The organism is Oscillochloris sp. ZM17-4, assembly GCF_019599295.1.
Taxonomy (GTDB): domain Bacteria; phylum Chloroflexota; class Chloroflexia; order Chloroflexales; family Chloroflexaceae; genus Oscillochloris.
The window spans coordinates 18,205-62,621 of record NZ_JAIEWN010000011.1 but is presented as its reverse complement, the minus strand read 5'-3'; the positions used below and the strand labels follow the sequence as shown (position 1 = coordinate 62,621).

The window sequence follows — 44,417 nt, the reverse complement described above, 5'->3', positions numbered from 1 at the left end:
ATTTTATCATGGCCAGTATTATCTACCACTAGCGCCCAGAGAAGATTCCAGAATGCGCAGCAGGCAATCTGCAATCTGCAATCTGCAATCTGCAATCACCCTACGGACTCCCAAGGAAAGGGACTATGCTCCGACTGAACCCTGCCGTTCTGCCCCTGCGCCCCCCCCGGCGGCCGCTCGCCGCCTTGATCATACTCCTGCTCGCTGCCGCCCTGTCCGCCTGCGCCGCACCCGACCCTGTGCTCACCGGCACCATCAAGGACGCCTACACGGGCGCGCCGATAAGTGCGGCCAGCGTGCAGGTCGGCGAGACGACGGTGACCACCGACGCCAACGGGGTCTTCAAGGCGCCGAGCTGGCGCAAGACGGACACCCTGGCGGTGACGGCGCCCGACTATGAGCCGGTGGCACTGCCTCTGGAGGCGCAGCCGCAGATCGCCGCGAGCGGCACGCTGACGATCACGCTCGACACCGCCCTGCGCCCGAACACGCTGCGCGGCGTGGTCAGCGACACCTTCAGCGGCAGGCCGCTGGCCGGGGCCGACCTGGCGATCACGGTTGATATCAGCACCACCCTGCGCGCCCAGAGCGCCGCCGACGGCAGCTACAGCTTCGAGGGCGTCCCCGAGCAGTTCAGCCTTGCGGTGAGCGCCCCCGACCACGCGCCCGTCGCCGAGCAGCTCAGCCGCACCACCAGCTACAGCCCGGCCCTGCGCCCGGATGTGCTCGCCGGACAGGTGACCGACCGCTTCAGCGGCGGGCCGGTCGCCGGGGCCATCGTCACGGTTGGCGCGGCCAAGGCCACCACCGACGCCGAGGGGCGCTATAAGGTCGTCGGCATCGCCGAGGGCGAGCAGACGGTGGAGATTGTCGCCGACGGCTACGCGCCGCTCTCTGAGGAGATCGGCCAGACGACCAGCCTGGACTCGGTGCTGCGCCCCGACACCCTGCGCGGCCGCCTGATCGACAAGGGCACCGGCGCGCCGATCGCCAACGCGACCCTGATCGCCACCGCCACCCTGCCCGGCACCGATGTGGCATATACGCAGGTCAAGGGCAGCAGCGACGGCAGCTTCACCCTCAAGGGCCTGCCCGAGCAGGGCTACCTCCAGGTGCTCTCGCCCGGCTACGCCAAGCAGGTGATCGAGATCAAGCCCGGCAACCTGCCCAGCGAGATCGCCCTCGACCGCTTCACCGTCAAGGCGCTCTACGTCACCGCCGCCGTCGCCAGCTCATCCAAGGCGCTCCAGGAGTATATCGACCTGATCGACACCACCGAGCTGAACACGATCATCATCGACATCAAGAGCGACCTGCGCGACGACCTGGGCATGGTCTACTATGACTCGCAGGTGCCCCTGGCCAAGGAGCTCGGCCTCTCTCGGGACTACATCGACATGCGCGGCCTCGTGCAGAGCCTCAGGGCCAAGGGCATCTATACCATCGCCCGCGTACAGCTCTTCTCGCATGATAACGTCCTGGCCGACGCCCGGCCCGACTGGGCGATCCACCTCAAGGAGACCGGCGAGGTCTTCGCCGACTACCCCGGCCCCGGCATCCGCTACGCCTACCTCGACCCGACCAACCGCAACGTGTGGGACTACAACATCCAGCTGGGCGTCGAGGCGGCCATGATGGGCTTCGACGAGATCAACTATGACTATATCCGCTTCCCCGACTGGTACGGCGACAAGGCCAGCTTCCGCGATACGCTACAGTTCTCCGTGCCGATCGACCCGGTCGATAACCCGGACCTGATGTTCAACACGCTGACCGAGTTTATGCAGCAGGCCCACCGCGCGGTCAACGGCGCAGGGGCGTATATGTCGATCGATGTGTTCGGGCGGGTGGTGCTCGGCCCCTCGATGACGATCGCCCAGGACATTGGGCGCATGGGCGCCTACACCGACTACATCGCCCCGATGGTCTACCCCTCGCTCTGGTGGCCCGGCGCCTTCGGCCTGGACTCGCCGGTGGACGAGCCGGCCGCCGTGCTGAACGCCGCGAACACCGCCGGGGTCGCGCAGATCCAGGATCAGTACGCCCGCCTGCGCCCCTGGCTCCAGGACCACACCGACCCCTGGGCCTACAAGGTGGTGCAGTACGGCCCGTCCCAGGTGCGCGCCCAGATCGACGCCACCGAGCAGTTCTCGCAGATCGACGGCTGGATGCTCTACGACTCGGCCAACGCCTACCGCGGGGCCTTCGGCGGCGCGGTCAAGCCCGAGAGGTAGCCCCGGCCCTCCCCCCACTGCCCCCTCTCCCGCTGCGGCGGGAGAGGGGGGCGACTCTTCTGATAGAGGTAAGGAAGCCCATGAGCCGAAGCGCCGCCCTCCCCCACCTCCTCGCCCTCGTGCTCGTCGCCGCCCTGCTCCCCTTCGCCGCGCCCGCCCGCGCGCAGCAGGCCCCGCAGGTGAAGGCGGACTCCTGGCAGCTGAGCGATGTCGCCGACTGGGAGGCCGGCGCGTCGAGCGGCCTGCTGATCACCAACAACGCCGGGGGCGAGCTGCGCCTCGCCGAGGACCAGGTCGCCGGGGCGTTCCTCTCGGCGCCCTTCGCCACGGCCTTCGCCTTCAACGCGGCCGGCGCCGTCTGGCACGCCGACCTGATCGAGGGCACCGGCGTGCGGCTTGAGCTGCGCGCCCGCGCCACCCCGCCGCCGCCCGCCGGGGGCAACCCCGACGATGGCTGGGGCGCCTGGCAGCCCCTTGAGAGCGGCGACGCCCGCTCCCAGGCCGACGACGGCGCCCTGGCCACCGCCGATGTCCTCGCCTTCCCCGCCGACAGCGCCTACCTCCAGCTGCGGGCCAGCCTGACCAGCCAGGTCGCCCGCGCCTCGGCCACGCTCAGCGCGGTGACGGTGAGCTATCTGCGCACCGCCCAGCCCACGCCGACCCTGGCCGCCGGCCTGCCGCGCCGCCCGATCCTCTCCGGCCGGGAGACGCTGACCCAGCGGCCGGTGCTGATCGGTCGCAGCGACTGGAGCGGCACCGTCGCGGCCGCCCAGCCCGCCCGGCGCGACCCGCGCGGCATCATCATCCACCAGATCGCCGCTGACCCGTCCGAAAGCAGCCTCGACCTGATGCGCGCCCTGCTGGCCTACCAGACCGATGTGCTGGGCTGGGACGATCTGGCCTACCACTATGTGATCGACGCCGGCGGCAACCTCTACGAGGGCCGCCTTGGCGGGCCGACCTCGGACGTGGGCCGGCTCTCGGGCGGCGATGTGACCATCCATATCGCGCTGGTCGCCCCCCAGGGTGCCGCGCCGAGCGCCGAGGCCCAGGGCGCCCTGATCGGCCTGCTGGCCTGGCTCGGCCAGGCCTACGACATCGCGCCTGCCGGGCAGCACATCGTACTCGTGGGCGACGCGCGCGCCCAGCGCCCCAACATCGCCGCCCACAGCGAGGCTGACCCAGCCGCAGCCGACCCGGCCCAGGCCACGCTCGCCCTGCTGCCGCAGATCCGCAGCCTGGCCGACCAGTCGACGGTGCGGGCGCGCTGGTACTTCGCCGAGGGGAATGTGGCCGACTACAGCGAGCGGCTGAGCTTTCTCAACCTCTCCGGCGCCCAGGCCGACGCGAAGGTCACGCTCATCCCCCCCGGCGAGCCGCCGCTGACCCGGATCGTCGGCGTGCCCGCCGGCGCACGCAGCGACCTCGTGCTCAACGATGTGATCTCGGGCACCACCTCGCTGCCAGCCATCGTCGAGTCGAGCGCGCCGCTCCTGGCCGAGCGCAGCATGAACCTGACCACCGATGTGGACGGCGGCCCCGGCATCAGCCGGCTCTCGCGGATCTGGTACTTCGCCGAGGGGTCCACCGAGGGCACCAACAGCACCTACCTGATCCTCTTCAACCCCCAGGCCGCCGCCGTCTCGGCGACGATCACCTACATGCGCAGCGACGGCACGCAGTTCGAGCAGAAGGTGCAGATTAGCGCGCGCGACCGGCTAGTGGTGGCGGTACACGATGTCCTGCCGGACGCCAGCTTCGGCGCGCGGGTGATCGCCGCCCAGCCGATCGCCGTCGAGCGCACCATGCGCTTCGGACGCAGCCCCGAGGGCGCGGCGCCCGGCCTGCACACCGGGCGCGGCATCGACACGCTCTCGCGGCGCTGGCTTTTTGCCGAGGGCACCACCGAGAATGGCTTCCAGATGCGCCTGCTGGTGCTTAACCCCAACGACCAGCCGGCCAACACCGAGGCCGTCTTTATGGGGCCGGACGGCGCCAGCGACGTGCGGCGCTACGCCATCCCGCCGCGCTCCCAGCTCGTGATTAACGTCAACGATGTTGTTCCCGACCTCGGCGTCTCTACTGAGGTGACTGCCGACCGGCCGGTGGCCGTGGAGCGGGCCATGACCTTCAACGGCGGCGCGGCCGGATCGGTGGGCGCCGGGGCGCTGGCCCCCGGCTACAGCTGGGCCTTCGTGGACGGGCGCACCCGCGACGCCAGCTACTACCTGTGCGTGAGCAACCCCAACCCCGCGCCGGCCACCGTGACAGTGGACTTCGTGTTCGTTGGCCGGAGGCCCCCGCGCTGCGACTTCAGTCGCGAGCGGGGCCACCGACGCTCCCAGGTTAACCCAGGACTTATTCGCGCTAACAAAAATTCCGCCGGGAGGCGGCGCAGGTTGTGGTACGATTCAGGGTATGACAACTACTGAACCTGCCACCACCGCAGCCGAGCTGCTGCGCGCCCGCTACGGTGCCGACCGCCTGCCCGCCGGCGAGAGCTGGAGCGCGGCGATCAGCGCGATCCTCCAGCACCGCTCGATCCGCAGCTACCAGGGGACGCCCCTGCCAGAGGGCGCTCTGGAGCTGCTGGTTGCCGCCGCCCAGTCCGCCTCGACCTCCTCGAATCTGCAGGCCTGGAGCGTGGTGGCCGTCGAGACCCCCGCGCGCAGGGGGCGCCTGGCCCAGCTCGCCGGCGACCAGGCCCACATCCGCCAGGCCCCGCTCTTCCTGGTCTGGCTGGCCGACCTCTCGCGCCTGGCCCGCGCGGCCGAGGCGCGGGGGATGCCGCACGCGGCCCTGGACTACACCGAGATGTTTCTGCTGGCGGCGGTGGACGCGGCCCTGGCCGCCCAGAACGCCGCCGTGGCCGCCGAGTCGCTGGGCATGGGCGTGGTCTACATCGGCGGGATGCGCAACCGCCCCGAGGATGTGGCCGCCGAGCTGGGCCTGCCGCCCGGGGCCTTCGCCGTCTTCGGGATGTGCGTGGGCTACCCCGTCGAGGACAGCGCGGCCGCGATCAAGCCGCGGCTGCCCCAGGCGGCGGTGCTGCACCGCGAGCGCTACGATACGGCGGCCGAGCCGGCCGCCCTGGAGGAGTACGGCCGGGCCATGGACGCGTTCTACGCCGAGCAGCAGATGCGCGTGCGCGGCGACTGGGTCGAGCACTCGGCCCGCCGGGTCGCCGGCCCCGAGACGCTCTCCGGGCGCGACACGCTGCGGGCCAGCCTGGGGCGGCTGGGCTTCCCGCTGAAGTAAGGGCGCAGCAGCGCCGCGCTGCTGCGCCCTTACGCTGAAGGAGCATCTATGTCTCGCGATATGCCAGCCCCGCTTGCGGGCTTCCCGTTTATCCACTGGCTCGACGTGCGCTTCCGCGACCTGGACTCGCTGGGTCACGTGAACAACGCCGTCTACGCGACCTACCTGGAGTCGGCGCGGATCGACTTCTACAGCCAGCTCACCGGCCTGCCGCTGGAGCAGCTGAACATCATCCTGGCCGAGCTGACGATCAGCTACAAGACGCCGGCCTTCTTCAACGACCGGCTGGGCGTCGGGGTGCGGATCGCCTCGTTCGGCACCAAGAGCTTCTCGATGGAGTACGCCATCGCCCGCGCCGCCGACGAGGCGCTGATCGCCAGCGCCCGCAGCGTGCTGGTGATGTATGACTACGCGGCGGGGAGGACGGTGCCGGTGCCGGATGAGCTCAGGCGTCGCGCGGCGCTTTAGGGCTTTCGCCCAGGGTATTACCGCATAGCAAAGGGTGAAATGGCTAGCTTCGCTAGCCATTTCACCCTTTGCTATGCATTATTTTTGCAGCGACACGACGAAGCTGGCCTCGCCGAAGGGCTGGTTCTTGAGGCGGACGAGGAGCGAGGAGGCGCTGCGGCTCACCGGCCGGTCGGACACAGACACTCCGCGCTCCTTGGCCCCGGGGGCCACCCGCATATTGTTGGGCTGCGAGGCATCGTCGGTGATCTGGTAGTCGTTGCCCAGGCTGTCGCTGATCTGGATGTTGTCGCTGCGCAGGGGGAAGCTGATCTCCTTGGCGCTGTTGTTCTGGACGCTCCACGTGAGGGTGATCTGGTCGCTGCACGTGGCCACCTGCTCCAGCGCCACCACCACCTCGGGCAGCAGGCCGGCGCTGCCCTCGCCGACCGCGACGCTGACCCAGCCGCCGCTCGCCCCGTCCCAGCGCTTGCCGACCAGCTGGTAGCTCGACCAGCGACATCCGCCGTCGGGGGCGTCGTCGGCGAGGGGCGCCCCCCCGGTGGGGACGCCGGTCACCTCGGCGATCGGCACGAGGGGCTGGTCGGCGTCGGGGATGATCACCTGGGCCGGGCGCATGATCAGGGCGATGAAGAGCACGGCGACCATCAGGGCGAGGCCGGCGGCGACCCGGCCGGTGGTGGTGCGCAGGATGCCCACGATCCGCTGCCAGAGGCCGGGCGGCGACTCGTCTTGTGGAGCTACCTCGATGGGCGGGGCGGGCGCAGGGGGCGGCGCATCCGGCTCGCTGATCACCCCGCGGATCACGGTGTTGATCTCGTCCCAGGGGGTGCAGTGGAGCATCTGCGGGATGGCCAGCATCTCATCGTCGGTGAGCTCGATCTCCGATGATCGCTCGGTGATCAGGTAGGCCGGCAGCTCGTCGAGTCCCTTCAGCTCGACCTTCCAGTCCAGCTCGATCTCCGAGCCCTCCTGCATCGTGGGCGAGATCACCACCGCGCGCTTGCAGGTGCGGAAGTCGATGTCGTTGGCCTTCTGCTGCGAGAGGAACTCGCGGCGGTGCTCGTTGAGGAAGTTGGTCAGGGCGTGGAAGTAGGAGATGACCTGGTTGTAGGGGTTCTTGCGGCCGGGGTTGAGCCGCTTGCGCTCGCCGTTGCGGCCCTCCACGAACCAGGGGCCGTTGACGCTGCCGATCACCCGCCCGTCGCAGTGCTTCAGCTCGACGATGAAGATCGCGTCGTGCTTGATGATCACCATGTCGACTGTCCGCCCGCCGACGCTAAAGTTGGCCAGGATCAGATGCAGGCCGTCCAGCCGGTCGAGACCGTTCGCCAGGGCCATGATCGCACGTCGCTCGTTGGGGTGTTCTGGCTTCTCGCCGATCCAGACTTGGACTGCCATACAGATTATTGTAGATTGCAGATTGCAGATTGCAGATTGCAGAGCTCAATCTGCAATCTGCAATCTGCAATTATGCATCGAGGGCCAGCGTCTTCCTCAGCTCCATCACCTGGTCGCGCAGGGCGGCGGCCTTCTCGAACTCGAGGTTTTTGGCGGCCTGCTTCATCTGCTTCTCCAGGTCTTTGATCAGCTTGTTCAGCTCGTCGCGCGGGATCTCGGCGATGATCGGCTTGGCCTGCGCGCCTTTGCCATTGACCTGGTACTCGCCGCGCTCCTCGGCCATCTTGCGCAGGCGGTCGGAGAGGTCGCGCACGCCTTTGGAGATGCCCACCGGGACGATGTTGTGGCGCGCGTTGTGGGCGATCTGGATGTCGCGGCGGCGGCGGGTCTCCTTGATCGCGGCGTCCATCGAGTTGGTGACGCTGTCGGCGTACATGATCACCCGGCCCTCCAGGTGGCGGGCGGCCCGGCCGATGATCTGGATGAGCGAGGTCTCCGAGCGCAGGAAGCCCTCTTTGTCGGCGTCGAGGATGGCGACAAGGCTGACCTCGGGCAGGTCGAGGCCCTCGCGCAGTAGGTTGATGCCGACCACCACGTCATACACGCCCAGGCGCAGGTCGCGCAGGATCTCGACCCGCTCCATGGTGTCGATGTCGGAGTGCAGGTACATCGTGCGCACTCCGGTCTCCTTGAGGTAGTCGGCCAGATCCTCGGCCATGCGCTTGGTGAGGGTGGTGACGAGGGCGCGCTGGCCCTTCTCGACCCGCTTGCGCACCTCGGACACCAGATCGTCCACCTGGCCCTTGGAGGGGCGCACCTCGATCATCGGGTCGACTAGGCCGGTGGGCCGGATGATCTGCTCGACGACCTGCTGGCTGTGCTCGCGCTCGTAGGGGCCGGGGGTGGCCGAGACATAGATCGCATGGTAGATATGCTCCTCGAACTCCTCGAAGTGCATGGGCCGGTTGTCGAGGGCCGAGGGCAGGCGGAAGCCGAAGTCGACCAGCGTCTCCTTGCGCGAGCGGTCGCCCTTATACATGCCGCGCACCTGGGGCAGGCTGATGTGGCTCTCGTCGACGAAGAGCAGGAAGTCGTCGGGGAAGTAGTCGATCAGGGTCCAGGGCGTCTGTCCGGGGCTGCGGCCGTCCATGTGGCGCGAGTAGTTCTCGATGCCGGAGCAGTAGCCGACCTCGCCGAGCATCTCCAGATCGTACATGGTGCGCTGCTTGAGGCGGGCGGCCTCCAGGACCTTGCCGTTCGCCTCAAGCTCGCGCAGGCGCTCGCCGAGCTCGTCCTGGATGCTGCGCACGGCGCCGGCGAGCTTATCCTTGGTGGTGACGAAGTGCTTGGCCGGGTAGATGTCCACGGCGGTGCGGGTGAGCAGGATCTCGCCGGTGAGCGGGTCGAGCTCGACGATCCGCTCGACATCGTCGCCCCAGAACTCGACGCGCACGGCTGTCTCGCTGTTGGCCGGCATGATGTCGAGGGTATCGCCGCGGACGCGGAAGGTGCCGCGGTGGAAGTCGATGTCGTTGCGCTCGAACTGCAGGTCGATCAGCTGGCGCAGCAGCTTGTCGCGGTTGCGCACCTCGCCGGCGCGGATGGGGATGACCACCTGGCCGTAGTCCTGGGGCGAGCCGAGGCCGAAGATCGCCGAGACCGAGGCGACGATCAGCACGTCGCGGCGGGTGAAGAGAGCCTGGGTGGCGGCGTGGCGCAGCCGGTCGATCTCCTCATTGATGCTGGCCTCCTTCTCGATGTACAGGTCCTTGCTGGGCACGTAGGCCTCAGGGGTGTACTCATCGTAGTAGGAGATGAACATCTCGACGGCGGCGTCGGGCAGGAAGTCGCGGAACTCGGCCCAGAGCTGGGAGACCAGCGTCTTGTTATGGGCGAGCACCAGGGTCGGGCGCTTGACCTGCTCGAAGATCCAGGCCATGACGGCCGTCTTACCGGTAGCCGTGGCCCCCAGCAGGGTCTGGTGGCGGTGGCCCTCGCCCAGGCCCTCCACCAGCTTTCGGATCGCCTCGGGCTGGTCGCCGGTCGGCGTATAGGGTGCCTCAACACGAAAGGTCATAGGGGCGCTCTTTATTCAGCAATGATACGTCAGAAGCCAGAAGCCAGAGGCCCGGTGGCGCTGCGCTGCGCCGGGGCGGCTGACTCCTGACTCCTGACGGCTATCAGTATTATAGCCTACCGTCACAGGTTTTGCATGGTTCGTGGGGCCGATCTTTTGTTCTAGTGGTCTGACTCTGTGATCATGAGGAGGGATTGGTGGCACCCGTCGGGGCGCAGCAGCGCCGCGCTGCTGCGCCCTTACTGGTGGCACCCGTCGGGGCGCAGCAGCGCCGCGCTGCTGCGCCCTTACTGGTGGCACCCGTCGGGGCGCGCAGCGCCGCGCTGCTGCGCCCTTACACCTCGTCGGGGATGAGCAGCGCCTGGGCCAGGCGGGCGATGGCGAGCAGGCCGGGGTTGTCGGGCGTCCAGTCGACTATGGGCATGCTGGCGCAGAAGGCGGCCAGCACAAAGCGCCGGCCGTCGGGCGCGGTGATGACCCCGGCGTCGGCGCGCAGCGCCTCAACCGCACCGGTCTTGCCGGCGTAGGCCCAGCCCTCGGGCAGCATGCGCGGGATGCCGGCGCGGTCTTGCTGGGTGGCCAGGATGTCCCGCACTGTGTCGGCGGCCGCGCCGTCGCCGAGCTGGCGCCGGGCGATCTTGACCAGCAGGCCGGCCATCTCGTCGGCGGTGGTGACGCCGAGGCCGAAAGGGATGCTCGCCGGGGTGTCGGGGCTGAAAGCGCGGCGCAGCAGGCGGGTCTGAGCCATGCCGAGGGCCTGGGCGCGGGCGTTGATCGCCTCGATGCCGACCCGGTCGATCAGCATGTTGGTAGCGGTGTTGTCGGAGAGGGCGGTCATCAGCAGGCAGAGGTCACGCAGGCTGAGGCTGAGCCCGGCGCCCAGCTCCTTGAGGATGCCGGAGCCGGCAACCTTGACGGCTTCAGCCAGGGTGATCGGCTCGTCCCATCTGAGCGCCCCCTCGTCGACGGCCAGGGCGATGTGGACAAGCATTGGCAGCTTGATCACGCTGGCCGTGGGCACGCGCTCGTCGGCGCGGTGGCGTGCCCAGATGCCGGTCTGCAGGTCGTGGAAGGCGAAGGCGATCTGTCCGCCCGCCTCGTGGGCGAGCGACTCGACGAGGTCGGGGGTGGACATGGGTGGCCTCTCTACTGTGGGTGCGACGTATAGTCTTATGTGGGCGGGCGGCCGAAGCCGCGCCGGGGGGGCCTGCGTCCGCCCGCCCGCCTTCGCGGGCGGTTCCGGCGTCGGCGCAGGACGACGCTCGGCGCGCAGCGCCCCGGCGACGCGGATTCAGCCGCCCGCCATGGCACCGTTGCAGAACCATGCGTCACACCCTCTATTGCGCGGCGGCGCGCCGCAGCCTGCGGAGTATTGTACACTCTGGGGGCGACTGCACAGACTGAAGAAAGGACATAAGCTCGGCTCCCACGCATAATCCGCTCGGCCAGCTGATCGGCCGCCCGCTGGCGGGATGGTCTCCGCCGTCGAGGCCGCCGTGCGAGCCCATGGCCGGGCGCTTCTGCCGGGTCGAGCCGCTGGATCTCGATCGCCACGCCGCCGACCTGCACGCGGCCAACCTGGCCGACGCCGAGGGGCGCATGTGGACCTACCTGGCCTACGGCCCGTTTGGCAGCCTGGACGACTATCTGGCCTGGGCGGGGCGCGTGGCCGGCGGCGACGACCCGCTGTTCCACGCGATCATCGACGGCGCGAGCGGGCGGGCCGTGGGGCTGGCCAGCTACCTGATGCGGCGGGCCTTCGCGCTGGGCTACCCGCGGGAGAGCTTGAGGAGGTCAACGCGGTGCTGGGTTAGTTGCGTGGGCAGGCGGGCGGCGCTGGTGAACTATCGCACCACGTCGCCCGCCGTGCTCAGTCGCACCAAACCAAAGACCTGCGGTAGTTGGGGGTCATCGATCGCGGGGACATAGCCAATGGTCGGTTTGGGCTCAGTGGCCGGGCGGCCGGTCTGCACGATCACGTAGAAGCTCTTACCATCGCCGCTGGCGAAGATGTGACGGCCATAGGAGCGGTAGGTCGTGACGCCGCTTTTAAAGTCGGGCAACGTCACGACCCCCTCAGGGTTGAGCGTCTCGTACTCGAAGAAGTAGACCTCGTTCTGGTCGGCGACGCGCCCCTCGTCGGCGTAGGCAAAGCGTGGCAGGGCAGCAATTGTACCGGTCTCGGTCACAAAGGCGGCATCGGCAACGCCCTTGAGCGGGCTGAGGCTCCCGGTATAGGTCATATCGCGCTCGCGCTCAGGCGCAGCCCGAAAAACGTTGGCGCAGGCGGTGACGATCTTATGGCCCTCGGGCGCGACCCACAGATCGCCGCACATCTCGTAGTCGCCGTGGTAGGGCGAGTCATAGAGCGCAACTGGCGCATCGCCTGAGATGTCGAAGTGCGCGATGTCGGACGGCGAGAGGCCGCGGTCGGCGGTGTAGAGGCTAGCGCTATCCGGGCCGAGCGCCAGCTGGGTCTGGGCATAGATCTGGTTCGATTGCCCAAGTACCTCGCGGCCACTGGACAGATCGATAGCGTGGATGGCCGACCATTGATCGCGCGCCGGCGAGACATAGACCCGGTTATTGTCGGCCAGGACGAGGCTGGAAGCCTGGGCGCTGAGCTCCAGGCTTTTTTCAACCTGCCCGCTGCGCAGGTCGACGATCGTGACCCGAGCGTCGTGACCAATGGCGGCCCTAGCTCCGTCGCGGCTGATGGCGAGGGCGGTGGCCGGCTTGGGCAGATCCACCTCCTGGGTGCTCCCGTCGATCGGGTTGACGATAAAGAGGCTGGCTGTACTCTCCTGGATCAGCAGCAGGCGATCGATGGCCGGGCTGTAGGCCGCGTCGAGGACGCGATACGGTAACGGCTGCACCTCGCCGATAACCGTGGGAAGCGGCGGGCGTGCGGCCGGCGCGGGCGCCGGGGTTGGCCAGTTGCTTGCCGCCGGCCGGCTGACAGCGGCAGGCGTACCTCCGGCCGTTGTCGTCGTGCTCGCCCCGCCCGGCACAGCGGCCCAGCGTATCCAGATGAGCGCCAGTACCAGAACGATCGCCGCGCCGATAACCGGGGGCGGCACGCGCTGGCGGCGCGGGTTCGGTCGCGCCGTCCGATAGACCGTCTCGGCCGGGGCAGCGGCTGACGGAATCGGGGGCGTCCGCGGCTCGGCGACGACCGTCGGCTGGCGACCCTGCGGCTGCTCGATGGCTGAGGGCGCACTGATGCGCCGGGTGACCGGGGCCGGCGCGTCGAGCAGCTGGCGTAGATCAGCGGCCAGCGCCCCGGCCGACTGATGGCGTGCAGCGGGGTCTTTCGCCAGCGCGCGGTTGACCACGGCGACCCAGTCCGCGGGAAGCTCGGGCCGGAACCGGCCGATATCGGGGATAGGCTCGGTGATGTGGGCCACCAGCACGCCCAGGGGCGTATCGGCCTGATAAGGCAGGCGGCCGGACAGCATCTGGAAGAGGGTCACACCTAACGCGTAGACATCGACCAGAGCCGTGAGCCCACCGGGGCGCGAGATCTCAGGGGCCATATAGTCAGGCGTGCCGATGTTGCCGCTGCCAGTGAGCTGCGCGGTGGCCTCGCTCAGCCGGGCGATGCCGAAGTCAGAGAGGTACGGCGCGTCGCGCTGGTCGAAGAGAATGTTGGCCGGTTTGATGTCACGGTGAATGATCCCGCTGGTGTGAGCTTCGTCGAGGGCCAGGGCCAGGCTCTGGATAACCCGGGCCGCATCGGGAAGGGCCAGCGGTCCATTGCGCAGGCGGCCGGCGAGGGATCCGCCGCTCATATAGCGCATCACCAGGAAGGGCTGACCGTCTTGCTCGCCCAAGTCGTAGATCGGCACGATCGCCGGATGATCGAGCGCAACGACCGCACGAGCCTCACGTAAGAAGCGGGCGCGGAACTCAGGGTCGTGGAGGAACTCGCGGGGCAGAAGCTTCACCGCCACCTGGCGGCCTACCTGTGGATCCTGGGCGAGGTAGACAGTAGCCATTCCGCCGCGGCCGATCTCGGCGATGATCTGGTAGCGCCCGATGCTGGATGGATGCATAGAGGTGTGGATGGTAGGGTGAACATACTACGGCAACGCTCCAACGTTTCCAGATGTAGTATAGCATCGTAGGATACGTTGTCATGCGAGCGCATCCATGCAAGACGCTTTTGGCAATACCGCAGAAGTCACGCGGTGGGGCATCGCCCGCCGGGGGGCTGAAGCCCCCGGCTACGGTTCTGCGAAGGCCGCCTGCGCGGCCTGTCTGAGGCCGCGCAGGCGGCCTTCGCAAACCCTAAGCCCGCCCGTTTACGGGCCGGGCGCGGTCAGGTCACCGCGTGACTTCTGCGGTATTGCCAATACACATTTATCTTCTGAGCTTGGCGGCGAGCTGGGTGTAGAACTGGCCGCTGGGGCGTAGCCGCAGGAAGGTGCAGACCTGGGCGCTGCGGCGCGCCATCACCTCGTCGCCCTCGCGCAGCGGCAGGTTATTGCGCCCGTCGATGGCGATGCTGGAGTTGTCGCGGCTGCGCAGGGCCATCGTCACCACCGCGGCCTCGTGGAGCACCATCGAGGGCACATTGGTCAGGTGCGCGGCGATCGGCACCAGCGCCAGCGCCCGCGAGCGCGGGTCGATGATCGGCCCCCCGGCGGCCATGGCGTAGGCCGTGGATCCGGTGGCCGTGGCGACGATCACCCCGTCGGCCATGTAGGTCGTCAGCGGCGAGCCGTCGATCAACACCTCGACATTGATCACCCGGCTCACGTCGCGGCGCGAGATGACCACCTCATTCAGTGCCACAAAGTCCAGGATGTGCTCGCCCTCGCGCCAGAGCGACGCATCGATCAGGGCGCGCTCGTCGTGCCATCCCCCGCCCTTCAGCAGAGTCTCCATGCCCTCGTACAGCTCTTGCGGCCCGATCTCGGCCATAAAGCTGAGGTGCCCGAGCGCCACCGGCAGCACTGGCAGGCTGGTGGGGAAGGCCAGGCGGGCCGCCCGCAGCACCGTGCCATCGCCGCCCATCGCCACCATCAGGTCGGCGTCGTCGAGCAGATCCGGGCTCTCGCGACACTCCTGCGAGATGCCGCGCCATACATCGATCCCGCGCGCGGTCAGCCACTCGGTGAGCTGGGCCGAGTGGATGATCGACGCCTCTGAGAAGGGGTTATAGATAATGGCGATACGCTGCATTGCGCGCTCTCCCAGTTGCAGATTGTCGATAGTAGATCGCAGATGAGGGCAGGTATCTTGGATGTTGGGCGAGACACACAGCGCATGGCATTCTTCTGCACCAAATCTGCAATCTGCAATCTGCAATCTGAAATCTTGTCTTAGGATCAAGCATACCATGGATCGTGAAGGCCGACAGGGAGGGTGCTATAATGCGCCATCTCTGAACTGACCCAGGAGCATACACACCTATGGATGAGTTACGCATGACATTCCTGAAGCGGCTGCTGGGCACCCCCGGCCCCTCGGGCGATGAGGCGGCGGCGGCGAAGGTCTGGCGCGACGAGGCGAAGGGCTTCGCCGATAGAGTCTCTACCGATGTGGGCGGCAACAGCTACGCGCTGATCGAGGGGGCCGGGCCGCGGGTGCTGCTGGCTGGCCATATCGACGAGATCGGCCTGATGGTCAGCTATATCGATGAGGGCGGCTACCTCTCCTTCTCCACGATCGGCGGCTGGGACGCCCAGGTGCTGGTGGCCCAGCGGGTGCGCCTGCTCGGCCACGCCGGCGAGGTGATCGGCGTGATCGGCAAGAAGCCCATCCACCTGCTCAAGCCCGATGAGCGCGGCCAGGCCAGCACGATCGAGCGCATGTGGATCGACATCGGCGTCGATAGCCGCGACGAGGCGCTAGAGCGTGTGCGGGTCGGCTGCGTCGGCGTGATCGACGCGCCGCTCTACGAGCTGCCCCACGGCCGCATCGTCAGCCGCGCGCTCGACAACCGTATCGGCGCGTTCACGGTGCTGGAGGCCCTGCGCCTGCTCAGCCAGGATCGCCCCGCCGCCAGCGTGGCCGCCGTGGCCACCGCCCAGGAGGAGATCACCTTCGCCGGGGCCGCCTCCGCCGCCTTCAGCTTCGACCCGCAGGTGGCGATCGCCGTGGATGTGACCTTCGCCACCGACCACCCCGAGTCCAGCAAGCAGCAGTACGGCGATGTGAAGCTGGGCGGCGGCCCGGTGCTCTCGCGCGGCTCGGCCAACAGCCCGCTGGTCTACGCGCGCCTGGTCGAGGTCGCCGAGCGTGAGGGGATCGCCTACAGCCTGCAGATCTCCCCGCGCTACACCGGCACCGACGCCGACGCCATCCACAAGGCCCGCGGCGGCGTGGCCACCGGGGTCGTGTCCATCCCCAACCGCTACATGCACTCGCCCAACGAGATGGTGGATATGGCCGATGTGGCGGCCGCCGCCCGCCTGATCGCCGCCTTCGTGCGCAGCATCTCCAGCGCCGACGAGTTCATCCCGGCGGCGTAGGGACGGCGGGGGCGTAGCAGCGCTGCGCTGCTACGCCCTTACGAACCCAGGATCTCCCCCGCAGCCCGCAGCCCGCTCTCGATCGCGCCGTGGACGGTCTGCGGGTTGCTGTCGTAGGCCGTGGCCTCGCCGGCGAAGAAGAGCCGGTCGCCCTCGGGCGCTGCCAGGCCCACCCGCGCCTGGGCCGCCCCCGGCGGCACGTGGGCGTAGCCGCCCTGGGCGTAGGCGTCGGCCGCCCACGAGACGCGCCGGGCCATCAGGCAGCGCGGCAGCGGGTCGGCCGCGCCGAGCAGGCCGCGCAGCTCCTCCAGTCCCAGGCGCAGGGCCGCCTCCTCGCCCAGCCCGTCGATCGCCTCGGCCCGGCCGGCGGTGACGTAGCAGGCGATCACCGCCGCGCCCTCCCGCCCGTGGCCCGGCGTCCACCAGCGGCTCGCCGCCCCCAGGTGCGCCATGTAGGTGAGCCCCTCGTCCCAGAGCGGCTCGTCGAAGCGGTAGATCAGCTTGGTGGCCGCCGCGCTGCGCAGCGCGCCGATCGCCCGCAGCTTGGCCTCGCCCAGGGGCGGGGCGAAGCGCAGCGCCCCGGCCCTGAGCAGGCTCGCCGGCAGCGTCACCACGCAGCGCTCCGCCGTGAACAGCCCCGCGCCCGTCTCCACCTCAACCCCGCGCGGCCCCCGGCGGACCAGCTGCGCCGGGGCGCCCAGGGTGATCGCCAGGCCGCGGGCGAGCCACCCCAGCAGCGCGCCGTAGCCCTCGGCCACGCGGAACTCCAGCGGGCCGGCGCGGTCGGCGCGCATCTCGCGGGCCAGGTCGGCGCAGCTCAGGCCGCCCAGCGGCGCGCAGCATGTCTGCGCCAGGATGACGTCGGCGATCTCTAGGGCCTGCCCATCGAAGCCCCGCCCGCGCAGGTAGTCGGCCAGAGATATGTCGGGGACGCCCTCGCCCCAGGGCGTGGCGGCCAGATCGGCGTAGGCCGCCTTGATCGCGACGATGGTGTCGCGCGGCCCGGCGGGCAGCTCGCCCAGCGGACGGGCGGGCCCGCCGTCCGCCCAGCGCATGCGCCCGTAGCGATCCACCGGGATATCGTGGAGCCCGGCCTCGGCCAGCAGCCGCCGGGTGACGGTGGCCTCGCCGTGGATCAGCTCGGCGCCGAGCTCGATCGGGAAGGGCGCCAGCCCCTCGGTCGTCCAGATCCGGCCGCCGATGCGCTCGCGGGCCTCGAGCACCCGCACGTCCGCCCCGCCGTCGTGGAGCCTTCTGGCCGCCGCCAGCCCCGCCGCCCCCGCCCCGATCACGATCACCTCGCTGTGCATGTCGTTCGCCGTTCGTCGCCCCGCCCACATGGGCAGGGGCGAATATGAGTATTCTCAGGTATCATCAATATAATCTGGCGCTCTTCTTTTTCAATGCTCACATGTCCACTCCCATGAATAAAATACTCATCCTCTTCGCCCACCCGGCCCTGGACAAGTCGCGCGTACACCGCCGGCTGATCCGCGCGGTGCCGGACCTGCCCGGGATCACCGTCAACGACCTGTACGACGCCTACCCGGACTTTGACATCGACGTGGCCCGCGAGCAGGGGCTGCTCGCGGCACACGACCTGATCATCCTCCAGCACCCATTCTACTGGTACAGCACGCCGGCGATCATCAAGCAGTGGGAGGACCTGGTGCTGGAGCACGGCTGGGCCTACGGCTCGCAGGGCGCCGCCCTGCGCGGCAAGCGGCTGCTGAGCCTGATCACCACCGGCGGCGCGGCGGCGGCCTACCGCCACGAGGGCTACAACCGCTTCACCGTGCGCGAGCTGCTCGCTCCGATCGAGCAGACGGCCTACCTCTGCGGGATGGAGTACCTGCCGCCCTATCTCATCCAGGGCACCCACCGCATGGACGAGGACGAGATCGAGCTGGAGGTGGGCCGCTACCGCCAGCTGCTCGCCCTGCTCCACGCGGGCCGGATCGACCTCGATGCCGCCCGCGGCCAGCCGAGCCTCAACCCGTCATTCGACCGGGCGATCAGCCAGGAGGTGCCGACATGAGCAGCGAGAGCTTCCTCGCCCAGGCCTTCATCTACCTGGCGGCCGCCGTGGTGGCCGTGCCGATCGCCAAGCGCCTCGGCCTCGGCTCGGTGCTGGGCTACCTGCTAGCCGGGATCGCGATCGGCCCCTTCGGCCTGCACCTGGTGGGCGCCGAGGGCCAGGACGTGATGCACTTCGCCGAGTTCGGCGTGGTGATGATGCTGTTCGTGGTGGGCCTGGAGCTGGAGCCGGCCCTGCTCTGGCGGCTGCGCGCGCCCATCCTCGGCCTGGGCGGGCTTCAGGTGCTGCTGACCGTGCTGGCCGTGGCCGGCGTGGCCCTGGCCATCGGCATGAGCTGGCAGGTGGCCCTGGCCATCGGCATGATCCTGGCCCCATCTTCAACCGCGATCGTGCTCCAGTCCCTCGCCGAGAAGGGCGTCCTGAAGACCGAGGGCGGCCAGAGCGCCTTCGCCGTGCTGCTCTTCCAGGATATCGCGGTCATCCCGATGCTGGCCCTCTTCCCGATGCTTGCCACCGCGCCCCACGGCGGCGCGGAGGATGCCGGCCACGCCGCCGAGGCGACGACGCTGGTGGGCGGGCTGCCCGGCTGGGCGCAGACCCTGGCGGTGCTGGGGGCGGTGGCGGCGGTGGTGCTGGCCGGGCGCTTCCTGGTGCGCCCGGCCCTGCGCGCGATCGCCGCCGCCCGCCTGCGCGAGCTCTTCACCGCCGCCGCGCTGCTGCTGGTGATCGGCATCGCCCTGCTGATGACCGCCGTCGGCCTCAGCCCAGCCCTGGGCACCTTCCTGGCCGGCGTGGTGCTGGCCAACAGCGAGTACCGCCACGAGCTGGAGAGCGACATCGACCCCTTCAAGGGGCTGCTGCTCGGCCTCTTCTTCATTGCCGTGGGGGCGTCGGTGGACTTCGCGCTCATCCTGGCCCAGCCCCTGCTGATCGCCGGCCTGGTGCTGGCGATCATCGCCCTGAAGTTCGCCGTGCTCTTCGGCCTCGCGCGGGCCTTTAAACTCAGCCTCGACCAGGGGCTGCTCTTCGCCTTCGCCCTGCCCCAGGTGGGCGAGTTCGCCTTTGTGCTCTGCTCCTTCGCCAACCAGCAGGGCGTCCTCGACACGACGATCACCAGCCCGATCGTGGCCGCCGTGGCCATCTCGATGGCCCTCACCCCACTGCTGCTGATCATCAACGAGCGCCTCGTGCAGCCGCGCGTCGGCACGCTCCGGGGCGATGCGCGCGAGGCCGACGCGATCAACGAGCGGTCGCCGGTGATCATCGCCGGGTTCGGCAGCTTCGGGTCCACCGTCGGCCGCCTGCTGCGGGCCAACGGGGTCGGCTCCACCGTCCTCGACATCGACTCCGACCGCGTCGACCTGCTGCGCCGCATGGGCCTGAAGGTCTACTATGGCGACGCCTCGCGCTACGACCTGCTAGAGACGGCGGGGGCCGGCGAGGCCCGCGTGCTGGTGCTGGCCCTCGACAGCCCCGAGAAGACGCTGGAGCTCGTCCACACGGCGCGCACGCACTTCCCGCACTTGACGATCGTCGCCCGCAGCTTCGACTGGCCCGACACCCACGCGCTCTACGCCGCCGGGGTGAGCCACGTCTACCGCGAGGACATCGACACCGCCGTGCGCAGCGGCGCGGACGTGATGCGCCTGCTGGGCATGCACGGCGCCACCGCCCTGCGCGCGGCCCAGGCGTTTCGCCACCACGAGGAGGCGGCACTGCGCGAGCTGACCGGCCGGGACGATGACAAGGCCGGCTATGTCAGCATGGCCCGCGAGCGGATCGAGGCACTGGAGCGGCAGATGCAGGCCGACCGCGATGCGCCCGCCCTGACGCGCGACTCCGGCTGGGACGCCGAGTCGATCCGCGAGGAGGTGCGCTCCATGCCCGCGCCTGCGGCGTAGGGCGTGGCATCACGACCGCTCAGCTCTGGTACACTATCAGGGGTGCTGCATCGTGCAGACATCTCTTGTCAATGTGGACATCAACCATGTCATCCAACCTCGACACACAGCTGGCGACCTTTCGGGCGACGCACCGGCCGGTGCGCGCTCGCTTTGCGGGCATCGAGTGGAGCTATATTGTCGGAGGGAGCGGGCCAGATACGCTGCTGCTGCTGCCCGGAGCCCCTGGGATCGCCGAGATGGCCTTCCCCTATATTGTGGCCTTTGAGCGGCATCGCCGCGTGATCGCCCCGAGCTACCCGGCCGATATCGGCTCGCTCGCGCAGCTGCTCGACGGGCTCGACGGCCTGCTCGCGGCCGAGGCCGTCGACGGGCCGATCCACCTGATCGGGGCGTCCTACAGCGGTATGGTGGCGCAGTACCTCGTCTGCCGCCACGCCGGCCGGGTCGCCAGCCTGCTGATCGGCGACACCGGCGTGCCCCGCCCAGATCGGGCGCTGGCGCTGCGGGTCGTGATCGCTGCGATCGCGCAGATGCCGCGCCTGGGCCTCCACGCCACCCTGGCCGCCGTCCTGGCCTACGTGCTCAAGGGCGATACGCCGAGCCACTCATTCTGGCAGCGCTACTTCAAGGGCGTGGTCGCCATCCTCACCGTGCCCGAGTTTGTGAACCGGGTGCGCGTCATGATCGACATGGATCGCCAGGGGCACCTGATCCGCCCGCCCGTCTGCTGGGATGGCCCGACCCTGCTCCTGGAGACCGCCGCCGACCCGCTGTTCTCGTCGGCCGAGCGTGCGGGCCTGCGCGCGCGCTACCCCCACGCCGAGACTCACACCTTCCACAGCCGGGGCCATATCACCGCGCTCACCCGCTTCCGCGAGTACATCACGGTGATGGAGGAGTTTCTCGCGCGGCAGCGGCCGTAGGGCGGCGCGCGCCGCCCTACGGCCGCTGGTAGGGCCGAAGCATTCGCACCCCATGCATGTGCGACACGCAGATTCATCCGGTGCGAATGCTTCGGCCCTACGGTGCCCCCGGCGGGCGGCGTCGCACAGGGTTACTTCTGCGGCATGGTATATTATGGATGATAGTAAGAGTTCATTGGCGTTTCGTGTGATATATACGTCCGCCTCCGTAATGACGGGGTGGCAGATCTGCGGTATGATGACATACTACATCAGGCGTACCCTATGTGCTACGCCCTGTCTCTACAGTGCGGAGGCGTAACCATGCCATCACCGACGGGCCCACTCGTCCCCCTGCTCGGCGCGCTGCTCGTCGCCGAGGGTGTCATCACCCAGGAGCAGATTAACGCCGCGCTGATGATCCAGCAGCAAGACTACCCCGATGAGCGGCTGGGCGAGATCCTGGTGCGCTGCGGCTATGTCTCGCGCAACGATCTTGAGCAGGCGCTCTCCCAACAGCAGGATCTGCGTGAGTCGCTGATGACCATGCTGGACACCTATGAGCCACCGCAGGCAGACATGCGCGCCCTGGTGCTCAGCCACCGCTCCGAGCGAGCCCTGTGCGCCTTCCTGGAGAGCCGCGGCGTCGCCGCCGATGTCGTCTCTGCGCTGCCGACACACAATGGCCAGCCGAGCTACGACCTGCTCCTGATCGCCTCCGGCGACGACGCGCACCTGAGCACTGGCGTATCAGCGGCGGCCACCGTCGGCCTGCTCCCCCCGAGCGCAGCCGATGAGCACCTGTCGCCCTACACGGCGGCCCTGGCGACATGCTACGTCGATCAGGCCCGGACCAACGCGAAGCTGCGCAGCTCGGTCGAGCAGCTGCGGCATAACGACTTCGCGATGCAAACCGTCGCCACCCTGATCCGCAGCGTCACCAAGGCGGCGACCGCGCAGGACGCGCTGCTCAAGCTGATGATGATCGTCCGCGACCTGATCTCTGTGGAGGCGGGGACTCTGTTTCGCCTCGACCCCTCAGATAATCGACTCGTCTTCGAGGTGGTCCTCGGGCCCTTCCAGAATGAGCTGAGCCAGCGTCGGCTGTCGCTCGACCGCGGCATCGCCGGGTGGGTCGCGCGCGAGGGCGAGTCCCTGCTGATCCCCGATGTGCGCCAGGACTCGCGCTTCGAGGCGACGTTTGACAAGCAGACCGGCTTCCAGACAAAGTCGATGCTCTGTGTCCCGCTCGTCGCCCTCGGCCAGGTTCGCGGCGTGCTCCAGCTGATCAACAAGATGGACGGCGAGTTCACCGAGAGCGATCTCTCGCTGCTGCGGATCACCGCCGCCGTGGGCGGCATGCTGCTGCTCTTCGAGGCCCTGGCCTCGGTGTCATCGCCAAGCTGGCTCGGCGATCTCTTCTAGCCGCTATGGGCAACCCGACGGCCCTCTATCTCCCGCTGCTCACCAACGCCGACCCGGCGGTTCGCCGCCAGGTCGGCGTCATTCTCCTTGCGACCTACGGCGAGCGCGGAATCACCTACCTGCGCCGCCTGCTCGACGACCCCGACCCCGAGGTGTGCCGGCAGGCCCGCGCCGCGCTGCTGTCGCTCGCCGAGACGAGCGGGCTGCATATTGCGCTTGAGCCGTTTCGCGGAATCTACGTGCGCTGCCTCGGCGAGCTCCAGGTCTTCGTCCACGGACGTGAGGTGCAGCCGCAGGACTGGTCTCAGGCCGAGAGCGGGCGGGCCGGGGGCCGTAAGGTGCAGGGGATCTTCGCCTACCTCGTCCACTGCGGGCGCCGGGGCAGCAGCCGGGCCGATCTGGCCGAGGCGGTCTGGGGCGGCAGCGTGAGCGCCGCCAGCTTCTCGCGCACCATCGGCGCCCTCCGCCAGATGCTCACGCAGCTCGGGTCGCCCGAGTTTGCCGTGCAGGCCCTTATCGTTGATCGCGATCACTGTGCCCTGAGCCCCGGAACCTATCTGTGCGACGCCGACCACTTCGAGCGCACCTATGATCTGGCAACCCAGCGCGAGGAGCAGTCCGGCATCGTGGAGGCGGCCGCCCTCTACCACCAGGTGATCGCCCTCTACGATGGCCCGTACATGCAGGCCATCCCACGCGCGAGCGACTGGGGCGCCGAGCGGCGGATGATGATCGACAACAGCTTTGTGATCGCCGCCGAGCGCCTGGCCAGCCACGCATGGGAGCAGGGCAACGATCGGCAGTGCGTCCTCTTCTGCCGCAGGGCGCTCGAGATCGACCCGACGGCCGACGATGTGGTCGCCATGCTGCTCCGCGCCTATGATCACCTCGGCCTGCGAATCGACATTGAGGACACCTACCGGCGCTACATTGAGCGATCCGGCGTGGACCCGGGCTGCGAGCGGGAGGATGCCGCCGTCGCAGCCTACATCGCCATCGGCGAGGCTGCCCAACTCTGATCCCTGTTGCAAACTCACCTCCCAGTGGGGGTGCGGGGGCGGCTTCGCCGCCCAAACCCAATACAAAACCGGGTCTGGGGGCTGCGCCCCAGAGCTTTGCACCAGCCCTGCCGTCGCTACCGAAAGATCACCGAAACCCCCTCTTTATACTAGCTCCAGAGGTGTCGTGGACACATGACGACACTACTGAGCTAGCTGGAGAGGAGCATTCTCATGAACCGCACCCATCTATCCACTGCGTTCTCACTATTCGCGGCTCTGGTGCTGCTCACCTGCAGCTCGCCCGCAACCCCGAATGCTGCCGCCGCCGCCGCCTATGTCGACCCCGCGCTCGCAGCGCAGACTGTCGGCCAGGTCAGCGTCATCGTGAGCGGCAGCAATGTCGCTCAGGCCGTCGAGGCGGCCGGCGGAACCGTAACCGATGACCTGTGGCTGATCGACGCGGTGGCCGCAGATGTCCCGGCCTCGGCAGTGCGCGCGCTGGCCAGCGCCCCGGGGATCGTCTCGGTGGTGCTGAACTATGGCGTCACATCCTCGGACTGGGATGGCTGGGTGACAGACCTGCCCCTGCCGAGCGTGTGGGACGGTCGCCCTGACGTGCAGGCCACATCCGACCCGAAGGTCTGGAATGTCGTGAACCCGGTGCCGATCGATATCGGCGCGGACACGCTGCATAGCACGCTGCTGCGCTCCGGCAAGCCGATCCGTGGCGATGGCGTGACGGTCGCCCTGGTTGACTCGGGTATCTACTTTGACAAGCAGGTGCGCGCCACCCTCGGGAGTGTCGTGGCGAAGCAGTTCGTCGGCCAGGCCGACTTTGTCGATGACACCTGCGCCACCGTCACCAAGCAGCGTGGTAAGACGGAGCTGGTAGGCACCCAGGGCAATGGCTACTGCTGGCTGAGCCACACCAACACCGCCGACGGCTACGGCCACGGCACCGCCGTCGCCAGCATCATCTGGAACAACTTCACCGACAGCAACACGGGCGTCACCCTCGGCGTCGCGCCGGCGGCCGACATCCTCAGCGTGCGCGTCCTCGGGGACGATGGCACGGGCACCTATGCGACGGTGATCAAGGGCATCCAGTACGTGGTGAAGAACAGCAACCGCTACGGCGTGAAGGTGCTGAACCTCTCGATCAGCGCGTCCGTGTCGGTCCCCTACTTCGTCGACCCGCTGAACCGGGCCGTCGAGCAGGCCTGGGCGCGCGACATCGTCGTCATCGCGGCGGCCGGCAACAACGGCTCGGCCCCGGGCAGCGTCACCGTGCCGGGGAACGACCCCTACGTGATCACGGTCGGCGCGGTCGATGAGCACCGCACGCCGGGCTACTGGGCCGACGACACGATCCCCGACTGGTCGGCGGCTGGCCCCACCGGCGATGGCTTCGTCAAGCCCGATATCATCGCCCCTGGCGTGAACATCATCACCTTTATGTACAAGGACCCGCAGGACCCGACGCAATCCCAGCAGATCGTGCAGATCCACCCGGACAGCGCCGTCACCACGAGCCTGTTCCGGATGAGCGGCACGAGCATGTCGGCCGCGGTGGCCTCGGGTGTGGCCGCGCTGACCTTGCAGGCCAACCCCAAGCTCACGCCGGATCAGGTCAAGTACCGCCTGATGGCCTCGGCCCGCCCGGCGGTCGTGGGCGAACCGGCCGAGCTGGTCTACCCAGTCTTCCGGCAGGGCATGGGCCGGATCTGGGCCCCCGACGCGGTTCTGGGCACGTTCAAGTCGAAGGATGCCGCCAATGCTGGCATGAATATCAAGGCTGACCTTAAGCACGGCTTCCTGTCGGATCGCGATCTGACCTTCCACTACCAGGGCCCGGTGCATATGGCGCAGAGCGATGACGGGACGGCGCAGCTGTACTACATCGGCTTTGCCGATGGCCGCTCCCTCGGCCTGGGCGCCTGGTCCGGACAGGACGGCTGGCTGAACGAGGAGATTCTGGCGAGCCGCAAGCTGGTCTGGGTGATCGGCGGCGCGCCCCTCGGCGACTCGGACCTGGCATGGGTGGGCGGCACGCCCCTGTCCACCGACGCCACAGTAGACGCGAGCCGCAAGCTGGTCTGGGTGATCAGCCGCATGATCTGGGACGGCGAGGCGACCTGGCTGGACGGCGAGCTGAGCGGGCAGGCGGTGACCTCGATTGAGCCAAGCCGGCGGCTGGTCTGGGTGATCGGTCGCACCGAGTGGGACGGCGGCACGACCTGGGCCGATGCGGTGATCGAGCCGAGCCGGCGGCTGGTCTGGGTGATCACGATGGATCCGAACGCGGCCACGATCACAACGACGAGCTGGGTGCAGACGCCGTAGCGATGGTGTAGCTTGAGGTATGCCTAACGCAGCGCGCGAGCGGGAGACTCTCCCGCTCGCGCGCTGCGTTGCTGAGTCACACATATTCGCCGAGGGCGGCGCGAGCGCGGCCAAGGTCGTAGGATGCCCCAAGCCGCGCGAACTCCTGGGCCGCCTCGGTGAGGATGGCGCGCGAGTCCTCGACCTGAGGGTCGAGCGTGCCGAGCGACAGCAGGCTGAGGGCGAGCTGGTAGTGATCGCCGCGCTGACGGCAGCGGGCGATGCTCTCGCGCAGCAGCGCGCCGGCCTGATCGGATGCGCCTTGGAGCGCGCAGATCTCGCCCAGGCTACGCAGCGCCTCCGACTCCAGCTCAGCCAGGCTGGCCGCACGCGCCGCCGCCAGGCCCTCCTCAGCCAGAGCTCGCCCGCCGGGCACATCGCCGCTGCGGGCGATCAGCAGGGCGCAGAGCAGGTGAAACTGGATCGTCTCATCCTCGCCGACCGCATCCATATGGGTGGCGGCGTTATCCAGGTAGCGCCTCGCCTCGCCCAGGTGGTTATGGAGAAGCGCCAGGTGGCCAAGGCCCAGGTCGGCGCGCACGACGCCGAGCTCCTCCCCCAGCCGCTCGCTGATCGCCCGGCTCTCGACAAAATCCTGGGCGGCGCGGTCATGGTCGCCGAGCGCCATACGGGTGTGCCCAAGGTTCGCGAGGGTCAGCGCCTGATCCGGCATATAGCCGATCTGGCGCCGCAGATGAAGCGCCTGCGCGAGGCTCTCAACTGCCTGCCCCCAGCGGCCCTGGGCGTAGTAGAGGCTCCCCAGGTTATCATAGGCGGCGGCGGTTCCAGGGGCGTAGCCGATCTCCTGGTAGATCGCCAGGCTGCGCTCGACATAGCTGACAGCCTCGCCGAGACGGTCGCGCTCGTAGTAGACGCCCGCGAGGATGCGGTAAAGGCTGGCGAGAATGATCTGGTCGGTCTCAGGGCCCGTCTCGTGTACGGCGGACTCGGCCAGGGCCAGGGCGGCATCGATCTGCCCCTGGCGCAGGTAGACCGAGGCGAGCCTGTAGGTGAGCAGGCGCCACGCCGGGCTACGGTCTGCGGGGCCGAGGAGCATCAGGCCGGACTGGATCGTATCAGCTGCGGTGTCGAGCTGCCCCTCGCGGGTACGCACATCGGCCAGCTCGCCGAGGACGGCGACGCTGCTCGCGCGCCACATGTCAGGCGGCAGGCCGCCCACAAGCAGCCGCTCGCGGGCCTCTTCCAGGGCCGTGCTGGCCTCGGCGAAGCCGCCGAGGTACTTCAGAGAGCGGCCGAGCCCGATGCGCGCGCGGACGGCCTGCTCGCCGTGGCCCGCCGGGTACTGCTCGATCAGCGTGATCGCCTGCCGGTAGAGCTGTGCGGCCGTGGCGCTGGCGAAGCGCCGCTCGCCGCGCTCGGCCGACTCGATCTGGTAGGAGATCGCGAGCTGTGGCGTGGCGCTCTCGGCGTACTGGTGCGCCAGGACATCGCTCCGCTCATCGGGCTCCCAGCAGCTCTCGGCCACCACCGCCTCTGCGATCAGCGTGTGCATCTGGCGGCGGTCACGGCGCAGCATCGTCTCGTACACCGCGTCCTGGACGAGGGCATTCTGGAGCGCGTAGCCCGGCTCCGCGCGCACGACGCGGGTCACGAAGCTACGATCTTCGAGATCGCGGAGTCGCTCGCCCGTGAGCTGCACCGCACCCCCATCGAGCCGGGCCAGCAGCCGCAGGGGCGCCGCACGGCCGATCGCCGCCATGCGCTGGAGGGTGAGCCGCAGATCGATCGGCAGCCGGTCGAAGCGGGCCAGGATCAGGTCGCGCAGGCTGGGGGGCACGCTGCCGAGGAGATCGCCGACATGGGGGGCGATCTCCCAGCCGCCCGCGCCGAGCGTGAGCCCGCCCTGCTCGATCAGCATACGGATAAGCTCTTCGATATAGAACGGGTTGCCCGTCGCGCGCTCAACGATCTGCAGGGCCAGGCCGGTATCAGATCCGGGCGGGCGCTGGAGCAGCTCGCCGATCATGGCGAGCCCCTCTGTCTCGCTGAGGGCGTTCAGGTGAACCTCGCAGATCTGCGACTCCACGTCGGCGATGAGGCTGTGCGCCAGCGCGATCTCGGAGGCGCGCAGGATCATGACCAGGCACAGCGGCGCCTCGTGGGTGGTCTCCAGGACGTAGCGCAGCAGCTCGCGCGAGGGGTCGTCGGCCCAGTGGAGGTCGTCGCAGATGAGCACCAGCGGGGCGGTGCGCGCCTCCGCGAGCAGAGCCAGACGAAAGGCGGTCTGCGTCTGGAGCTGGAGCATGCTCGGCTCAAGGTCGGCCAGGCGGGTCGTCTCGGAGTGGAGCTCGACCTCGCCCATGGCGTGGCGCAGGTAGGGCAGGATGTCGGCCGGGGAGAGCCCCTGGCGCTGGAGGAAGGCGCTCTGTCGCTCGTCGCGCACGTCGGGCGGGTCGGCCGGCCCGACACCGATCAAGTCGCGCAGCAGCTCGCCGGCCAGCCAGAGTGGCGTGTTGCGGGTGTGTGAGCGACACGTCGCCTGGATGCAGCGGATGGGGAGATCATCGAGCCTGCGGCGCAGCTCGGCCACGAGGCGGCTCTTCCCGACGCCGGCATCGCCGGAGATCAGGGCGGCCCGCCGCCGATGGTCGTCGCAGATCGCGCCAATATGGGACTGCAGCCGATCCAGGTCGGCGGCGCGGCCGATCAGGGGCGCGCGCAGCCCGGCGATCCCGCGGAGCGACCCGGGCTGCGCGGCCGGGCCGAGGGGCCGGTAGGTCTGGAGCGGCTCGCTCACGCCCTTCACGTAGAGCGGCGGCATCGGCTGGAAGCTGAACAGGGGCGCGGTGCGGGCGTAGGTGCTGGCGCTCACCAGGACGGTGCCCGGCTCGGCGGCCTTCTCCAGGCGCGCCGCCAGGTTTACGCTATCGCCGAGCACCGTGTACTCGCCGTGGCGCTCGCCGCCGATCATGCCGGCCACCAGCGGCCCGCTGTTCAGCCCGATCCGCACCTGGAAGGTGGCGCCACGCTCCTTGGCCAGCCGGGCGCGCAGGGGCGCCAGGGCCTGCTGCATCTCCAGGGCCGCGCGCACCGCGCGCTCCGGGTCGTCCTCGTGGGTGGTGGGGACGCCGAACAGGGCCATCAGCCCGTCGCCGGTGAACTTGTCGATCGTGCCCTCGTAGCGGTCGACCACCGCCGCCAGCAGGCGCATCGTCTCGTCCATCCACGCGAAGACCTGCTCGCTGTCCATGGTGTGCGAGGCCGCGGTGAAGTTCGTCACATCGACGAACATCACCGTCGCCTCGCGCTGCTCGCTGGCGAGGTCGGCGCCGGGCAGGGTGTCAAGGCGCACGCCGCAGTAGCCGCAGTAGCGGTGGTCGTCGGGCACATGCTCGCTGCATGACGGGCACTGGCGCATGGTGATGCTCGCTCGTGCGGTTACAGGTTGGCGATTGTAGATTGAGCGCAGCGCATCCAGGTGTGATCGGCCCTCTGCTCCACGTCCAAAATGCTGCCTGACACTGCACGATACGGTATGGCGTGGATCACCAAGGTTCAGATATGCACTATAGCACTCGGCGCTACGGCTGAGAATAGGCCTGGGCTCGGCGGCTCGCGCAGCGCGGGCCTCACAGTATAAACGGAGAAATCGGGGCGGCTGCGCTGCATCCGCGCCGAGGGTGTGACGTATGTTCTTGCAGCGTATCCCGGGGCGGGCGGCTGAAGCCGCGTCGCCAGGGCGCTGCGCGCCGGGCGTCGGCCTACGTATTCGCGCTAACTATTTTTTGTGTCTCTGCGTGGAATTATACCGCGCCGGGGCGAGACGCGCGCGGGGGCTATGCTATAATGCCAGGGTTATGCGGTGGACGCGGGGGCTAGAGATGGACGACTTTGCGCAGCTCGACTACTACGAGCTCTTAGACATACGCCGCAGCGCCTCGGCCGATGAGATCAAGCAGGCCTACCGCCAGCAGATGCGGCGCTATCACCCGGACCGGGTCGCCGGCGCCTCGCCCGAGGAGCAGGCCTACGCGAGCCGGCGGGCGCTGCAGATCAACGCGGCATACCAGGCGCTGAGCGATTTTAGCGCGCGGGCGGCCTATAACCGCAGCCTGGGCGGCGGGGCGTCCTCCCCACCCAGCCCGCATCCGATGCCGCAGAAGCCGCGAGATCACCAGGCGGAGCTGTATGATCGCGCCCGTGAGCACCTCGATGCCGGGCGCGCGCTCCAGGCCGTCGCCACGCTGCGCGAGCTCCAGCAGCTGAACCCCTTCTACCGCGACAGCGCCGCGCTGCTGGCCCAGGCTGAGTCGATGACGCCCCGTAAGCCGCCGCCGCCGCCCGCGCCGCCCGTGCCCGACCGCAGCCGGCGCGCCCTGCTGCTCGGCGGCGTGGGCGGCGTGCTGCTCGCCGCCGTCGGCGGAGTCGCCTGGTGGCTGCGGCGCGACACGGCCGCCGCCTCGCCCTCCGCCGCGCCCACGGCGGCGAGCGCGTCAGACCCCACGAGCGCCGCCGTCATCGCCGCCGCCGCGCCCACGGCGACGCCTGCGCCGCCGACGGCCGCCCCCACCAGCCCGCCGCCGACAGCCGCCCCCACCAGCCCGCCGCCGACGGCTATACCCACCGCCGCACCCACGGCGACGCCAGAGCCGCTGGCCGAGGACGGCCGGCTGGTCTACGCCGAGGAGTTCCGCGGCGACGCCTGGCCGACGACCTCCGGCAGCGGCTGGAGCGTCGCCAGCGGCGGCGGGGCCTACACGATCACGACCGCCCCCGGGCTCGGCAATATCTGGGCCTACCGCACCAGCCCCGCCGGCGAGGATATCTTGCTGGGGGTGGATGTGGCGGTGAGCGGCGGCGAGGCCGGGCTTGTGCTGCGCTTCAGCGACGCCGGTAGCTACCTGGCCTTCCTCGTCAGCCCCGCTGAGCGTAGCTTCCGCCTGGAGCAGCGCGTGGCCGGCCGGGTGGCCTCCGTGATCAGCGAGCGCAATCTGGCGGTTCTCTCCGGCGTCGACGCCAGCAACCGGCTGGTCGCCCGCCTTGAGGGCGACCAGATCGAGCTGCGGGTCAACGGGCGGCAGGTGGCGGATCTCACCCTCGCGGCGCCGCCACCCACCTCGCAGTACGGGATGCTAGCCGTGGCCGGCGCCGGCCCGGTCGAGGCGACGTTCACCAAGCTCAGCCTGCGGGCAATCGCACCGTAGGGACGCAGCGCGCTGTGTCCCTACTCACACGCCCATGGGCTCCTCGCCCACGCGTGTCGGCGACAGCACCGCCCCGATTGCTGCGATCAGGGCGCGCATGCTGACTGGCTTCGCGAGGTAGGCGTTCGCCCCGGCCGCCAGGCAGCGCTCGCGATCACCGGGCATTGTGAGCGCCGTCAGCGCGATGATCGGCACCGTCACGAGGGCGGGGTCGGCCCGGATGTGCCGGATCGCCTCCAGCCCATCCATCCCCGGCATCTGGATGTCGAGCACCGCCACATCGGGGTGCGCTTCCCGCACGAGGGACACCGCCTCGCCGCCCGTGCGCCCGACGGCGACCTGGCATCCCCGCGCGGTGAGCAGGCCGCGGTAGAAGGTCAGGGTGGGCTCGTGATCGTCGACGAGCACCACCTTCGGCGGCTGAGCCCATACGTCAGGCACCGCCGCCGCCGCCGCCGCCGCCGCCGCTGCCGCGTGGGTGGCCTGTGGTGCGGCATTATCGCCCTCCGACCAGGGCATGTTGACCGTAAAGCGGCAGCCGTGGCCGAGGGTGCTCTCCATGCAGATGCTGCCGCCGTGCAGATCGACCAGCCGGCGCACCAGTGCCAGGCCCAGCCCCACCCCGCTGTACTGCCGTGAGAGCTGCCCGTCTACCTGGGTGAAGGGCTCAAAGAGCCGGGCGTAGTCGGACTCGGCGATGCCGATGCCCGTGTCCCACACCACGAACTGGATCTGCGCCTGCCCCGCGTCGGCCAGCACATCGAGTCCAGTCATCCCCCCCGCCGGGGTAAACTTCACCGCGTTGTCAAGCAAGTTCACCAGGATCTGGGTCAGCCGGCGCTCGTCCGCGATCAGCCCCTCCACCCCATGCTCAACGCTGCGCCGCATGCGAACGCCCTTCCGCTGCGCGGCGTCCTGCACATACTGCAGCGCCGCCTGGCAGAGGGTGTCCACATCGATCGGCTGGTGATAGAGTGTCTCATGGCCGGCCTCGATGCGGGCGAGATCCATGATGTCGGAGAGGATCGCCAGCAGGTGCCGCCCGCTCTGGATAAGCGTGCCGAGGGCCTGGCGCTGCTCGGGGCTGATTGGCCCGTAGAGGTCGTGCTCCATCGCCTCGCTGATCCCCAGCATCACCGAGAGCGGCGTGCGCAGCTCGTGGCTCATCATGGCGAGGAACTCGTCCTTAAGCCGCAGCGCGCGGGTGAGCTCGGCGTTGGTGCGGCTGAGGGTCTCGGTGTGCGCCTGCAAGGCTATCTCAGTCTGCTTGCGCTGGGTGATGTCTTGCCCCGTCATGACTCCCAGGATGAGAGTGCCGTGCTCGTCGTAGACCGGCGTTCCATTGAGGGCGAGCCATCGCTCGATACCCTGATCGGCAGATCGCAGGCACAGCTCAAGGCTCACAAACGACTCGCCGCGAAGCAGCCGATCCTCCGGCCAGCTGCCGCTGGGCAGGAACTGGCCCTGCGCGTTGTAGCGGCTCAGCTGGACTGCGCCGTGCAGATCCGCCATCTCTGGGTAGTCGCGGTCACTTGTCAGGTCGGCAAGGCGGAGGCCGGCCGCATTAATCAGCGCGATGGCCCCATCTGGCTGAATGGCCATCACCCCCTCGTGCATCGTGCTCACAATCGCCGCGAGCTGCTGGCGCTCATACTCCAGGGCGCGGGCGGAATCCCGCTCTGCGGTGATGTCTGCGAACATCGTGTAGACCTGCGATGGCGTCGTCTCCCCAGGCCGGAACTGCGGTACAGCCTGGATGCTCAGCCAGCGATGGCCAGCGGACGTGGGGAGCGTGACGCAGAGCACCACATCGCGCACCGCATGTCCGGTGCGCAGCGCGACAAAGCAGGGGAGCTCCTCTTTGGGGAAGGGTGTCCCATCCTCGTAGAAGGCCTCCCAGCCTGGATCGAGGACCGAGTGACTCTGGATCCGGCTGAGATCCAGGCCCAGGATGCGCACCGCCGCCGGGTTGGCCGCGATCACCCGCCCTTCGCTATCTTGGTAGATCACCCCCTGGGCCATGGTCTTGAACAGGCTGCGATAGTGCGCCTCGCTCGCGCTGCGCGCGTCCTCGGCCTGCTTGAGCGCGGTGATATCTGTGGTGGCGATCACTGCCCGCCAGTCGGGCAGATCGACCGGCACCGCGCTGACGCTGGCCCAGCGCACCTCGCCCGTCTCGATGCGGAATCCATTCTCAACAACCGTCACGGACTGGCGCTCACGGAACACCCGCGAGCGGGCGAGCTCCTCCATCGGCCTGGTCGTCCCATCAGGCCGGAAGTACTCGCGCATCAGGTGCGCCCCCTGAAGCAGACCGGTGCGATCCATGCGCATGATCCGCTCCATGGCCGGGTTCACGTAGATGAGCTGTTCCTCCGCATCAAAGATGGAGATGCCGACAGGGAGGATGTCGATCAGCGTGCGCAGCTTCTGCTCGCTGGCCCGCAGCGCCGCCTCGTCGCGCCGCTGCTGAGAGAGGTCGATGATCATCACCCCGACGCCGACCGTTTTGCCCGCCGGGCGGGAAGCGACGGGGAACAGATTGATCTGCCAATCACGGGCGATCACGTCGAGCGGCGCGGGCAGGTTTTCCAGCTCCAGATCGCGCACCGCCGCGCCGGTGGCGAGCACCTGGCGCATGAGCGGCTCTAGCTGCTGGGCCGTATAGGGGATCACCTCTGCCGGCGTGCGCCCGAGGTGGTCGGCGGGCGTCAGCTGGTTGATCGCGGCCATCGCGGGGTTGACGATCTGGTAGCGTAGCTCGTGATCCAGGTAGGCGATCCCCATCGGCGCACTGGAGACGAACGCGTTGAGCTGAGCGAGGGCGACCGCCGCGGCCTGGTGTGCGGCCTGCGCATCCGCCTGAAGCTGCTGCTCCGCGCTGATGTCACGGGTCACGCCGACCACACGCACCGGCTGGCCGCTGGCGTCGAGCTGCGCCAGCCCGCGCAGCTCAAGCCAGCACAGGTCGCCCTCCGGCGTCGCTATGCGCAGCTGGAGCAGCTCAGGCGCGCTGCCCCGCAGAGTCGCCTCCAGCGCCCGCTCAACCAGCGGCAGATCGGGGGGGTAGATCTTCGCGCGCAGATCGTCGATGGTGTGCGCCAGATAGCTCTGGGGTATGCCAAACGAGCGCGTGACGTGTGCGGAGTAGGTCAGCGCGCCGGTGGCAACATCCCACTCCCAGGCGATCAGCCCGGCGGCGTCGAGGGCGAGTTCCAGCCGCTCCTCGCTGGCGCTGAGCGCGGCCCGCAGGCGCGCATTCTCGGCGCGCAGCTGCTCCAGAGCCTCGGGGGTTGAGGAATCCATAGGAGACCCCTTTCTGGGCCAAGACAAGATTGTAGATTGCAGATTGCAGATTTGGTGCAGTAGAATGCCATTCACGGCATCAAATTGTAAAGCAACCTGAAACCTTGTCCAAAACGCAATACCGCAGCGATGCGGTCTGTGTGCGCCATGCACCACCGGAGTATAGGCTATCAGGAGATCTGATTATATCAGTTGTACAGAGGTGTTTCGCACAGTTGCCATTCCGAGCGCGCAAGGAATCTTAACGGAGATGTACAACCCCCAACTCCCAACCCCCGCCCTAGTCGATCGGCTTGAGGTTGGCCAGGATCGCCGCGCGCTGCGGCTATAGGAAGGGCGCCAGGCCCGCAGGGCCACGTCATTGTGGTACCGCCCGGCTAGAATCTGCGAATGCCGCCTGCGCGGCATTCCAAAGCCCACGCAGGTGGGCTTCGCCAAGCACGAGCCCGCGACGTCAGTCGCCGGGCGAGCGGATGCGGGAACAATGACGTGGCCCTGCCATGCCCGCCCTTGCGTTGACACGCGGCCCCCGGCGGCTATGATTGCGCCAGCGCATACAGATCGGGAGTACCTATGCCAGCCACTATCAACCTCCAGATCGCCCTGGCCACGCTCGGCCCGCTGCTGCGCCGGCAGCCGGCCATGGTCATCGCCGACAACCTGGAGAGCATTCTGCCCGCCGGCGCCGCCCCGCTGGACGCGGGCGGGCGGGCCGAGCTGTGGACGACCCTGCCCAGCCCCTGTCCCTCAGGAGATCTAGGGGCTACCGAACGTCTGGGCGATTGCGGATGCGGCGCATGGCGTTGGGGTGGCCTTTGGCCCTCACCCCCCAGCCCCCAGCCCCCAACCCCCAACCCCCAGCCTAATCGATTGGCTTGAGGTTCGCCAGGATGGCCGCGCGCTGCGGCTCCAGGAAGGGCGCCAGCACGATCTTCTCGCCCAGCGTCGCCTCGTCCTCGTCCACCGCGAAGCCCGGGCCGTCGCTGGCGATCTCGAACAGGATGCCGTTCGGCTCGCGGAAGTAGAGGCTGCGGAACCAGTAGCGGTCGACCTTGCCGCTGTTGGGGATGCCCAGGGCCTGCAGCCGCTCGGCCCAGGCGTCGTACTCCTCGAAGCTCGGCGTGCGCAGGGCGACGTGGTGGACGCCGCCGGCGCCGGGCTGGGCCACCGGCAGGCTGGGCTGCACGGCCACGTGGATCTCGGCGTGCGCGCCGCCCGGCCCCATCTCGTAGACGTGGACGGTGTGCTGCGGGTTCTCCAGGTGCGGGTAGGTGCGTGCCGGGCGCATGCTCAACACCTGCTGGAGCACGCTGTCGGTCGGCGCGAGGTTGGGCACGCTGAGCGTGATCGGCCCCAGGCCGCGTACCTGGAAGGCCGCCGGCACCGGGCTGCGCTCCCAGGGGTGGGCCTCGCCCGCGCCGCCGTCGTCCACCAGGGCCAGGCGCTGGCCCTCCGGGTCCGTGAAGTCCAGGGTCAGCCGGCCGTCGCGCTCGGCGAGCTGGCCCGTCTCGACGCCCTGCGCGCGCAGGTGCTGGTCCCACCAGACCAGCGCCTCGCCGCCGGCGACCCGCAGCGCGGTGCGGGTGATCGCGCGCATGCCGCGCCGCTCGCGCGGCACCGCCCAGTCGAAGAAGGTCAGGTCGGTGCCGGGGCTGCCCTTGGCGTCGGCGTAGAACAGGTGGTAGGCCCGCACGTCGTCCTGGTTCACGCTGCGCTTGACTAGGCGCATGCCCAGCGTCTGCGTATAGAATCGGTGGTTCTCGCGGATCTGCGCGGAGACCGCCGTCAGATGATGGATTCCTGTCAGCTCCATGGTGATCCTCCCTGGCTCGTGGTGGCTGTGGCGTTGTTCCACAGGAATAGTTTAGAACTAAACTATTGCAATGTCAAGCATGCGGCACGCCCCAGACCTTTGTATCAGCCCTGGCATGTGTAGCAGAGCTACCCCCAACCCCCCGCCTGGCGGCGACGTTGCATCAGCCCTGCGAGAAGTGACGAATCTGTTACATAAAGAGCGCTACATGTTGCGTACTTACTACCTCACATGATATACACTAGAGACGAATGAAAAGCCGCTGACTATCAATAAGACTATGCAGAGTTTCAGCGCACGGTTCGAAGAGTTGCGCCAGAGCTACGTTGTCCAGCTCGCCGAGAAAGCTGCTCAGATGGCCGACGACTGGAAGAAGGTCGAGGCCGGGGCGGCGCATCCGGCGACCCTTGCTGGCATCCAACAGGTAGCACATAATCTTGCGGGCACGGGGAGCACCTTCGGATTCCCGCAGGTGAGCGCCACCGCGCACGGGATCGAGGCGGCCCTACGCCAGATCATGGGCGGCGACGGCGGCGACATGCTGCGCGTCAAGGTGCGCGACCTTATCCACAGCCTTCAGCAGATCGTCGCTGGCGTCGTAGACCCTGCACCCGCCGGGGATATGCCGTCGGCCCCCGCCACAGCCGCGGTGGCGCATATCTACTTCCTCTGCACCGATGCCGATGAGGGCACGTCCATCGCCGCCCAGGTGGCCAATTTCGGCTACGAGACGCACGTCTTCAGCCATATCGACGAGCTACAGGCCACCGCGCAGGCCGCCACGCCCGACGCCCTCGTCCTCGATATCGCCTTCCTGGAGCACGCCGACATCCGGGACTCCATCGACCGGCTGCGCCATCTGCAGGCCGTGCCGGTGCCGCTGATTGTAATCGCGTCGCACGGCGACTTTGCTGCCCGCCTCCACGCCGTGCGGTCCGGCGGGAACGCCTACTTCACGCGCCCGATCGATGTCGGCACTCTGGTCGACCAGCTCGACAGGCTCACCGAGCACCGGCGATCTGATCCGTACCACGTCTTGATCGTGGACGACTCGCGGCTTGTGGCCGACACCTACGCCATATTCCTGAGCGCCTCCGGCATCCACACCACGGTCATCACCGACCCCACCGTCGTCAGCGAGAAGCTCCATGATCTCAAGCCCGACCTTATCCTGATGGATATGTATATGCCGGGCTGCGAGGGCCGCGAGCTGGCCGCTGTCTTGCGGCAGCAGCCTGAGCTGCACAGCATCCCGATCGTCTACCTCTCGGCTGAGATGGATCGGGGCACGCAGCTTGCCGCGATGGACGAGGGCGGCGACGACTTCCTCACCAAGCCGATCAACCCGGGCCACCTCGTGGCCGCGGTGACGAGCCGTATCCGCCGCGCTCGGGTGATGCGCAGCCAGATGCTGCGCGATAGCCTGACCGGCCTCTTCAACCATAGCGTCACCGAAGATATGCTGGCCCGCGAGGTCTCCCGCGCCCGCCGGAATAAACGCCCGTTCTCGATGGGGCTGCTCGACCTCGATCACTTTAAGCAGGTGAATGACCGCTACGGCCACGCCGCCGGCGACCGGGTGCTGAAGAGTCTGGCACGCCTGCTCCAGCAGCGCCTGCGTATATCGGATCTGATCGGGCGCTATGGTGGCGAGGAGTTTGTGGTGCTCATGCCCGAGACTGATGAGCAGGGCGCCTTCAATGTGCTCGACGCGATCCGCGAGCGGTTCGCCCAGGTGCGCCACCGCTCCGGCGATGCCGAGTTCAGCGTCACGCTCTCCGGCGGGGTGTCCAGCCTCCAGTCCTCCGATGACGCCACGACCCTGAGTGAGAGCGCCGACACCGCGCTCTACCAGGCCAAGCATCACGGGCGCGACCAGATCGTGCTCGCCACCCGCAACTTGCTCCGCAACGACGTGACCTTCGGGCAGGCGCCGGCCACCGTGATCGAATCAACGATGATCCTTGGGGTCCAGGCGCATGTGCTGGTTGTCGATGATGACCCGTATGTGCGCGATATGCTGAAGCACTGGCTCGGCTCGGCGAACTACGATGTTCAGTTCGCCTCGCTCGGCCGCGAGGCCCTGACCATGGTGCCGAAGATGAACCCTGACCTGGTGCTGCTCGATGTGCTGATGCCCGATGTCGATGGCCTTGAGGTGCTCGACCTCCTGCGCTCCAGCGGCTGCGATGCAGCCGTGGTGCTCACGACAGCCTACGGCTCCGAGCGAATCGCCGTAAACGCCATGCGCCGGGGCGCCGACGACTACCTGCGCAAGCCGATCCAGGCCGAGGAGCTCCAGACGGTGCTCAATCGCAACCTGGAGCGCCTGCGCCTGCGCCGACAGAACAGCGCGCTCCAGCACCAGCTAGAGGAGCAGCGCCAGAAGCTCGACCTGGAGCTCGCCCGCGCCGGGCGCGTCCAGATGGACTTGCTGCCCCGCCAGATGCCGCGCCTGCCCGGGTTCACCCTCGCGGCCCGCTGTATCCCCTCAAGCCTGGTGGGCGGCGACTTCTACGACTGGCACAGCCCCGGCCCTGGCCTGCTCAACCTGACCTTCGGCGATGTGATGGGCAAGGGCATGCCGGCCGCCCTGCTGATGACGACGGTGCGCGCGGTGATGCGCTCGGTGGGCCGGCAGACGCCGCCCCTGGTGAACCTGCGCTACGCCCTCACCGCCCTCGACTCGGACCTGAACAATGCGCGGGCCTTCGTGACGATGTTCCACGCCCAGCTGGATCTCGTCTCGCGGCGGCTCTCGTTCATCGACGCCGGCCACGGCCTCGTCTTTGTCCGGCGGGCCGGCGGCGGCGTCGAGACTCTCAGCCCGCGCGGGGTGCCCCTGGGGGTGCCATCCCGCGAGCCCTACGCCCAGGGCGAGGTGCAGCTGAACCCGGGCGACGCGCTGATCCTCTTCAGCGACGGGCTGCTCGACACGTGGCCTGCCCTGGCCGACAACCACTTGATCCTGGCCGAGTTGCTCAGCGACGATGTCCAGGCCCCGGCGATGGTCGAGCGCATCCTGGCCCTGCCGGCCCTGGTCGGCTCGGTGATCGACGACCTGACGGTGGTGGCCCTGTCCTGCACCGCCGAGTAGCTGCGGCGCAGGACGGCTGCACGAGCGAGAGCATCAGCCCAAGATAGCGGCCAGCGCGGCGTCGGTGTCGCCCAGGTCGGACAGCAATGCGTCGGGGCCGTGGGCGGCCAGGTCTTCCCGGCTATACGGCCCTGTGGCGACGGCCACGGTGCGGGCGCCGTTGGCCTTGCCGCAGGCGATATCGTTGGGCGTGTCGCCGACGATGATGATCTGCTGGCCGGCGAAGGCCCGCCCGTAGCGCCCGGCGGCGCGCCTGGCGGCGATCGGCACCAGGGCCGCGCGGTCGTAGTGGTCGTCCCCGTAGGCCCCCGCCTCCAGGTCGAGCAGGTGCAGCAGGCCGGTACACTCCAGCTTGATCCGCGCCGCCGCCGCGATATTGCCGGTGAGCGGAGCCTGTCGCGCCGTGGCCCGCAGGGCCTCCAGCAGCGCCGACACGCCGGGGAAGACCTGCGAGCGCTCGCGCAGGGCCGCGCGCTGGAGCTCAAGCCCGGCGCCATAGGCCGCCGCGAACTCGTGGAGCCGCTCGGCCACCCCGTCGCCGCCCAGGCTCGGGAAGCTCTCGCGGATGATCAGCCAGTCCGTCTTGCCCGCGTAGGAGGTGCGTTCCATCGAGGCCGAGGGGCCGACCACCTGGCGCATCGCCGCGCGCATCGCCTCGGCCGCGATCCCGTCCGTCGTCAGCAGCGTCCCGTCCACATCCCAGAGTATCAGCCGGTCCATGCTAGATCCCCACAGCCTGCGCGTTGTCCGGGGCCACGAAGCGCCGCACCATACGCGTCAGATCATCAAGGTCGATCGGCTTGGCCAGAAAGGCGTCAAAGCCCGCCTCCATCGTGCGCGCCCGCTCCTCCTCGCCAAGCCCGCTCACCGCGATCGCCGGGCGGCGCCCGCCATCGGGCAGTGTCCGCAGGGAGGCCAGGATCTCCGGGCCGTCCTGGTCGGGCAGGCGCATGTCGATCAGGTAGAGCTGAAAGCTCTCGCGCCGGGCTATGTCGATGGCCTCCGCTCCCTCGCCAACCACCACCACCTCGTAGCCCTGGATCTCCAGGTAGTGGCTGATCACCTGCTGCATCAGCGGGTTGTCGTCTACGAATAGGATCCGCATCGCGTGCGCCTCCCCGCTGAACCGTATGCCTGCCCGGATTATACCTGACTCGGCGTATTGGTGGTAGCCGGCGGATTCGCCGCCAGGGCTTCTGCAACATCCTGCGCTTCGCCCCATGCGCATCAACTTTAGGGCTGCCGCCCTAAAAACCGACGTTGTTTTGGCCAACATGGCCAGCTTCGCTGGCCATGTTGGCCAAAACAACAAGAGATGACGTGCTATAACGTATCCGTGGGAGATGCCCTCGTATGCGGAGGAGCGACCTACGATGGAGATCGTCCAGACAACCCTGGCCCGCTGCGGCGGAAGCCGAGGCGCCGTGGTCGTGATCGATGTGCTGCGCTCGTTCTCGACCGCCGCCTACGCCTTCGCCGCCGGCGCGCGCCAGATCTACCTGGCGGAGTCGCCGGAGGACGCATTCCAGCTGCGCGAGCGCCTGCCCGGCGCGCTCACCATGGGCGGGGTCGGCGGCGGCGGGGCGATCCCCGGCTTCGACCTCGACAACGCGCCGTCGCGGGTGCCCGGCCACGACCTGGCCGGCAAGACGCTGATCCACTGCACCGCCGCCGGCATCAAGGGGCTGCTGCGCTGCGCCGCGGCCGACCCGCTGCTCGCCGGCAGCCTCGTCTGCGCCGCCGCCACCGCGCGCCTGCTGCTGCGCCTGCGCCCCGCCCACGTGACGCTGGTGGTGACGGGGGACTGGTCCGACCGCGACGGGGACGAGGACCGGGCCTGCGCCGACTATCTGGCGGCGCTGCTGCGCGGGCAGACGCCCGACCCGCGCCTGTTTGCGGCGCGGGTCGCCGCCTCCGACTTCGGGCGGCGCTTCGGCTCCCCCGCGTACCCGGCGCTGCCGGCCGCCGATGTCGCCTACGCCGCCGCCGTCGACCGCTTCGACTTCGCGATGCCGGTGCGCCGCGAGGCCGATCGGATGCTGCTGGAGCCGATCAGCCCGGATACGATGGCCCGCTGGCGCGCGGATTAGCCCAGCGCCCGCTGGAGCGCCCCCGCCAGCTCCGGCGGGTCGCTTTTCCCCACGATCACCTCGGGGGTGCCGTGCCAGGCCGCGCAGCCGCGCAGGGCGCCGGCCAGCCCGGCCACCAGCTCGTCGTCGGGCTGCACCCCCGGCTCCAGGTGGACGGCCTTGACCTCGAAGATGCCCTCGGCGCGGTGGGCCTTCGGGTCGAGCCGGCCGACCAGCCGCCCGCGGTGCAGGATGGGCAGGGTGAAGTAGCCGTAGGCCCGCTTGGCCGCCGGGGTGTAGACCTCGATCCGGTAGAAGAAGCCGAACAGCTCGTGCGCCCGCTCCCGGTCCCAGACAACCGGGTCGAAGGGCGAGAGCAGGGTGGTGACGGTCGGCGTCAGCGCGCCGGCCGCCGCCTGCTCCAGCAGGCCCAGGTTGTCGGGGTGGACGAGCGCCGGCTCGCCCCAGCCCTCCACCTCGACCGACAGGAGCGCGCCCGCCTCGGCCAGCTTTGCCAGCTCGGCCATGCAGGCGCGCTTATCCTTCTGGCGGTAGTAGTCGTGTACCCAGCGGGCCGGGGCGACGCCGAGGGCGCGCACGCCGCGCAGCAGCAGCTCGCGGCGCACCGCGTCGGCGCCCGGCGTGTCGGCGTCGTCCCAGCCGGGCAGCACGCGCTCGCTGAGGTCGTAGACCCGGTGGAAGCGCTCGCGACGGGCGATCATCAGGTGGCCCAGGTCGAACAGGCACTCCAGGGCCGTCTTGGCGGGCTTGTGGTCCCACCAGCCGCCGCCGCCGCCCTTGCCGTCGAAGTCGGCGACGCGCAGCGGCCCCTCGGCGCGCACCCGCGCGAGGGCGGCCTCGGTCGCCTCGGGGTGGGCGCGCGCCCACTGGTAGGCCGAGTCCTGCTCGACGCGCTGGCTGAGCATGCGCCGGCGGAAGAGCCGGTAGTCCTCGACCGGCAGGAAGCAGGCGGCGTGGGCCCAGTACTCGAAGAGCGCGCCCTCGGCGAGCAGTTCGTCGAGCCAGGCCGGCTCGTACTGGCCCAGGCGCGCCCAGAGCACCAGGTAGGGGCTGCGGGCCACGATGTGGATGGTGTCGATCTGTAGCGCGCCCATGCGCCGGATGGCGGCCAGCACGTCGGCCTTGCCCGCCGGCGCCCCCGGCGGCGTCAGCAGGCCCTGGGCGGCGAGCAGCATGTGGCGAGCGGCTTCGGGGGTGATCTTCATAGTGGGGGTTGGGGGTTGGGTATCACATACCTCCATCATACCAGCATTACCTGACAGAATCGGCCCGCTTTGCGGGCGGGCGCCCGCCGCGTAGGGCATGTGCAACGTCCTGCGCGCCCCCCCGGCTGGCGACTGACGTCGCGCCGGGGGGGCGCGCTGCGCCGGGCGTCGGCCTGCGCCGACGCCGGATCCGCCCACAAGGTGGGCGGTCGGCCGCAGGCCCCCGCGACGCGGCTTCAGCCGCCAGCGACGTTGCACATGCCATGCTCCCCCGCGCCCCTCCCTTTACATCATCCCGCCCGGCGGATATACTCTCTGATCAGAAATCGCCGCAGTATCAGGATAGTCCATGTCTGCCTCCCAGCTCCCCCTGGCCCTCGCGCAGCGCCACTATAACCGTCAGCTCTTCGCCGACCGCTACCTCGACGAGACGCTGCCCCGGCGCGATGCCTGGCTCGACTTGGCCGATGAGGCCGCCCCCGCCCTCGCGCGGGTCCGCGCGCTCCTCGCCGCCTTCACCCCCTCGGCCAATGAGGCGCAGACGGAGTATGAGCTGGTGCGCCCGCTGCTGGAGCTGCTCGGCCACGCCTTCGAGGTTCAGGCGAGCCTGCACACCCCCGCCGGCACCAAGAAGCCCGACTATGTCTTCTACCAGGATCACGCCGCGCTCCTGGCGAATAAGGGCCGCGCGCTGCGTGAGGCCGACCTCGGCGCGGCCTTCGCCGTCGGCGACGCGAAGTACTGGGGGCGCCGGCTCGATGTGTCCGGTGCCGGCGAGCTCGATGAGATCAGCCGCGTCCCCGCCCGCCAGATCGCCTTCTATATGCTGCATAGCGGCGTGGCCTGGGGCATCCTCACCAACGGCCGGCGCTGGCGTCTCTACCATAGGGACACCGCCCGCCGCGAGGAGATCTTCTATGAGGTGGACCTTCAGGAGCTGGCGGACTCCAACGAGCCCGAGGCCTTCCTCTACTTCTACGCCTTCTTCCGCCGCGCCGCCTTCGCCCCGGCGCTGGGCGATGCGCTCACCCTCGACGGCATGCTCCGCGAGAGCGTGGACTACGCCCGCGGGGTGTCTGAGTCGCTCAAGGCCCAGGTCTTCGACGCGCTGCGCCACCTGGCCCAGGGCTTCCTCGACTATGGCCGCAATGGGCTGCATCTTGGCGTCGGTACGGGCGCAGCAGCGCCCGCAGAAGGTCCAGATGCGCGGGCCACATCCACGGACGCTGCTGCGCTCCTCCACGTCATCTATACGAACAGCCTGATTGTGCTCTACCGGCTGCTCTTTGTGCTCTACGCCGAGGCCCGCGAGCTGCTGCCGCTGCGCGAGAGCCTGGCCTACCGCGATGACTATAGCCTCTACGCGCTGGCCCGCGATGTCGCCCGGCGCATCGATAGCGGCATGACTCTGCTGGTCGATACGGGCCGCACCTGGGCCAGGCTGCGCGACCTGTTCGAGATCATTAACCGCGGCAGCCCGCCGCTCAAGGTCGCCACCTTTAACGGCGGCCTGTTCGACCCGCAGCGCCACCCCTTCCTCGACCGCTACACCGTGGGCGACGCCCAGCTCCAGCTGGCTCTCGATAAGCTGGCCCGCGTGGTCAGCGCGCAGACCGGCCTGCGCGAGTTTATCGACTACCGCGACCTGGCCGAGCGCCACCTGGGCACGATCTATGAGGGGCTGCTGGAGTATCACCTGGAGAAGGATGAGGGCGGAAGGATGAAGGATGAAGGCAGCGCAGCAGGCGCAGACTCTTCATCCTTCATCCCTCATCCTTCATCCCTCATCCTCGTCAACGACAAGGGCGAGCGCCACCGCACCGGCTCCTACTACACGCCCGACTTTGTGGTCCAGTACATCGTTGAGCAGACCCTGCGCCCCGTCCTGGATGCGGCGGTGGCCGGCGCGGCCACGGACGCCGAGCGGATCGCGGCGGTGCTCGGCGTCAACTGCGTCGACCCGGCCATGGGCAGCGGACACTTCCCGGTCGCGGCGATGGAGTTCATCGCCCGCTACCTGGTGGAGATTGGGGTGACGCCGCCGGACGAGCTGGGCGACGACTCCGACCTGGCCTACTGGAAGCGCCGGGTGGCCCAGAGCTGTATCTACGGGGTCGATCTGAACCCGCTGGCGGTGGACCTGGCCAAGCTCTCGCTCTGGCTGGCCACCGC

General features: G+C 69.0%; 29 protein-coding genes. 17 read left to right on the top strand and 12 right to left on the bottom strand.

Annotated elements, in window-relative coordinates; all coding sequences use genetic code 11:
* Positions 1-125 precede the first annotated feature (125 nt).
* The 4 genes from K2Z83_RS10705 (at position 126) to K2Z83_RS10690 (ending at position 5,960) form a co-directional block, all read left to right on the top strand.
* On the top strand, positions 126-2,234 hold the full coding sequence (locus tag K2Z83_RS10705) for a putative glycoside hydrolase (protein WP_220595175.1): 2,109 nt from the start codon (positions 126-128) through the stop codon (positions 2,232-2,234).
* An 80-nt stretch (positions 2,235-2,314) separates the two neighbouring features.
* Positions 2,315-4,666, top strand: coding sequence for a peptidoglycan recognition family protein (locus K2Z83_RS10700; RefSeq protein WP_220595174.1), 2,352 nt, complete (start codon positions 2,315-2,317; stop codon positions 4,664-4,666).
* Positions 4,653-5,492 (top strand): NADPH-dependent oxidoreductase, encoded by an 840-nt coding sequence (locus K2Z83_RS10695; protein ID WP_220595173.1) that lies wholly within the window; start codon positions 4,653-4,655, stop codon positions 5,490-5,492. Before K2Z83_RS10700 ends, K2Z83_RS10695 begins: the two co-directional genes overlap by 14 nt.
* A 48-nt stretch (positions 5,493-5,540) precedes the next feature.
* A complete protein-coding gene (locus K2Z83_RS10690) occupies positions 5,541-5,960 on the top strand; it encodes a thioesterase family protein (RefSeq protein ID WP_220595172.1) in 420 nt (139 codons plus the stop codon).
* A 78-nt stretch (positions 5,961-6,038) separates the two neighbouring features.
* On the opposite strand, the gene K2Z83_RS10685 is transcribed toward K2Z83_RS10690, so the two are convergent.
* From K2Z83_RS10685 to K2Z83_RS10675, 3 genes are all read right to left on the bottom strand, one after another.
* Positions 6,039-7,361 (bottom strand): nuclease-related domain-containing protein, encoded by a 1,323-nt coding sequence (locus K2Z83_RS10685; RefSeq protein WP_220595171.1) that lies wholly within the window; start codon positions 7,359-7,361, stop codon positions 6,039-6,041.
* A 70-nt stretch (positions 7,362-7,431) separates the two neighbouring features.
* Positions 7,432-9,438: an excinuclease ABC subunit UvrB gene (uvrB, locus tag K2Z83_RS10680; RefSeq protein ID WP_220595170.1), complete on the bottom strand. Its 2,007-nt coding sequence runs from the start codon at positions 9,436-9,438 to the stop codon at positions 7,432-7,434.
* 334 nt (positions 9,439-9,772) lie between these two features.
* The gene (locus K2Z83_RS10675) at positions 9,773-10,573 is read right to left on the bottom strand and encodes a serine hydrolase (protein WP_220595169.1); all 801 of its coding nucleotides are present in this window, start codon (positions 10,571-10,573) and stop codon (positions 9,773-9,775) included.
* A gap of 371 nt (positions 10,574-10,944) precedes the next feature.
* On the opposite strand from K2Z83_RS10675, the gene K2Z83_RS10670 reads away from it, so the two are divergent.
* On the top strand, positions 10,945-11,367 hold the full coding sequence (locus K2Z83_RS10670; protein WP_220595168.1) for a hypothetical protein: 423 nt from the start codon (positions 10,945-10,947) through the stop codon (positions 11,365-11,367).
* Here K2Z83_RS10670 and K2Z83_RS10665 read toward each other — a convergent pair.
* Positions 11,283-13,493 (bottom strand): serine/threonine-protein kinase, encoded by a 2,211-nt coding sequence (locus K2Z83_RS10665; RefSeq protein ID WP_220595167.1) that lies wholly within the window; start codon positions 13,491-13,493, stop codon positions 11,283-11,285. The genes K2Z83_RS10670 and K2Z83_RS10665 overlap by 85 nt on opposite strands.
* Before the next feature lie 307 nt (positions 13,494-13,800).
* Positions 13,801-14,625: an NAD(+)/NADH kinase gene (locus tag K2Z83_RS10660; RefSeq protein ID WP_220595166.1), complete on the bottom strand. Its 825-nt coding sequence runs from the start codon at positions 14,623-14,625 to the stop codon at positions 13,801-13,803.
* Positions 14,626-14,870: 245 nt separating this feature from the next.
* On the opposite strand from K2Z83_RS10660, the gene K2Z83_RS10655 reads away from it, so the two are divergent.
* Complete coding sequence (locus K2Z83_RS10655; RefSeq protein WP_255603751.1) at positions 14,871-15,917, top strand: M42 family metallopeptidase; 1,047 nt, start codon at positions 14,871-14,873, stop codon at positions 15,915-15,917.
* A 38-nt stretch (positions 15,918-15,955) separates the two neighbouring features.
* Here K2Z83_RS10655 and K2Z83_RS10650 read toward each other — a convergent pair whose 3' ends face one another.
* Complete coding sequence (locus tag K2Z83_RS10650; RefSeq protein ID WP_220595164.1) at positions 15,956-17,227, bottom strand: NAD(P)/FAD-dependent oxidoreductase; 1,272 nt, start codon at positions 17,225-17,227, stop codon at positions 15,956-15,958.
* Positions 17,228-17,340: 113 nt separating this feature from the next.
* Here K2Z83_RS10650 and K2Z83_RS10645 point away from each other — a divergent pair, with 113 nt between their 5' ends.
* From K2Z83_RS10645 to K2Z83_RS10620, 6 genes are all read left to right on the top strand, one after another.
* Entirely contained in the window at positions 17,341-17,955 is a 615-nt protein-coding gene (locus K2Z83_RS10645; RefSeq protein WP_220595163.1) for an NAD(P)H-dependent oxidoreductase, read from the top strand.
* Positions 17,952-19,856, top strand: a complete 1,905-nt coding sequence (locus K2Z83_RS10640; RefSeq protein WP_220595162.1) for a monovalent cation:proton antiporter-2 (CPA2) family protein — start codon at positions 17,952-17,954, stop codon at positions 19,854-19,856. Before K2Z83_RS10645 ends, K2Z83_RS10640 begins: the two co-directional genes overlap by 4 nt.
* 86 nt (positions 19,857-19,942) lie before the next feature.
* On the top strand, positions 19,943-20,782 hold the full coding sequence (locus tag K2Z83_RS10635; RefSeq protein WP_220595161.1) for an alpha/beta fold hydrolase: 840 nt from the start codon (positions 19,943-19,945) through the stop codon (positions 20,780-20,782).
* Positions 20,783-21,085: 303 nt separating this feature from the next.
* Positions 21,086-22,186, top strand: coding sequence for a GAF domain-containing protein (locus K2Z83_RS10630; RefSeq protein WP_220595160.1), 1,101 nt, complete (start codon positions 21,086-21,088; stop codon positions 22,184-22,186).
* 5 nt (positions 22,187-22,191) lie between these two features.
* A complete protein-coding gene (locus tag K2Z83_RS10625; protein WP_220595159.1) occupies positions 22,192-23,205 on the top strand; it encodes a BTAD domain-containing protein in 1,014 nt (337 codons plus the stop codon).
* 213 nt (positions 23,206-23,418) lie between these two features.
* Positions 23,419-25,530, top strand: coding sequence for a S8 family peptidase (locus tag K2Z83_RS10620; RefSeq protein WP_220595158.1), 2,112 nt, complete (start codon positions 23,419-23,421; stop codon positions 25,528-25,530).
* A gap of 76 nt (positions 25,531-25,606) precedes the next feature.
* Here the strand turns inward: K2Z83_RS10620 and K2Z83_RS10615 are convergent, their stop codons facing one another.
* Positions 25,607-28,918, bottom strand: coding sequence for an adenylate/guanylate cyclase domain-containing protein (locus tag K2Z83_RS10615; RefSeq protein WP_220595157.1), 3,312 nt, complete (start codon positions 28,916-28,918; stop codon positions 25,607-25,609).
* A gap of 493 nt (positions 28,919-29,411) precedes the next feature.
* Between K2Z83_RS10615 and K2Z83_RS10610 the strand changes: the two genes are divergently transcribed.
* Positions 29,412-30,734, top strand: coding sequence for a J domain-containing protein (locus K2Z83_RS10610; protein ID WP_220595156.1), 1,323 nt, complete (start codon positions 29,412-29,414; stop codon positions 30,732-30,734).
* Positions 30,735-30,758: 24 nt separating this feature from the next.
* Here K2Z83_RS10610 and K2Z83_RS10605 read toward each other — a convergent pair whose 3' ends face one another.
* Complete coding sequence (locus K2Z83_RS10605) at positions 30,759-34,040, bottom strand: PAS domain-containing protein (RefSeq protein WP_220595155.1); 3,282 nt, start codon at positions 34,038-34,040, stop codon at positions 30,759-30,761.
* 573 nt (positions 34,041-34,613) lie between these two features.
* Here K2Z83_RS10605 and K2Z83_RS10600 point away from each other — a divergent pair.
* Positions 34,614-34,919, top strand: a complete 306-nt coding sequence (locus tag K2Z83_RS10600; protein ID WP_220595154.1) for a hypothetical protein — start codon at positions 34,614-34,616, stop codon at positions 34,917-34,919.
* Here K2Z83_RS10600 and K2Z83_RS10595 read toward each other — a convergent pair.
* On the bottom strand, positions 34,903-35,853 hold the full coding sequence (locus K2Z83_RS10595; RefSeq protein ID WP_220595153.1) for a ring-cleaving dioxygenase: 951 nt from the start codon (positions 35,851-35,853) through the stop codon (positions 34,903-34,905). The two genes, K2Z83_RS10600 and K2Z83_RS10595, sit on opposite strands and share 17 nt — an antisense overlap.
* A 280-nt stretch (positions 35,854-36,133) precedes the next feature.
* On the opposite strand from K2Z83_RS10595, the gene K2Z83_RS10590 reads away from it, so the two are divergent.
* Positions 36,134-38,950, top strand: a complete 2,817-nt coding sequence (locus tag K2Z83_RS10590; protein WP_220595152.1) for a response regulator — start codon at positions 36,134-36,136, stop codon at positions 38,948-38,950.
* Between the two features lie 33 nt (positions 38,951-38,983).
* Here the strand turns inward: K2Z83_RS10590 and K2Z83_RS10585 are convergent, their stop codons facing one another.
* Together K2Z83_RS10585 and K2Z83_RS10580 are read right to left on the bottom strand one after the other, a co-directional pair.
* Positions 38,984-39,670: an HAD family hydrolase gene (locus K2Z83_RS10585; protein WP_220595151.1), complete on the bottom strand. Its 687-nt coding sequence runs from the start codon at positions 39,668-39,670 to the stop codon at positions 38,984-38,986.
* 1 nt (position 39,671) lies between these two features.
* Entirely contained in the window at positions 39,672-40,055 is a 384-nt protein-coding gene (locus K2Z83_RS10580; protein WP_220595150.1) for a response regulator, read from the bottom strand.
* A 268-nt stretch (positions 40,056-40,323) separates the two neighbouring features.
* On the opposite strand from K2Z83_RS10580, the gene K2Z83_RS10575 reads away from it, so the two are divergent.
* Positions 40,324-41,040: a 2-phosphosulfolactate phosphatase gene (locus tag K2Z83_RS10575; RefSeq protein WP_220595149.1), complete on the top strand. Its 717-nt coding sequence runs from the start codon at positions 40,324-40,326 to the stop codon at positions 41,038-41,040.
* On the opposite strand, the gene K2Z83_RS10570 is transcribed toward K2Z83_RS10575, so the two are convergent.
* The gene (locus K2Z83_RS10570) at positions 41,037-42,245 is read right to left on the bottom strand and encodes a winged helix-turn-helix domain-containing protein (protein ID WP_255603742.1); all 1,209 of its coding nucleotides are present in this window, start codon (positions 42,243-42,245) and stop codon (positions 41,037-41,039) included. The genes K2Z83_RS10575 and K2Z83_RS10570 overlap by 4 nt on opposite strands.
* A 349-nt stretch (positions 42,246-42,594) precedes the next feature.
* Here K2Z83_RS10570 and K2Z83_RS10565 point away from each other — a divergent pair.
* Positions 42,595-44,417: hypothetical protein (locus tag K2Z83_RS10565; RefSeq protein WP_370650137.1), on the top strand; the 1,823-nt coding region annotated here is incomplete at its 3' end.

Bases quoted from the DNA above. Each gene is read 5' to 3' on its own strand.
- K2Z83_RS10575 (WP_220595149.1), top strand. From the start codon at position 40,324: ATGGAGATCGTCCAGACAACCCTGGCCCGCTGCGGCGGAAGCCGAGGC.
- K2Z83_RS10700 (WP_220595174.1), top strand. From the start codon at position 2,315: ATGAGCCGAAGCGCCGCCCTCCCCCACCTCCTCGCCCTCGTGCTCGTC.
- K2Z83_RS10580 (WP_220595150.1), bottom strand. From the start codon at position 40,055: ATGCGGATCCTATTCGTAGACGACAACCCGCTGATGCAGCAGGTGATC.
- K2Z83_RS10660 (WP_220595166.1), bottom strand. From the start codon at position 14,625: ATGCAGCGTATCGCCATTATCTATAACCCCTTCTCAGAGGCGTCGATC.
- K2Z83_RS10665 (WP_220595167.1), bottom strand. From the start codon at position 13,493: ATGCATCCATCCAGCATCGGGCGCTACCAGATCATCGCCGAGATCGGC.
- K2Z83_RS10685 (WP_220595171.1), bottom strand. From the start codon at position 7,361: ATGGCAGTCCAAGTCTGGATCGGCGAGAAGCCAGAACACCCCAACGAG.
- K2Z83_RS10640 (WP_220595162.1), top strand. From the start codon at position 17,952: ATGAGCAGCGAGAGCTTCCTCGCCCAGGCCTTCATCTACCTGGCGGCC.
- K2Z83_RS10645 (WP_220595163.1), top strand. From the start codon at position 17,341: ATGAATAAAATACTCATCCTCTTCGCCCACCCGGCCCTGGACAAGTCG.
- K2Z83_RS10610 (WP_220595156.1), top strand. From the start codon at position 29,412: ATGGACGACTTTGCGCAGCTCGACTACTACGAGCTCTTAGACATACGC.
- K2Z83_RS10650 (WP_220595164.1), bottom strand. From the start codon at position 17,227: ATGCACAGCGAGGTGATCGTGATCGGGGCGGGGGCGGCGGGGCTGGCG.
- K2Z83_RS10635 (WP_220595161.1), top strand. From the start codon at position 19,943: ATGTCATCCAACCTCGACACACAGCTGGCGACCTTTCGGGCGACGCAC.
- K2Z83_RS10595 (WP_220595153.1), bottom strand. From the start codon at position 35,853: ATGGAGCTGACAGGAATCCATCATCTGACGGCGGTCTCCGCGCAGATC.
- K2Z83_RS10675 (WP_220595169.1), bottom strand. From the start codon at position 10,573: ATGTCCACCCCCGACCTCGTCGAGTCGCTCGCCCACGAGGCGGGCGGA.
- K2Z83_RS10605 (WP_220595155.1), bottom strand. From the start codon at position 34,040: ATGGATTCCTCAACCCCCGAGGCTCTGGAGCAGCTGCGCGCCGAGAAT.
- K2Z83_RS10705 (WP_220595175.1), top strand. From the start codon at position 126: ATGCTCCGACTGAACCCTGCCGTTCTGCCCCTGCGCCCCCCCCGGCGG.
- uvrB (WP_220595170.1), bottom strand. From the start codon at position 9,438: ATGACCTTTCGTGTTGAGGCACCCTATACGCCGACCGGCGACCAGCCC.
- K2Z83_RS10585 (WP_220595151.1), bottom strand. From the start codon at position 39,670: ATGGACCGGCTGATACTCTGGGATGTGGACGGGACGCTGCTGACGACG.
- K2Z83_RS10570 (WP_255603742.1), bottom strand. From the start codon at position 42,245: ATGAAGATCACCCCCGAAGCCGCTCGCCACATGCTGCTCGCCGCCCAG.
- K2Z83_RS10600 (WP_220595154.1), top strand. From the start codon at position 34,614: ATGCCAGCCACTATCAACCTCCAGATCGCCCTGGCCACGCTCGGCCCG.
- K2Z83_RS10625 (WP_220595159.1), top strand. From the start codon at position 22,192: ATGGGCAACCCGACGGCCCTCTATCTCCCGCTGCTCACCAACGCCGAC.
- K2Z83_RS10690 (WP_220595172.1), top strand. From the start codon at position 5,541: ATGTCTCGCGATATGCCAGCCCCGCTTGCGGGCTTCCCGTTTATCCAC.
- K2Z83_RS10695 (WP_220595173.1), top strand. From the start codon at position 4,653: ATGACAACTACTGAACCTGCCACCACCGCAGCCGAGCTGCTGCGCGCC.
- K2Z83_RS10670 (WP_220595168.1), top strand. From the start codon at position 10,945: ATGGCCGGGCGCTTCTGCCGGGTCGAGCCGCTGGATCTCGATCGCCAC.
- K2Z83_RS10655 (WP_255603751.1), top strand. From the start codon at position 14,871: ATGACATTCCTGAAGCGGCTGCTGGGCACCCCCGGCCCCTCGGGCGAT.
- K2Z83_RS10590 (WP_220595152.1), top strand. From the start codon at position 36,134: ATGCAGAGTTTCAGCGCACGGTTCGAAGAGTTGCGCCAGAGCTACGTT.
- K2Z83_RS10630 (WP_220595160.1), top strand. From the start codon at position 21,086: ATGCCATCACCGACGGGCCCACTCGTCCCCCTGCTCGGCGCGCTGCTC.
- K2Z83_RS10620 (WP_220595158.1), top strand. From the start codon at position 23,419: ATGAACCGCACCCATCTATCCACTGCGTTCTCACTATTCGCGGCTCTG.